Origin of the sequence: Pseudemcibacter sp., assembly GCF_965661635.1 — a bacterium.
Lineage (GTDB): Bacteria > Pseudomonadota > Alphaproteobacteria > Sphingomonadales > Emcibacteraceae > Pseudemcibacter.
Window position 1 is genome coordinate 1 of record NZ_CBFIEP010000088.1, and the last position, 48,188, is coordinate 48,188.

Sequence of the window (48,188 nt, forward strand, 5' to 3'; positions counted from 1 at the left end):
TGAACAAATACTTGAAACATCGGAATCGCAAAAGCCGCATAATGCTTTAACTTGCGGCAAAATAACGGCATCTTTTCTTATTTCAAATCCTTTTTGTTTGAACTTTTTCAACGTTCTAGAAAACGTTTCGGGCTTCATATCTAAATAAGACGCAATAATTGATTTATCATAGGGAAGCTCAACCATGTCAGGTACGCGCCCTTGCTCAAGGAGGAGTTTCAACAAATACCACCCCACACGTTCCGTTGCAGATTTCAAACGGATACTTTCCATGCCCTTTATCAGGAGCTGAGAATGAACGGACATCGCCGTGAGCACATTAAGTGCAAGGTCATTATTGGTTTTTACATTTTCACGAATAATAGTCGCCGGTAATGTTAATATCTGTGCCCCTTTTGCAACCTGAGCACTAATGGGATAGGGCGCGTTTAAAAATACGGCAGACTCTGCAATCATGTCCCCACTCGTTAACATCTGAACGATCGTTTCTTCGCCGCTTGAATTACCTTTGAAAAGCTTAACCCATCCTTCAAGAATGATATATAGCTTTTCTGGTTGCTCCCCTTCCATAAATAAAAGTTCGCCTTTTTTAAATTGGCCAATCGACGCATTAAGAAATAATTCACTTAACGCGCTATCCGAAAGGCCCTTAAAGAGTGGAAGCGTCTTAATAAATTCCTGCTGAAGATTGGTAAAGTTTTTCAATCCTAAAGCAGACTTTTCGTTATTATCTTCTTGATTACTATTGGATTTCTCAGATAGATTATTTTCTAATGTCTCAATCAAATCCATTTTAACTTTATACATTAAATCAATTTTCTGACTAAACAAATCAAACCAATCTATGGATGAAAGAATATGTTTATCCTTCAAACTGTTCTTTTTAAATTGTTCATGTATCTCATCAATTTTGGCAATTGAATAATCGTCCATGTAACGCTCATAACATGCCTTTTGCTCATCCGTGGCTAAAGCCAAAAAGGTATCTTTATATGCTTCTTGCTCTGATAATAGGAAACGATAATTCTCTATAAATTCATTATTATTAAAAGCGTCTAATATTAATCCCCTGATACCCAAAGCTCTTTCGCGACCAATCCGTTCTTTTAAATTAAGAAAATTGGAAAATGCACTGACACGCGACGGGTCATTGTTCGGATCACTTAATGCGATTTCAATCATCACACTAATAATAGGTCCAATAATTTGATGACTATAGATCGCAATAGAATCAGTCGCACTTAGTTCTTTTGCTAAAACTAAATCACGTTGAGCGTTTAGTTTTTTTAAATCATCTATAACATCAGTGACTTTTTCAAATTAGCTTTCGTTTAAAAGACCCTTTTCCATCCATTCAGGAAGCTTAGACTTCAACTCTTCGACGGAATAATCACTTTCAAGGAAGCGTTGCCGCAATCCTTCTTCGATTGGTGCCAGATCATTACATAAAAATAAAATAACGCTGCCACGCTCTTTTTGCATTTCATGCATAATTCGCCCCAAGAGGACCAATGTACTTTTCATTATTTTAAGACTTTCATAATGCCATACCCTTTATAACCTCAAATTAATGATATTGCTTCGTAAAGTAAAGACTAAGACGCAAGGTTTTCTTAGCTTTGAGCGGCATTTTTAAATCCAATTTTTATTAAACAAGTTAAATAATTTAATGTATCATTGCCCAAAACATAAATTCATATTTTTTCAATTGGATATTGATTTGTGATCAAAAGAAACTTAGAGAAGATACTAGAATAGCATAAAAATACCCTATCGGAGAAAAAATTATGCCCGCGCCGGAAAATAGCGAAGACTTCCCTTTAAAAGAAGCACGCACCCTGGTGGCCCATTTAATGAAAAGAAACCCTCTCATTCATTGGGCAGACTTGCTTTTGAATTTATTTTTAGGGTGGGGCTGCTTTTACCTTGTGATGATCACAGAACCGTTCTCGCTTCAAAATATTGCCGCTTTTATTGTGTCCGCCTTTTCGCTTTATAGGGTTGCTATTTTTATTCACGAAATTGTTCATATGAAAAAAGGAACTTTTCGTTTCTTTATTGCTTTTTGGAATTTAACCGCTGGCTTCCCATTATTAATTCCTTCATTTACATATCATGGGGTTCATAACGATCACCATAGACGGGACACTTATGGCACCACAGAAGACGGCGAATATTTGCCATTTGGCGCCGAAGAAAATTGGAAAATTATAGCCTACGTTTTCCTTTCGCTTATCTTGCCGTTTCTATTTGTGGCTAGATTTCTAGTCCTTACCCCACTCTCTTGGATTATTCCACCGCTTGGTCGCTATGCGTGGGAGCGGGCATCTTCACTGACTATTGATCTTGCATATAGGAGACCTCCCCCAACAAAGTTAGACGGAAAATATTGGCGCTTACAAGAAATTGGCGCTACCCTATATGTTTGGGTTGCGGCCTACTTAATTTATAGCGGTACTCTTCCAATAAAATTTGCCCTTGTCTGGTATCTCGTAACGCTTCTTATTTTTACCATGAATAGTTTGCGGACCCTTGGCGCGCATGCTTACCGGAACCCCGGGCATGACAAAATGACGGTCCCCGATCAATTTTTAGATAGTGTTGATGTCATCGGCGGCGTCTTATCACCATTCTGGGCACCTGTTGGCCTACGTTATCATGCGACGCACCATTTATTCCCCTTAATGCCTTATCATAATCTAGGAGCCGCGCACGATTTATTGGTTAAGGAATTATCAGATAATAGTCTTTATCTTGCAGCAACGCGTAAAAATTTATGGCACGCCTTATCAACTTTATGGGAGGATGCAAAGCTTAGCCAGCAAAAGAACTAGTCTTTAAGTGGTTTTGCCATAACGATTGTATCATTCATAAACCCATGGGATTCGTAAAAGTTTCTTGCGTTATCATTATTATAGAACACTTCAAGTTGAAGAATAGGATATCTTTTCTCCTTGGCCCACATTTCAGCCTTTACCATCAATGCATGCCCCACCCCTTTACCTCGCGCCTCTTTTGTTACAGCGAGCAGAGTAACATTTGCACATTTTTTCTGCGAAATTTCTTCAGTAATTTCAATAACATGAATAAAGCCCAGAGGTGTTTGGTCTTCTTCAGCGATATACAGAACATGTGGATCATCTTGATTATCTATTGATTCTTCGATGTAGCGTTTTTGAAACCGATCCATCACTTCGTCTGAATGCCAAAATAATTGAGCGGCTTCAATTAAATCTGGCGAAAGATTAAATATAAAATTTCTGTCACTTGTTGTTGCTTCACGTATAATCATTTTATTCTACCGAACTCGTATTATAAATTTTAGCGCCAGCAATTTTATTCATCATATAAAGGCTTAATCCCAACAACACCATACCCGGAATAAAAACAAAACTACTTTCAGTAAGTCCCGCAGTGATATAAGAAATCACACATATCGACCCATTGAGCATCTCATATGGCAATTGTGTTCTAACATGATCAAATTGGCTACATCCTGCACCGGATGCTGAAAGAATTGTAGTATCGGAAATCGGTGAACAGTGGTCACCAAACATACCACCTGAAAGAACCGCGCCTATCGACACATGCATTGGGGCGCCGAGAGCATCTGCCACCGCAATGATCAAAGGCATCATAATCGCATATGTGCCCCAACTTGACCCCGTTGCAAAGGACATAATCGCCCCGAATAAAAAAGCAATCATTGGCACAAGGAACGGTGCAAAATTACCTTCAGCAAGCGAAATTATAAATTGAGCCGTACCTAAATTTTTACCCACGGAACTTAAAGACCACGCGAGGACAAGAATTATCAGAACGCTCGTCATTTTACTAATGCCGCCAAGGTAAATTGTAATGCTTTCCTTAAAACTTTTTACGCCATAAGTGAGCAGCAAAGCAATCAAAGTCATAGCGGAAAAGAAGTAAGCACTTGAAAGAGCGCCTCGAAAGGCAAGTGATGGCACAGAATTAAGTGGGAACCCAAGGGGCACAAGCAAGAAAAACATGACGCTTACCATCACGAGAAGCGGCAACCAAACAAAAATAGCCTTCGCATTGGGATGTGAAATGGTATCTGATATTTCCATTCCACTATCATCAACGAGCCCTTTTCCTTCTTGAGCCCGTTTTTCCGCGCGGGCCATTGGTCCAAATTCATAACCTGATATGGCAACAAGGGGCACCATAATAATGGCAAAGAGGGAATAAAATTGAAACGGGATCGCCGACATATAGGCATCAAAGCTATTCTCAACACGGCCAATTTCAAGATATTCCTTTTCAATTAGCCCCATAGAATAAACGCCCCATCCGATAAAAGGGATAAGGACCGCCACAGGCGATGCGGTGGTATCCACAATCCAAGCAAGCTTCACACGAGAGATTTTAAGTTTATCCGTAATAGGACGATATATGGGACCGACTATTAATGGAGTGCCAAGATCAGAGAAAAAAATCATAATCCCTGTCATCCACGTCGCAATTTGTGCTTTAAAACGACTGGTAATGACATGGGTCATTGTTGTCGCAAAGGCAACGGCTCCCCCTGATCGCTCCATAAGAGCTACCAAGCCTCCAATAAAGCACATCAATACTAATATCCCGGCCTGACTGGGGGATAACATTTGCGGTACAAAATAATCGGACACCATAATGCTGAGGGTCATTACCGGATTAAACCCGTTCAAAATGATCACACCTGAGAAAACGCCAATGAACAAACCAATGATTACATTTTGGGCCCAAACCGCAATCCCTAATGTCAATATGATTGGAATAATGGAAATAAATCCATAATCTGTTGCTTCCAACACTTCCCTCCTTATTATTTTTGCTTATAGTAGCTGAATATATATTTTTAGAAAGAATAAAAATGCGGGAGATATCATCATGAAATTAAGAACAAAAGTTATTGCCTACTTAAGCGTGCTCGTACTTGCTGCCTGTGCGCCGGAAGATCAAGCGTCAAATTCTGATGTCATAGCTGGGCCGGATTATAATATAACGTATGACTTACTTATCAGTGGCGGTACCATTGTGGACGGTACAGGTGATCCTGCATTTATGGCTGATATATTGGTGAGTGGTGATGAAATAGACTATATTGGGGAAACGGATGCCTCAAACATTAATGCTCTTGAAACCATTGATGCCACAGGGCGCATTGTTTCACCCGGTTTTATCGATGCCCATGCGCACGGTGACCCCCTTCAGGAAAACAATGATCACTTAAGGAGTTTTCTGCGACAAGGCGTGACAACCGTAATGCTTGGTCAAGACGGGGGAAACCCAGGTTATGATGATGCCGTTTCATTTGAAGATTTCCTTTATGAAATAGACAGACAAAAATCAGGCCCCAATGTTGCTACTCTCGTAGGTCACGGTGCTATCCGATACCTATCAGGAGGCGGTGAAAAAGATAAAATTACCCCAGAAGAGCAGGCCGCAATGGAAGAACTTCTTGAAAAAGCAATGAAAGCGGGCGCTTACGGCCTTGGCACCGGGCTTGAATATGTTCCTGGACGCTACGCGGATGATGAAGAAATGTTTGGACTTGCCAAAGTGGTTGGTGCTCATGACGGTGTGATATCAAGCCATGTCAGAAATGAAGATGATGATAAGGTACATGAATCAATTGCAGAATTAATAAGGCAAGGTCATTATGCCCGCGTCAATGCTTCCCATGTAAAAGTTGTCTACGGAAAAACCCGCGAACAAGGCGAAGCTGTCTTAAGGCAAATTCGAGAAGCCCGCGCAAATGGCGTCAAAATTACGGCAGATGTTTATCCCTATCTCGCCAGTTTCGGTGATATGAGTTACCTTTACCCGGAATGGGCAAAGCGTGAATTTGAATTTAATGATGCGGTTGCCAAGCGCCGTGCAGAATTTAAAGAGTTTCTGACGGCAAAGATTAAACGGCGTAATGGCCCGGGAGCGATACTGGTATCTTCAGGGGAATACTCTGGGAAAACGGTTGCTGAAATATCCGAAATTACAGGCAAAGACCCAGAAGATATCATTATGGATTATGGCCATAATGGGCCATCCACCGCGCATTTCATTATGACAAAAGAAACTCAAGATGCATTTATCACCGCCGAGGACGTTTCTATTTCAACGGACGGCAGCCCAACCATGCGCCATCCGCGTTCTTTTGGATCTTTTCCAAAAGTGCTCTATGAATATGTTGTCCGTGATAAAGTCATGTCACTTGAGTTGGCCATTAACAAAATGACCGGCCAAACGGCGGATATCTTTGATATCCAGACCCGTGGTCGCCTTAAAGAAGGAATGGCAGCGGATATTGTTGTTATGGACCTTGAAAATGTTAGGCCCGGGACAGATTGGACAGATGTCTATGCTGAACCTACTGGTTTTGACGCTGTTATTGTTAATGGCATGATTACCGATACAACGGCCGGTTCCGATAGCCGGATAAATGGTCGTATCTTAAGAAAAACAAAAGGGGACTAATCAAATGAAACTATTAAAAAGAATTAGTATCTTTGCCATTGCCGTCATGACGTCAATCTCTATGGCACAAGCAGACGATACCGATGAATTAAAAGCGGAAATTGCCGACCTCAAAGAGCGACTTAGCGATATGCGACACTCTTTTGATCGGGTAAACAAGGGGCTTAAAGATATAATGATGCACAACATTATGGGAGATGTTGCTATTATTGAAAAGGTCCGGTTTACAGGGCCCCCACTTGGTAAAGACCATGATTTTTCCGGTGATGGTGAACAAAACCCTCTCTCTTTAACAAATCCATTAAAGTTAAGCGCCTATGTGTTTTTCCCAAAAGATATTGACCCAAGTAAGAAATATCCATTACTTGTTTTCCCTCACCAAGGGGTACACGCCAACTTTGATGTGGAAAATGGCCAGCTTTATCGCGAGCTCATCGCACAGCAATATATCATCATTGCGCCTGACTATCGTGGCTCAACCGGTTACGGTAAACGCTTTTATGAAAGCATCGATTATGGTGGCAAAGAAGTGGACGACGTAAAAGCAGCACGCGATTATATGGTGGAAAATTATAGCGTCGTTGATCAAAACCGCGTTGGCATTATGGGCCATAGTCACGGTGGTATGATCACACTGCTTAACTTATTCAACTTTCCAGATGCTTATAAAGTTGGCTTTGCCGATGTTCCTGTAAGTGATCTGATTGCCCGAATGGGGTATAAAACCCAAGGATATCGCGAACTTTATGAAACAGACTATCATCTTGGTGAAAGCGCCTTTGAAAACCATGAGGAATATATCAAACGGTCACCTGCTTGGAACACCCATAAACTGGAAACGCCATTGATGGTATATGGTAATACCAACGATGATGATGTCAATATTCTAGAAATTCGTCATTTAATAAAATCATTAAAAGCGGACGGCAAGGAATTTACTTATAAAGAATTTGAAGATATTCCGGGCGGGCACAACTTCGCAAGAATGGATCATCCTATCGCACGACAAGCCAGGTATGATATTTATAAGTTCCTTGAGGAACATTTGTCCCCTGAACGAACATTCGGTAATATCAAAGACATGGAGCGCGCGTCATACAAATTTGTATCACGTTAAGCCAACTTTATCGATTAAGGCGCCATTCTTTATAAGCGTCTTGAAGCTGAAATAACCAATAAGCCGTTTGCGCCACGATAGGGCCAAACGGCTTTCCTGCATATTGAAGGCCGAATGGTTCAAAAAGCTTATATCTTTCATCATTGTTAATAATCGCATCAGCCACCACTTCGCCGCCAGCCACTGTTGCTGTCATACCTGAACCCCCAAAACCCTGCGCATACCAGAATCCTGGTTCAAGTTCACCGATTTGTGGCATCTTATGAGCGGGATAGCCCATAAACCCACCCCATGCGACATTCGCTTTTATGCCTTTAAGTTGCGGATATACCACAAGCAAGTCTTTCATCATTATACGCTCAAGCTTTTTACCTTGCGGATTAAACATGGAAACCCGACCGCCCCAAAAAAGACTGTTATCCTTGACTGTTCGGTAATAATTTGACGAAACCCTGTTGTCACTTACCCCCCATTTTCCTTTAATCGCCTCTTTAAGCCGATCACCAAGTGGTTCTGTCAACATCACATATGTTGCCACTGGTAAAGTTGCGTTAGACAACCTAAAATTCAATCCGCCGATATAAGCGCTACAACACATGACGATTTGATCCGCCGTTACCGACCCTTTATCTGTGATGATTTTCCATCCATTTTGGGTTTTCTTAATTTCGATTGCCGGTGTTTTCTCAAAAATTTGCGCGCCAGCTTTTTCAGCCTCTCTTGCGGAATGTCTTACATAATTTAAAGAATGCAGCTGCAAGGCTTGCGGTTTTAAATAGGCATCATGATAATGGTTCGAATGATAATATTCGCGAAACTTGTCTTTTGGCCAAAATTCATAGTGCACACCCATCAAATCATTCATGTATTCAACTTGCTTTTCAACTTTACCAGGTTCATTAAACCATGACACTTCGAAATGTCCATGCGGGTCATCGATTAAGCTCTCTCGTTCATTCCCCATGCGGCGGTTTATGCTATCTAAGGCGGCATTCGTCAGTTGATAAAGTTCTCTCGCATGACTTTCACCGACCATATTGGCGACTTCCCATGGTCCTTTAGAAAAGCCAGAACTGACGAAACCACCATTTCGACCTGACGCGCCCCAACCAATGCGGTTTGCTTCTATAAGGACTGGTTTCTCACCTTTTTCAACCAAACTGTGAGCCGTGGCGACGCCCGCCATACCACCGCCGATAACACATACTGACGTCTTGACGTCATTTCTTAATTGGTCAAAGTCGCATTTATCATCCAGCGTTCTCGAATAATAACTGTCAATATATTCGTTTTTTTCACTGGTGCGCGAATAAGGTTTATCCATTTTATCCTCTATACGAAACACACTTTCTAAGTACTGTTGTATGATAATCTTTTTGCAAATTATATTATAATAGTACATGATAAAAGTGCTATTTTTAAAAAGTGCAAATGGGAGGAACAAATGAAATTAGCGAAGAAGTCGGGGTTTCTTGGCTTAGCTGTTATTGGACTTTTACTGAGTGCATGCGCAGAACAAGCCGCCGATGAAACACAGAACGCAATGAATTCCAATGTAGCAGATGTCGTCTTTAAAGGAGGAGATGTCTATACCGTTGAAGAAAGCCATCCTTGGGCCAAAGGTGTTGCCGTTAAAGGCAATGAAATTGTCGCTATTTTTAATGATGATGCTGAAGCAGATGCCTATATCGGGGATAATACGCGCGTCATTGATCTTAAAGGCCGGATGTTAATGCCAGGTTTTGTAGACGGGCATTCGCATTTAAATGGTGCGGGCGCACAGCTTAATGATGCCAATTTACTGTAAGTCGCTGATGACGCTGCTCTTCGTGCTGAAATAGAACGCATTTTACCCAATATCCCAGAAGGAGAGTGGATCACGCTTGGTCTATGGGGAGCTTATGAGGCATGGGGAGCTGGTGAAGCTGCGGTTGATGCAGGTGCCGGAGCCAACTTCACCGGTCGCTGGAAACCAAACCGTTCCACTATTGATGATCTAACACCAAATACGCCTGTATTTGTATCAAGTTTCGAACGTCCCGCAGAACTTCACCTTGCCAATACGGCAGCATTGCGCGCTGCTGGCTTAGAAAATGAAATATTAGAGGGCATGGCAACCAACGAAGATGGATCGCCGACAGGCCTCATCGAAAAAGGGTCCCCTGCGATTGAAAGAATTCGTGCTGTTATTACACCCAAATCGCATGAAAGAATTTTAAACGAAATACGTTCTACACTTAAACGTATGCGTGAAAACGGGATCGTAGATGTCCATGATATTACCCATGGAAACTATCCAGAATATTATACGGAGCTTCAAGAAGCCGGCGAACTTACAACACGAATTTGGATGCGCGCTGACTTAGCCCGCGCAAAAGAATTTAACGACGCGGGCATTAAAATGGGCACACATCCAGTAACTCGTCTGAAAGACCATTATTTACGATGGGGTGCTTACAAAGGATATATCGACGGCATTATGGGTAACCATAGCGCGCTTTTCTTTGAGCCCTATACGGACCGTCCAGATTATTCCGGCCGCTATCGCCATCACACAAGCGATCACCCTGAATATGAAACAGAAAATATGGATAAAATGTACGCCTATCTGCTTGAAGCTAATAAAGGCGGTTTTAAAGCAAATGTTCACGCTATTGGAACCAAAGGTGTATCATTGATGCTGGACACTTACGAACGCCTACAAAATGATGTTGGTGGGTCTTTAGAGGGATATCGCGTCATTCATAACCAAGTAGTGCGCCCTTCCGATTTCCCGCGCTTTAATCAATTAGGTGTCATAGCGGAAATTAATCCTTATCATTTATCAGACGATATGCGCTGGATGGAAGAACGTATTGGTGTTGAACGCTCCAAGGGGGCATATGCTTTTAATTCGCTCCTTTCCAATGGGTCAACACTTGTGTTTGGTTCAGACTGGCCAGGAACCAATGCGGCTGAATACTATAATCATCCGAAATATCTTTTAAATGCAGCCGTTAATCGCACAACATTACAAGGCACCCCAGAAGGAGGATGGAACCCTCAAGAGAAAATCAGTCTTGCTGATAGTATCGTCGCCTACACAATCAATGGCGCCAACGCCACATTTGAAGGTGATGTGAGAGGTTCACTCAAAGTTGGTAAACTTGCAGATATGGTAATTATTGACCGTAATCTGTTTAATATACAGCCAGCCGATTTGATCAATATGGAAATCGACCTAACCATGGTCGATGGAAATGTTGTTTATGAGCGTGTTGAAAATTAAACAACATTAATTTTTATTTTAAAAGGCGGCTTTTATGCCGCCTTTTTTCTTACCTTTTATTATCTTGCATTTACCTGTAATCCTTCGCATACTTAAAAAATTAAAATATACAAATGAGGGAAAAATGGGTTGGCTTACTATCCTACCGCAAGTCGTGGCAATTGGCGTTGTGATTTGGCGAAAAGAAGTGCTTATGGCCTTGCTCGCAGGGATTTTTACAGCAGAGCTTCTTTTACTTTTTGATGCCTCTAGTGCAACAGCTATTTTTGCCCCTATTGAAACAATAGAACGCATCGTTAGCGTCTTTGAAAGCCCGGGCAATACTCGGGTATTGATATTCTCTCTCGTAATCGGTTGCTTGATTGCCTATATGCGACACTCTGGTGGTGTTTCTGCTCTCGTTGAAATGATGATAAATAAAGGGGTAACGCGAACAAAAAAACAAGCGGGTCTTCTCACTTTCTTTACTGGTATCGTGCTTTTTGTTGAAAGTAATCTTAGTGTCATTACGGCCGGTATATTATCACGAGGCATTTTCGACAAATTCGGCATGAGCCGTGAACGGCTTGCTTATGTGATTGATAGCACCAGTGCACCGGTTTGTATTTTATTACTTCTTAATGGGTGGGGTGCGGTCGCTTTAGCAAACATGCAACAATCCGGTCTTGAAAATGCGGAAGGTGCGCTTGTCGGATCAATTTTCTATAACTTTTATGCATGGATTGCGCTTATCATTGTGTTGTTCACGATTATGACGGATAGAATTCATGGCCCACTAAAACATTATGAAAAAGCGATGCAACAAAAAGCGGAGGAAGAACAAGCACCCGAGTTTGTAGGAACCAAAGCCAGATATATGATCGTTCCGCTTATTTCCTTAATCGGTCTAATCTTTGCCTTTATGTATTGGACTGGCGACGGCGTTATTCGAAACGGCGATGGCTCACAATCTATTTTATATGCCACCATTCTATCCTGCCTTGTCGCTTATGCTATGATGTTATCCAGTGGCCAATTCACACATATAAAATTAGTAGAAATTGGCTTCAAAGGAATGAATGAACTTATACAGCTTGTTACTATTGTGCTTCTCTCACTCGCCTTAGGTGCTAGTCTTCGTGATCTTGGAACCGGGGCTTTCGTCGCAGGGTTAGCCAGTGAGAATTTACCTCTTATATTAATCGTGCCAATGTTATTCTTAGCATCTTCACTCATGGCGTTCACAACTGGAACTTCATGGGGAACATTCGCTCTTATGATCCCTATTGGCGTACCGTTAATTCAAATGCTAGGACTTCCTCCTGCATTCGTTATATCAGCCGTACTGGGTGGAGGTGTGTTTGGGGATCATTGTTCGCCAATCTCAGATACGACCGTCATTTCTTCATTAGCGGCGGGATGTGATCTTCTTGATCATGTAAAAACACAATTGCCTTATGCTTTAGTCGGCGGCGGTCTGACATTTATCGTTTATATAATCACGGGTCTTTTTATTCTGTAAAATCGTCTTTTGATGGACGACTTTCTTATGAATGCTTAACTTAAGGCACTACTTTAAGAACAACTTTTATCACATCCCAATATAACGTTTTTCGATTCCTTTTAAAGTCGTCTAATAAGGCCTTAAGACAACATTTCAAAAAACTCAAAAAAAACAGCATGTTATCATATGTTGTTGTTTTATTAATATGGTTAATGATAAAGTCGTGCCAAAGGATTGATTGGAAACTTTGCCATCAAAATCAATCTGTTATAATAAAAAACTGAAATGGTACTTGAATATGAGCTCGGAACAAGAGACAGATCAGGAAAGAAGAATAACTTTTTGTCTTTATGAAAGTTGGGAAAAAATAGCTGGCTCATCCGGATTGCCCGCATTAAAACGATTACAGCGCCAAGAAATTGAAGCATTCAAATCTAATCTTGTTTTATTAGATCTGAGAAATGGGAAAGATAACCCAATTTTTCAGGTGATCGGAAATGGATTAACAGAAGATCTGGAAGTTGATCTTGTTGGGCGTCCTATAGCCGAGGTGCCGCGCCGCTCTATGTTAAGTCGTGTGACAGATCATTATTTAGAAGTTCTGGCCAACAGGGTCCCAATTGCCTTTGAGGCAGAGTTTGTAAACCGGGAAGGTGAAAAAGCTCTATATCGAGGTATACTTCTTCCCTTCAGTGATGATAATCAAAACATTAATTTTATTCTTGGTGGCGTGCGTTGGATTTTAGCAAAAGATGTTGAATTGGACGAAGACAAGCCAACTATTGAAGAGTTAATGCGCACCATCGCTTCAGGCAGAGATGAGATCACTCTTGAAAATGAAGAAGACGTTTTAAATGAAGATCAACTTGATGCCACCCTTTCTCAAGAAACTACAGACGATACCCTTCAAAAAAGAGATATCGCCGAAACGGCCGTTGATGTTAAAGGGGCGATCGATTTAGAAGATGCTTCTTTTGATACAAATTCTGTAGCAGAAGAGAAAGTTGTTTTTGATGAACCCCCGATAAGCGAAACATCAACAGAGACAACTTCAGATGAGATCATTTTAACAGAAGAGGTGCCTTCTGAACTAGATGGTGTTGATAATGATGGGCCAGAAGCAGTCGCTGAAGAAGTCTACCTAGAAATAGATGAGACAACTTCGTTCGAAGAAGACATCATAGAAGAATTAACCGCACATGATGAGCAAGAAGAAGATATAAAACCTGAAGAGCTAGACCTTAGTAACACAATAATTTCTGAACCCACAGAAGAGGGAATTGAAGATAATAATGAAGTAGTTGAAGTCGACGATCAAATTAAAGACGATCACATAGCGGAAGCAGAAGAAGTCGCTCAAGAAGAGCCGCCCGTCAAAGAGAAACTAAAAAAACGAGCTCGCAAAGGCAGTGTCATTGAAAGGTCAATGGAAATGCTGCTTGGGAAGTCCAAGAAAAAAGATATTTTTGGTCATGAAATAAGATCTGCTGAATCAAAAATTACACTTCCGACACAACCTGATCCAAATGATGAAATTGATATCATGGATGAACAGGCAGACGTCGATTTTGCAGAAAACGAAGGTAATCTTAATCTGCCAGAACAAAATCATGCCGTGGAAAGTTCAGGATCTATAATTGATGAAGACAATACGAGTGAAAATGCATCAATTGTGATTACGAAAGATGCTGATACTGTTTCAGACACAATCTCCGTTTCTTTTGAAGATGAAATAAATAAAGTCATGGATGATGCCGATGATCAACATATCGTTGATGAAGGCAATCCTGAAATCATTACAGAAGATAGTGTCACGATAACAGATTCACCAGATGATGAAATTATCTTAGAAGAAACCACAGAACCTGAACCAGAAGGCTTTGCTAATACTGAAGAAGTCACTTCATATGGCTATGTTGAAGAAGAGATAAATGAAGAATCATCTCTTAAACTAGAAAACGAAATACACGAAGAGATTTCAGCACAAGAAGAAGAACTCCTCGAAACCTCAGTTGCGGAGAGTAATCAATCCAACATTGCACTAGAGACAGGCACGGATGAAGAGAAGGAAGAAATTACTTTTGACGTTACAGAAGCTGAAGATATCGCTGATGATGCGACCATCATAGAACAACAAGTAGCATCCTCAGAACCAATCATTACTGATACTAGCCACGACATCTCGGCACAAAAAGAAGAAAAATCTGAAGAAGAAAATCTGCGGGAACTTCAAGATTCGCTGAAACAGATCATTCGATATATTAAGAAAGAAGACGCAAGTCATAACAGAAGCAGAGATACTTTATATAATATTCTTACCGCTATTTATAAATTTCATAGTGTATGTGAAAATTCCCCTGTTGAGTATTCTAAACTCGTTGCAGAAAATGGCTTAAAAATACAAGAACGTGCACCCTTTACACCAGTTCTTAAAATCTGCCTCGGTAAAGACTACGATAAAACAAGGCTTACCGAATATGCAGCGGCACTTGGAATTGCCAAACACATGAATGTTGATGTTGAGGATTTCCATGACTTCATCAAACATTTCCCTGGTGGCATCAAAGGATGCGTAAAAGAAATGCGTGCAATCCGCAAAGGATCAAACGGCGCCAACCTCGTACAACAATCAAGAACCGTTGAAGAAGCAAGAAATGTACTAAGAGATATGCCGGTAATCGGCCGCATTAGGTTAAAGAAAATGATCGTTAGTAAGGATGCAGATGAATTTTGTTTGCTCCTTGCCAAAAGACGGGGGCATGACATTGATGTTCTTAAGGTTCTCGATGATCAATATACAAAAATTGACCCGATTCTGAAACGAGCTGCCTTTATCAATGGAAATTTGAAAAAAGAGAATTAAATCCTCAGGAAATTTGAAAAATAACAAATAAACCATTTCTTAAACCCTTTATATATATGATAGATTCTAAGAATATGAAATTTCATAACCAAAAAGGAAAAAGCCGTGAGCAGCTGGTCCCAAAAAGAAATTCGCCTCGATTCCATCGTTGATTACGCAAAAGAAAATATGAAATCATCCTTAGGGGATGGTTTTATTGACTTTGTAGGTAATTTTTATAAGAACGCATCCCCAGAAGATTTAAGCTTAAAAATTGATGAATTATATGCCATTGCCATAAGCAATTGGAAATTTATTAACGATTTTAAAGAATCTGGAAAAGCCTCAAAAATTCGCATTTTCAATCCTACATTAGAAGAGCATGGCTGGACATCTTCACATACCATCATACAGATCCTTACCAAGGATATGCCTTTCTTGATAGATTCAATCACCTCAAATCTTTTAGAAGACGGCAACACGCTGCACATGCTTATCCATCCTGTTCTTGATCATAATCGCGATAAATCAGGTAAAATGGTTTCAAAAGGTGGCTCTAAGGCTTCTGAATCTGTCATGCACATTGAAATTACTGCCATGAGTAATCAGCAAGAAATCGATTCCTTATTTGATAAACTTAAACAAGTCACCGACTTTGTACATGCGTCCGTTCAAGATTGGAAAACGATCGTTCAAAAAGTGAGCGAGACATCTGATGGTCTTGAAAATGCGCCGAAATCAGTAACACGTGCAGAAGTTAAAGAATCTCAGAGGTTTCTAAAATGGCTTACAGAAAATAATTTCACAATGCTGGGCTACCGTGAATACGACCATAATAAGAAAAAACCATCCTCTGGCGATGGATACGGCATACTGCGTGACCCTAAGGTTCAAGTTCTTCGAGGGCCTGATGGCCTAGTAGATATTTCCCCTGAAATTGAAGATTTTATGGCCAATGAGCCTATTATGCTCGTCACCAAGGCCAATGTTAAATCATTGGTCCACCGCGTGGTACATTTAGATTATGTCGGTTTCAAAAAATTTGATAATAAAGGAAAAGTTGTCGGGGAAATACGCTTCGTCGGTCTATTTACTTCTGATAGTTACAATCAGCGCGCGCAAAATATTCCTTACCTTGATACCAAAGTGAAAACTGTCGTTGAGCGTTCTGGCTTTGATTATAATAGCCACGACGGCAAAGCATTGTTTCATATTTTAGAAACACTTCCGCGTGATGAACTATTCCAAATTGATGAAGAAACTCTGTTTCAAACGTCTATTGGCATATTACATTTGAGCTTAAGACCACAGTGCCGTGCTTTTGTACGTCGCGATAAATTTGAACGTTTTGTGTCCGCTTTAGTCTTCGTACCGCGAGATTTATATAATTCAGTATTGCGTTCAAAAATTGAAAAAATTCTTTGTGAAGAATTTAACGGTGAACTTTCATCAAGATACGCGCAACTTAGTAACGAACGAATTGCTCGCTGGCATTTCATTATTAGAACCAAACCCGGACAAGTCAGAAATGCTGACCCAGATGATATTAACCGCCGCATCGCGAAAGTCGCTCAAAGTTGGGTTGATTACTTCCACGAAGTATTGGTTGATCGATACGGAGAAGAAAAAGCAATCCAGCTTTTTAGAAAATACAGTCAGTGCTTTAAACCTGCCTATAAAGAACATTTCGATCCACGTTTTGCTGTCACCGATGTCGATAAAATGGAACAATTGCCAGTAAAGGATAATATTGCATTTAATCTATATCGCGAACCAGAAGACGCGGAACATGTTGTCCGATTAAAAATTTATACCAGTCAAAGCATCATCACTCTGAGTGATTGTCTTCCAATGCTCGAAAATATGGGTTTAAGAGTGATAGAAGAATTCGCCTATGATGTGTACACAGGGACAGACGACGATAAAATTCATTATAGTATGCATGACTTCTATCTTGAAGAGCCCGCCCAAAACGCAATTGATCTTAGTATTTTAAAAACACCAATGGAAGAAACGCTGCGGGCAATTTGGCTAGGGCATGTTGACAATGACGGCTTCAATAAACTGGTCAGAAGCGCATCCTTAACCCATAGGCAAGCATTAATTCTACGTGTTTATAGTAAATACCTGCGTCAACTTGGAAGTTCATATAGTGAATTTTATATGCAAGACACATTGACGCAATATGGCGATATTTCAAGATTACTAGCTGATCTGTTTGAAATTAAGTTTGCAATTAATGACACAAGTAAAACAGATCGTGATAAAGCGGCAGCAAAAAATATTAGTAAGATAAAAAGCTTGCTCGCTAACGTTGATAGTCTTGATCAGGATCGCATCTTAAGAAATTGCTTAAATGTTATTGAATGTTCTTTAAGAACCAACTTTTATCAAAAAGATGCAAATGGCGATCATAAAAATTATATTTCCATCAAAATTCAAAGTAGCGGTGTTGATGAAGCACCGAAACCAAGGCCTTATGCTGAGATATTCGTTTATTCCGCCCGCTTTGAAGGCGTCCATTTAAGATTTGGTCCTGTTGCGCGTGGCGGCCTTCGTTGGTCAGACCGTAAAGAAGACTACCGTACGGAAGTGCTCGGTCTAGTTAAAGCTCAACAAGTAAAGAATACCGTTATTGTGCCAGTTGGAGCTAAAGGTGGGTTTGTTCCAAAACAAATGCCCGCCAATCCAACACGTGAAGAATTCCTTGATGAAGGAATTGCGTGTTATAAATCATTTATATCTGGTTTGCTTGATATTACAGACAATTTAAAAGACGGCGATGTAATCCCACCGCTAGAGGTTGTAAGACAAGATGATGATGATCCTTATCTCGTTGTGGCAGCCGATAAAGGAACGGCCACATTCTCTGATATTGCTAATGGGCTTGCACAAGATTATGGCTTCTGGCTTGATGATGCTTTTGCATCTGGTGGCTCCGTTGGATATGACCATAAGAAAATGGGCATTACCGCACGAGGTGCGTGGGTAAGTGTTCAGCGCCATTTCCGTGAGCAAGGCATTGATGTACAAAAAGACAGCATTAGTGTTGCTGGTATTGGTGACATGTCTGGTGATGTATTTGGTAACGGCCTTCTCTGTTCAGAAGCCGTCAAACTAGTTGCCGCCTTTGACCACCGCGATATTTTCATTGATCCAGACCCGGATCCTAAAAAATCATTTGATGAAAGACAACGCCTCTTTGATCTTCCGCGCTCAAGCTGGGAAGATTATAATAAGAAACTTATCACAAAAGGTGGTGGCGTCTTTAGTAGAAGCCTTAAATCTATTGATCTTACGCCGGAAATGAAATCATTATTTAGTTTTAAAGATGATGTCTCTTCCGCAACACCTAATGAACTAATCTGCGCCATTTTAAAATCACAAATGGATTTATTATGGTTTGGTGGCATTGGTACCTATGTTAAAGCCGATAGCGAAAGCAACAGTGAAGTTGGTGACCGTGCTAACGATGCCATTCGTGTGAATGGTAGTGATCTTAGATGTAAAGTGATAGGCGAAGGTGGAAACCTTGGTTGTACACAACTTGGCCGGATAGAATATTCGCTTTCTGGCGGCATGATGAACACAGACGCCGTTGATAATTCAGCCGGCGTTGACTGTTCGGATAACGAAGTCAATATCAAGATTCTTCTAAATAGTGTTGTGGCAGAAGGGAAAATGACCGGAAAGCAACGCAACAAATTGTTAGAAGACATGACAGATGATGTTGCAGAACTCGTATTGCGCGACAATTATCTTCAATCACAAGCTATAAGCCTCGCTAAATCAAGCAGTATTAAACAGCTTGATAGTTTCGAAAGATATTTGGATGATTTGGAAAAATCCGCAAATCTAGATAGGGAGTTAGAATTTCTTCCTAATGATGAAGAGCTCGCTGAGCGTGCTGAAAAATCACTCGGCCTTACACGTCCTGAAAATTCTGTGCTGATTGCTTATGCAAAAATGTCTCTTTTTGATAGTTTAATGGAAAGTGATTTTCTTGATGATCCTTACTTAGAAAAGTATTTGAGCATGTCTTTCCCTGAAAGACTAAGCGGCAAGTATAAAAAAGAAATGTTAAATCACCAATTGCGTAAGCCAATTATTGCAAAAGTGCTTTGTAATGAAATTGTGAACCGCGGGGGCATTCAAGCTATTAAGGAAGAAACCGGGGCAAGCGGTGCTGAAATAGCACGTGCCGCCATTATTACGAGTGAAGTATTTGAACTTGATAATATGTGGAAACGTATTGAAGCGTTAGATTATATCGCGCCTGCAACGATTCAAATGCTTATGCTTATGGATGTTGAAGAGTTTGCCCGTCGTCAAACAATCTGGTTCTTAAATAACACGGACAACAAGAAGCCGATAAAATCTATTATTGATAATTATAAGCCTGGTATCACGGAACTGTTTAAAATGGATACGGGGGCTCAATCTTCTTCGGACGAAAGCTTCATGGGCAAAATGAATATGTATGCTGAGCAAAGAGTTGAAAAAGACCTTGCCCAGTTGATCGCAAGTCTTGATATCAAAACGGCGGCATGTGATCTCGTGCAAGTTGCGAAAGAATTAGGTATTGATGTCACCGAAGTTGCCAAAGCTTACTTCAAGTTTGGTGATGATCTTGGGTTTGACTGGCTTAGAAATCAAGCGGAACTTGTCGAAACATCTGATCATTGGGACCGTCTCGCCGTTAATAGTATTTTGGGTGATCTTCAAGATCAGCAAAAAATACTGACAAGAACTGCGTTAAGCGGCACTAAAGCAAAAGACTGTGAAAAAGCGGCAGATAAATGGCTGAAAGATAATAATTTAGCCACACTACGTGTGAAAAAACTGCTCGAGGATTTCCAACATGCCGGCACCATTAATGTGACAAAAATGGGTTTTGCAGCAAGACAGATTCGTAACGTAGTCGTTGATTAATTCTCACTTTTCAATAGTTATGCGGGGTATTTAATAATATCCCGCGACACTATTTTAATGACGGAAATGGCGCATGCCTGTTAAGACCATGGCAAGGCCCTGCTCATCAGCGGCTGCGATAATTTCATCATCGCGAATTGAACCACCAGGCTGAATAACCGCCGTTACACCTGCTTCTGCTGCACTTAAGAGGCCGTCCGCAAATGGGAAAAAGGCATCAGAGGCAACAACTGATCCTTCAGTCATTGGGATTTCTAAACCAGCAGCCTCACTGGCATCAAGGGCTTTTCGCGCTGCCGTTCTTGCGCTGTCTACCCGGCTCATTTGCCCCGCACCAATTCCGACCGTTGCGCCGTCTTTTACATAAATAATGGCATTTGATTTCACATGTTTACAAACATTAAAGGCAAACAATAAATCATTTAATTCCTGCTCTGAAGGTTTTCTTTTCGTCACGACCTTTAAGTCGTCCAAGGTAACCTTACCATTATCACGGCCTTGCACTAAATAACCACCCGCGACGGATTTTATCGTTTGACCTGCATCACGCGGATCGGCTATCCCGCCCGTTAGAAGTAGTCTTAAATTCTTTTTCGCGGACATTATTTCACGTGCCTTTTCATCAGCATCTGTGGCAATGACGACTTCTGTGAAAATTTTCGAAATCTCTTCTGCTGTTTCACCGTCAAGCATACCATTTAAGGCAATAATACCTCCAAATGCGCTGGTTTGGTCGCAAATAAGTGCTTTGTTATAGGCCTCTAAATAACTATTTCCACGTGCAACTCCACATGGGTTAGCGTGTTTGATTATTGCAACGGCTGGACCATCTTTAGGATCAAATTCGCTAACAAGTTCAAAGGCTGCGTCCGTATCATTAAGATTATTATAGCTTAATTCTTTACCCTGCAATTGAGTGGCTGTGGCTATGCCGCGTCTTGGTGTGGCATTTCGTGTGACATAGAACGCTGCATCTTGATGCGGGTTTTCGCCGTATCTTAATTCTTGTCGTTTCGTAGCCGTAATATTCATGCGTTCCGGATAAGTTTCCCCAAGTTGATCCGCAAACCATGCTGAAATTGCCGCATCATAAGAGCCTGTTCGTGCAAAGGCCTTTGCCGCCAGTTTGGTTCTTAGAGAAGCCGATGTTGCTCCCGCATTCTCTTTCATAGAGGCCATGACACCTTCATAATCACTTGCTTCCACAACAACAGTGACAAAAGCATGGTTTTTTGAAGCACTTCTAATCATGGCCGGACCACCAATGTCAATATTTTCAATGCATGTTGCAAAATCAGCCCCTTTTTCAACGGTTTCTTCAAACGGATAAAGGTTAACACACAATAGATCTATACCGCCAATATCTTGCTCTTTCATTGAACCAAGATGCTTATCATTGTCACGAAGCGCTAATAAACCGCCGTGAATTTTCGGGTGAAGCGTTTTCACACGACCGTCCATCATTTCAGGGAATCCTGTGTGTTCAGCAACTTCTTTAACCGGCACACCTGCATCAGCCAAGGCTTTAGCAGAGCCCCCGGTAGATAAAATTTCTACGCCTTGGCTTGCTAAGAATTGCCCGAATTCTATTAATCCCGTTTTATCTGATACGGATAAAAGTGCGCGCTTAATCGGTGTATTTGCTGAATCATTCATCAAAAAATCTCTTTTTATCATTATCTCAATTTACTTATCGCGTGGTACTGGATTTTATAACTTGGCGCAAGAGTATTCTTAATTCTCATCAATTAATTTTAGTGACCAAAGTACTTTGGTGTTCGCGCTTTCAATCTTTCCAGATAATTTAATAGATTGGCATGGTAATGATTTACCGGCATCACCAAAATACAAACCCTCAGAAATGCTGCGTTTTGCGTCACTAGAATAAAAGCCCCACTTACTGCCAGTTTCCGTTACCAACATGATATGATCGTTGCCCTCTACCAAGGAAACATTCGGATGTAAGTGGAAGAAAATATTAAATGATTGCCCACTTTCATTATTTTGATTGCCTATTAAATCGACATTATCTTCACCACGAATATCCTCGCCCTTATCATCAACATAAATAAGGCGGCGATGGCTAAAACCGTTCTCTTTATAACCGTCATGCTTTGCATCAATAAGTATATGGCCGTTTTCCTCATATAATGAAGTATCGGTTGTAGTTATACCGTGCCCTATTAATCCATCTTCACGAATATTACTGCTATTTTGACCACCAATAACAAGCGTTGAATGTGCTTCAGTAGATCTTGAAAACCTCTCAATATTTTCATCAATTTGTGCATTAAATGCAGCCTGGCCCAGATTTACAATTATTCTTTCTTTTGCATGGCTCATTTCAAAAGATAATGTCCCCGCATGAGCACTCCGGCTCATTTCTAGTTCTGCTGGTGGCCCCACGTCTTCAATAATGATCGTTTGCCCTTTTTCGATACGATTATAACCGCATTGCTCAAGCACTATCGTCACCGTTGCATCTTCTTTCGCTTTAATTAAAAAGGCAGGAATATCTTCATTGCGCTGCAAACACGAACCATTAAAGAGGGGTAATTTGCCATCACCAAGCGTTATAGACTTTAGATTAGACGCCATTCTACTAACAGCTTTTTCCAGTTCATCCGGTACTGTTTTGCCCATGCCAGGAAAGGCATCTTTTAAAAGCACCATATTCATAAAAAGATGTAATAATTCTTGAGGGTTACGACTTCTGATACCGCCATCAACCAATATTTCTTTTCCGAGCGAAAATTTCAAATGACCGACTGATTGCTTAAGCCATGCATCGCCAAAAGGGATAAATAGCCCTGAAAATGCCAAACCAATAATTGCCTTTAAACCCGCGGGGCCATCTGGCATATCAGATGACATTTTCATTAAATGTCTTGCGCTCCGTGCTAGGATATCAAGAACACGACCGCGATATAAAACATCATCCGAATCCATGATAAGTGGCGCATAAATCAACCAATTTGTGACGCGTTCACCCACAATATCGGATCGCCATGAAATTTCGCCCCACTGTGTATTTTGGTCGATCCAAGTTTCCACCAATTCTTCGGCGCGGCGCTGTGCCCCTTTGCGATCAACTGCCTGATTTAAATCACGTAGCCAATTAAAACTATGTAAATAAGCCTGCCAATGTTCGCTTAAATTTGAATCTAGCCAAACATCCCCGCCAGGCCAAACATTTTGATCATCCTTCGGGTTTTCTAGTATATGGCCACCGGCCATTATTTTACCCGCCACCATTTGTGTGCCAGCCGTCACAGACCCAGGCCACAGATCCTTTGGTGTTCCCAGCAATCTTAGTGGGTTTTTCCCTCTTAAACTTAAATCATGATAAAAGCTACTATGCCTCGCCCTGCTCATTGCTTTAGCAATTGGGTTTTGCGTTTTTTTCTCAGTTGATGAGACAGCTGTGCGGCGTAGTTGGGCCATTTATATGCGTTTCTCTACTTTTGGCTTTTCAGTTTAGGTCATTCTAATGAATTTAATATAATTATCCACCGAAATTATATGTCGAATATGGCTTAAAAGTGACTTTATTTTCCTTTTAATGCAGCAATATTAGACGCATATTTCTCCGGACCACCAACAAATGTTGCAGTGCCTGCAACCAGAACATTGGCGCCCGCTTCTATTGCGCTCTCTACTGTTTCCATATTAATACCACCATCAACCTGCAGATCAATAGGACGACCTTCTTTATCAATCATTTTTCGGATTTCCCTTATTTTTGGGAGTGCCGACGGAATAAATTTTTGCCCACCAAATCCTGGGTTAACGCTCATCACGAGGACAAGATCAACCATATCCATGACGTTTTCAATCATACTGACGGGCGTGCCCGGGTTAAGCGAGACGCCCGCTTTTTTACCCAATGATTTGATCAATTGTATTGTTCTATGAAAATGCGGTGTCGCCTCAGCATGCACTGTAATAATATCAGCGCCCGCTTTAGCGAAATCCTCAATATATAAATCTACTGGTGAAACCATCAAATGAACATCAAATATCTTATCACTATAAGGCCGAACGGCTTTAACCACATCCGGCCCAATGGTTAAATTGGGCACAAAATGACCGTCCATTACATCAACATGAATGTAATCCGCGCCCGCTTCTGTTATGGCTGCAACTTCTTCTCCCAATCGGGCAAAATCAGCTGAAAGAATGGAAGGTGCAATTTTTATTTCTGATGCCATAGTGTATCCTTATATTTTCTCTAAGCGGGAAATGAAAAATCCGTCCATACCGCCTTCTATAAAATGAGGAAGGGTTTGAACGTCTCCATTTTCTAATATGGCTTGCTCAAAACCAATCAACTCTTCCTTTGATATCTCTTTTCGTTTTAACGAGCGATCCCGCTCCAGTAAAGCGTTAATCTGATCCGGGCCTTCTTCTTGCTGCATAGAACAAACAGAATAAACCAATATGCTGCCGCTCTTCATAATGCCTGAAACATGATCTAGCATTTTTGATTGCATTAAAGCCATTTCATTTACTTCGTTAGCATCGCGAATATGTAAAATTTCAGGATGGCGCCGAATGGTTCCCGTCGAAGAACAAGGCGCATCTAGTAAATAATGGCTGGCAGAGCTTTCTGGAATAAATTCAAGTATATTTGACGTCACGACGTCAACGTTAAAGTTAAGCCTTTTCATATTTTCAACCAGTCTTTTCAACCGCTTATGGGACATATCAACAGCTGTTACCTTCGCTCCTTTCGCAGCGGACTGGGCCGTTTTACCCCCAGGCGCAGCACATAAATCGAATACAGCCTCGCCCTTTTTAGCACCTAGCAGTGTTTCCGGCAGCGTGGCTGCAACATCTTGAACCCACCAAAGGCCCTCCTTATATCCCTTTAAGTCATCAATTTTCCCGGACTTTTCAAGACGAATAATATGATCTCGGACAACTTTTCCATTTAAAGAATTGGCCCATTCTTCTATATTTAAATGGGGTTTAAAATTAAGATCAAGCGGCGCTTCTTCAAGGCAAGCCGCAATAATATCTTTGACTGTTGCATTTCCAAACCGCGCATCCCAACTACTCAAAAGCCATTTAGGAAAATTAAGTCGCGTATTACCAAACTTTTTAAGTAATAATTCTCGCTCGCGATCCACATTCCTTAATATCGCATTGACTGGATTTTTAAGATATTGTAGTTTCTTTGATATTTTAGTTTCAACAAGCCTAACTGAACCATCAACTGCAGCATATGCGGGCACATCCATATATAAAAGCTGAGTAATACCAAGTCTCAGCACGTGACGTACGGCCATTTGTGTATTGCCCAGCTTGGTTTTGGTCATATGATTTATGATTTTATCAAGTTGTCCAAGACGTCTTATCGTCGTCGTGACCAAATGACGAATGAACCCTCTATCACCATCATTAATTTTATGAGAAAGGCTGTCCATCGCCCCTTCAATTGTCATTGCCTCATCTAATATTTTTTTCAAAATATAATAAGACACAACCCTACTATCCAAATGGTTCGACAATCTACAATTTTCCTTTCCCAAATCATCCATATGTGTTTAACATGCTTTCACTATAAAATAATTATATTTTTCTGATTTCGGAGCTTAAAATGGAAAAAGAAAAAGTCGTTTCTGACGATAATGAAAAAAAGTCGTCCTCCAAAGATGATCAAGCGGAAAATGCGCCTAAAGAAATTGGTGGTCGTGAAGGACCGGATCCCGTTCGATATGGGGATTGGGAAAATAACGGAATTGCTTCTGACTTTTAGGACGCCAAATGGAATTTTTGATCGCCAATGAACAAAATATAAGACTTAGCGTTTTTATATCTCTGCTTCTTATTTTTGCTAGTCTCGAATTCATATCGCCCCTTGCTAAACGTCGCGCTGCACGACTTTCTCAGTGGTTAACGAATATATCAATTACAGTGATAAACACTTTCGCAATAAGGTTTATCTTACCTATAGTTGCCGTTGGGGTTTCAAGTTATGCCGTTGAACATAATTATGGTTTATTCAATTTAATTAATTTGGGAGTTTGGCCAACTTTTATTTTATCACTCATTTTACTGGATGTTTTGATTTATGGACAACATGTCATGATGCATAATGTCCCTTTTCTATGGCGATTACACCGAATGCACCATACGGAGTTAGGCTTAGATATTACTTCTGCAGTGCGCTTTCATCCACTTGAAATAGTTGTCTCAATGTTGATTAAAATGGCTTTCGTGCTGATAATGGGTATTCCAATTGCGGCGATTATCGTATTTGAAATCATATTGAACGGTTTGGCATTATTTAACCACAGCAACATTAAATTACCGCGACCTCTCGAACATTTAATGCGGACCCTCTTTATAACACCCGAAATACACTGGATACATCATTCCGAGATCGTCAATGAAACCAATAGCAATTATGGTTTTAACTTGGTTATTTGGGATAAAATATTTGGTACCTATCTTGATAAGCCAACTTTGCCTTATAAGGATTTAAGACAAGGGTTAAGTGAATTTGGCTTTGATAAACCACTATCTGTCTTTGAACTTATCATTTTGCCTTTTAAAAATTATCCGGAAGAAGGAAAGTCTAAATGAGGGAAAAGGAACTTCGACTTGCGCTTGTTTGTTTTGGTGGTGTTTCACTGGCGATCTATATCCATGGAGTCAGTAAAGAGATTTTAAAACTGGCCCGAGCCTCGAAAGCCATTCATGCGAGCCCCGACCCTCACGATAAAAGTCGCACGACTTATTTATACCCAAACGATCAAATCACCGACATTCCCGATACGGAATTAATTTATTTCGACATTCTGAAAAGCTTTTTACCTGAATTAGATCTGCGTGTTATTATTGATACCATTGCCGGCGCCTCCGCCGGTGGAATGAACAGTGTATTTTTATCTAGGGCAATTGCACATGATTTGAATTTTGATCATTTGCGTCATCATTGGCTCATTGAAGCGGACGTTACCCGCTTAACAGGTGAAAAGAAAACGGCTAGTCGCTGGAATACGGTCATTACTAAACCATTGATCAACTTACTAAGCGGAAAGTTTTTAGGGAATACTAATTTAAGCACCCAAGTCAAAGAAAAGCTGCCTTCCCTACTCAACATTTGGGATTTAAAACCCCCTTTTGATGGCAAACACATCTTAAAACTTGTGTACGGCGGATTAAAAGGCATGGGCAAAGTGAATTACCAATCGTTACTACCGCGAGGACATGAGCTTGATCTCTTTCTAACATTAACAGATTTTTATGGCTATAAACGATCCATGATCTTAAATGACCCCCCTCTTATTTTTGAATTAGAGCACCGTCATAATTTAAAGTTTAGCTATTTAAAAAAAACATCAAGTAACAATCTATCAAAGTTCGATAGTGATTTTGACGATGACGGTATTGCCGCCCTTTGTTTTGCCGCTAGAGCAACCTCTTGCTTTCCTGGAGCCTTTCCCCCGGCACAACTCAGAGAAACTGAACGATTTTTTAATAACATTAATAGTGCGTGGACGCGCAAAGACGACTTCATTGAAAAGAATTTTAGAGAATATAAAAATGCCGGAATAAACCCCGAATTAACGTCATTCTTAGACGGTAGTATTCTTAACAATAAACCCTTTGATCAAGCTTTAGCGGCTATTCATGACAGACCCGCCTTTCGTGAAATCAGTAGAAAAGTTATCTATATTGATCCTAATCCGGAAAGGTTAAAACATACACCCAATGGTGCGCCGCCAACAATGCTCAACACATTAAAAGGCGCGCTTTCCGACATCCCCATGAATGAACCGATGCATGACGATCTCGAAGAAATTCATATTCATAACCAAAAAGTTGCGACAATAAAATCCGTCGTTGATTCTGTAAAACCAAGTGTAGAAAAGCTGGTTTATGCAGTCTCGCCCAAAAACTTTGATGGTAAGACAACCTCAAAGGATATAGAAAAATGGCGCAACCTTGCGAGCGCACAAGCCGTTACAGAAGCGGGATATTCTTATGAGGCATATGCTAGACTTAAAATCCGAAGCACTGTTGCTGATTTAACGGGCATTATTGTTAATTTGTGTGATATTGCGCCGCGTAGTAAAGAAAAGCGGAAAGTTTTTTCCTTAATACAATGCTGGGTATTAAAAGATACAGCAGGTGCAAGTTTGCTTTACGGCGATAAGGCCTTCAATAAAAATAATGGAATTTTCAATTGGACCAAATCCTTCTTACGAAAAAAAACTTCATTAGAATCAATGCCTTATTGGACCAAATTTATTGTAAAATTTGATGTGAATTATCAAAAAAGACGACTTCATTTTTTAATACAAGAGCTTAATAATCAATATTCAATCAACCCAAATCATGTAAATGAGCTCGACGCCTGCAAAATGGCTATTTATAAGACTCTAGAGCTGATTAAAGAAGAGAGAATTATCGACAGATACTCTGATGAGAAAAAATTAGAAATCAAAGATACTATTAACAACCTCATGCATTTAAATGTGGATGATGACGTTAATAGCCAAGAAAATATAAAGTTAGTTACAAGTCATCATGATGAATTTGAAAAGTTGTCTGACCTTATTTCTGCAGAATTAAATTTAGATAAAACACGTTTAGATGTAGATGCTTTGGTTGCCTCTCAATTGAATAATAGCTGGGATGATGTATTTAAAAGAAACCTAATTACAAATTACTTAGGTTTTGCCTTCTGGGACGTAATTACGTATTCCATAAATGGTGCCAAGGCAGTTGGCGAGTTTAATGAAATCCTTGTTAATCGTATTAGCCCGAATGATAATTTAATACTTAAATCTGACCCTTTAGAAATGCCCCTAAAAGGAACCGCTATGAAAAGCTTTGGGGCATTTTTCAGTCGTGAAGACCGTGAAAATGATTATTTATGGGGACGATTAAATGGCGCAGAACGCCTGATCGACATTTTATATAATCAAGCCAAAAGTGAAGGGGTTAATCATAAAATTGATATTATTCAGATAAAGAAAAAAGCCTTTAATGCTATTCTCGAAGCCGAAAAAGAACATTTACATGAAATCCCTGAATTGTTTGAAAAAATTAAAACCCGTATTAATGAGCTATAATTACATAAAGCCCATTTCTAAACGCGCCGCTTCTGACATCATTGACATATCCCATGGCGGCTCCCAAACAAGTGCTACCTGAACATCGCCAATACCTTCAACTTCACGCACTTTAAATTCCACTTCACCTGGCATTGTTTCAGCAACGGGACAATGAGGTGATGTTAATGTCATCGTGATAACTACATCTGCGTATTTATTCACATCAATATCGTAAATAAGGCCAAGCTCGTATATATTTACCGGAATCTCAGGATCATATATTTCACGGATCACATCGGCAGCGGCCATTTGCAGCTTCTTTTTTGCTTCATCTGAAATCGGCTCACCTTTATCTATAGAAGTTGTCTGAGATTCTTTCAATTTAATTTCTTCTTCTTGTTTTTCACCCGGTCTTTCATTTAAAAACCCGTCTAAAAAGCTCATTTTTATTCCCTCTATGCAAAAATTCTATTTACTTTATGCAATCCGTCAACCAAACGGTCCACATCTTCTTTTGTATTATATAATCCAAATGATGCCCTCGCTGTTGCCGGGACATCCATAAAATCCATTATCGGCTGTGCGCAATGATGGCCTGTGCGAATTGCGATGCCATCTTGATCCAAAATCGTTCCGATATCATGTGGATGCGCTGACTTCATTGTAAACGATAATATACCAGCCATATTTTCCGCCTGGCCGCGCATTTCTATGCCATTCACTTCTTTGATTTTTTCAAGCCCATAATTCAATAGTTCTTGTTCATGATCATGAATATTTTGTAAGCCAACATCTTTGATATAGTCAATTGCAGCTGAAAGCCCTATGCCCCCTACTATATTTGGGGTACCTGCTTCAAACTTATGCGGCAAATCATTGAAAGTTGTTTTTTCAAAAGTGACAGAACGGATCATATCTCCGCCACCTTGATATGGCGGCATGACGTCAAGTAATTCCTGTTTACCATAAAGCACACCAACGCCAGTTGGGCCGTATATTTTATGACCGGAAAAAACATAAAAATCCGCATCCAGGCCTACAACATCAACTTCCATATGTGACAAAGCCTGGCACCCATCCACTAGGACTTTTGCGCCAACTTTATGAGCCATTTTAATGATCTCGTTTATTGGGGTAATTGTTCCTAGGGCGTTTGAAATATGGGTTATCGCTACAAGCTTCGTCTTTTCAGATAATAGTTTTTCATACTCATCTAATAAAAAGTTGCCTTTTTCATCTATAGGACTAACTTTTATTTCAAAATTCTTTTCATCGCGTAATATTTGCCATGGAACAATATTAGAATGGTGTTCAAGCTGGCTTAAAATCACTTCATCACCCTCAACCAAATTTTGTCGACCCCACGTTTGAGCCACCAAGTTAATGGCTTCTGTCGCACCGCGAAGCAAAATAACTTCTTTATGCGACTTTGCACCAATATGGTCTTGAACCGTTTTTCTAGAGGCTTCATATTTCGCCGTTAATTCTTGCGAAAGCAAATACCCACCACGGTGAATATTCGCATATTCATTGGAATAACACGCGCTGATCGCATCAATTACTTTTTGTGGTTTTTGCGCGCTGGCTGCAGTATCTAGAAATGTGAGCGGTTTTCCATATATTTCTTGTTGAAAAATAGGAAAATCACTGCGGATTTCATCAATATTATAATTATGCGATTTCATCTCAAGAGCCTCAAATCAGTCTAACCAGGCCCTTGCAAGACCAAGGTACTTTTCTTTAACGGAAGGAATTGCAACATCGTCATATACTTCAGCAATAAATGCTTCAACTAGTAAAGATTTGGCCGCTGCCAAATACAAACCGCGAGACTTCAAATAAAATAATGCTTCAGCATCAAGTTCACCAACCGTTGCACCATGTGCGCATTTCACATCATCAGCATATATCAGCAATTCAGGTTTACTGTTTGCTTCTGCGTCTCGGTCCAAGAGTAAATTTTTGTTGGACTGTTCGGCGTTTGTTAATTGCGCATCTTTCGCAACATAAACTTTTCCTTGGAAAGCTGACTTTCCACCTTTATCGAGTACGCCTCGATAAATTTGATCGCTTTCGCATTCCGGAACCAAATGTTTCATGTGTGTGAAAACATCATGACTGTTCCCACCCCGCCCTAAAAATGCACCTCTTAGATCAACATTTCCGTGAAGTCCATTTAAAGTTGGCTTAATTTCAGTGCGGCTATTTTTTGCACCAATGTTTAACGAATAATGCTTAAAGTCTGCATCTTCAGCAACATCAATATGAGTTTCACCCATATGGATCGTTTCATTTCCTTGTAATTGAGTTTGATAAATTTCTAAAACAGCATTTTTTTCAACCCAAATTTGAGTGACGTCCTGCTTCCAATTATCCACATTATCAACGCCAATAAAGCTCTCAATAATTTGAGCCGATGAATTTTCACTGACTTCGATGAAGTTCTTATTTCTCAATGCTTTAAGATTAGATCTTTCGCCCGACACATGAATTATTTGAATTGGCTGAGACAACTTAATGTTCGGTTTTACTTGAATGACATAACCGTCTGTCATTAAAGCACTATTTAAATTTGCCAAACTGCTAACTTCATGTGTTGATTGAAGAAGCGTTTTTGCGTCGCCATTTTGCGATTTTATGTACTCATTTAATGACAATAGCTTAAGGCCGTCTTCACCTTTAATTGTTGAAAGTTCTGCCTTATAAAACCCATCAATAAAAACAACTTTTGAACCTCTAATATCATCTAAATAAGCATCATCAATTATTGCCATAATTGCAGCGTCCAACTCTCCCGCTTTTTCAAGAACGCCATATGTTTTTGAATTCATAGATGAAAGGTTTGTATATTTCCATTCTTCTACGCGCGGACCTGGTAAGCCAACTTCCACAAAAGCGTCCATAGATTTTTGACGTATTTCATTTAACCAATCAATATCAGTTCCGGTCGGAGCTGAATATGCTAGGGTCAAATCATTGGCATATCGCGAGCCATCAAAATGATTTTTATGTGTCATCTAAATTATCCTAGGCTGCGTTTTCATCGATTCCAAGGTGGCCATAACCTTGTTTTTCAAGTTCCATGGCCAAGGATTTATCACCGGATTTTACAATTTTTCCATCTGCAAGAACATGAACAAAATCTGGAACCACATAATCTAGTAAACGTTGATAGTGGGTAATGACCAATATTGATTTTTCTGGCGCTCGCATTCTGTTTATGCCATCGGCAACGACCCTTAAAGCATCAATGTCTAGACCGCTGTCTGTTTCATCAAGGACAGAAAAACCAGGATCAAGCACTGCCATTTGTACCATTTCATTACGCTTCTTTTCACCACCGGAAAAGCCTACATTTACCGCACGCTTTAACATTTCGGGATCCATTTCAAGCTCTGCCGCCTTTGCGCGAACAAGTTTCAAGAATTCCACCGGAGCCATTTCATCTTCGCCTTTATATTTACGAATTGAATTAACCGCCGTTTTTAGAAAATTCATATTGCTGACACCCGGTATTTCAACGGGGTATTGAAACCCTAAAAATGCACCCTCTGCTGCGCGTTCATTGGCTTCGAGCTCTAAAAAGTTTTTCCCTTTATAGGTAATAGATCCTTCCGTAACTTCATAACCATCTTTTCCGCATATAGCATAAGATAGCGTCGATTTCCCAGAACCGTTCGGGCCCATAATCGCATGAACTTCGCCAGCATTAATAGTTAGGTCTATTCCTTTAAGAATTTTTTGGCCCGCAACTTCAACATGTAAATTTTTAATTTCTAACATTTTTTTCTCTTTCGTCGTCTTAACCGACGCTACCTTCTAAACTAATTCCTAATAATTTTTGCGCTTCAACCGCAAACTCCATCGGCAATTGCTGCATTACCTCCTTACAAAATCCATTCACAATTAAAGAAACGGATTCTTCAACATCAAGCCCGCGCTGCAAACAATAAAATAATTGCTCATCGCTGATCTTTGATGTGGTTGCTTCGTGTTCAACCTGGGCTGTGGGGTTTTTGGCTTCAATGTAAGGGACAGTATGTGCCCCGCATTCGTCGCCAATTAATAAACTATCACATTGTGTAAAGTTTCTCGTATTTTCAGCATTTGGCATTACTTTGACCAAGCCGCGATAAATGTTTTGAGCTTTACCAGCCGATATTCCTTTTGAAATAATCGTACTTGATGTGTTTTTACCGATATGGATCATCTTTGTGCCTGTATCGGCTTGCTGATAATTGTTGGTAATTGCAACAGAATAAAATTCACCTATAGAGCCATCACCCTGCAATATGCAACTTGGATATTTCCACGTTATTGCGGAACCGGTCTCTACTTGCGTCCACGATACTTTTGAATTTGTTCCTCGGCACGCTGCACGCTTAGTTACAAAATTATATATACCGCCTTTACCGCCTTTATCACCCGGATACCAGTTTTGAACTGTGGAATATTTAACTTCCGCATTTTCAAGCACCACAATTTCAACCACCGCAGCATGAAGTTGGTTTTCATCACGCATTGGCGCCGTACACCCTTCCAGGTATGATACATAACTTTCATCATCAGCGATGATTAATGTTCGCTCGAATTGCCCAGTGTTTGCTTCATTAATTCTAAAATAGGTGCTTAATTCCATAGGGCATCGCACACCTTTTGGGATATATACAAATGTTCCATCTGTGAATACTGCGCTATTAAGGGCTGCATAAAAATTATCCGCCACCGGAACAACTGAACCCAAATATTTCTGCATCAACTCAGGGTAGTCTCGTGCTGCTTCGGAAATTGAGCAGAAAATAACACCCTTTTCTTTTAATGTTTCTCTAAAGGTCGTTGCAACAGAAACGCTATCGAAAACAACATCAACCGCAACGCCAGACAATACCTTTTGCTCTTGTAGAGAAATACCGAGCTTTTCATAAGTTGCTAGTAGTTCTGGGTCTACTTCATCTAAACTCTTCGGGCGGTCATCCGCAGATTTAGGCGCTGCATAATAATATATATCTTGAAAATCAGGTTTTACGTAATTTAACATCGCCCATTCTGGCTCTTCCATCTTTAACCATTTTTGATAAGACTTAAGTCTCCAATCAAGCAACCATTCTGGCTCTTCTTTCTTAGCAGAGATAAATCTAATGACATCTTCGTTAAGGCCTTTTGGTGCCTTAACCATTTCAATGTCCGTAACAAATCCGTACTTATAGTCGCCTGCGACCTCTTCAACGGTTTGTCTAGTTTCCAATGTACTAACCATATTGGCGTTCTACCCTTCTTTTAAGTTAATGACGTCTGTTTCCTCTTTTGGAAAAAAGTCATATTTATTTGGTACCATTTCTGAAAGCGTTACATTATTTAATGCTTGATAAACGGCAGTATTAATTTTGTCCCATTTGCCTCTGGTCGTACAAACGGGAACATAATCACAATTTGTATCTTCTTCACCTATACAATTTGTCAATTGAACAGGCCCATCTACCGCTTCAATAATATCGGCAACGCTTATATTTTCTTTATCAAGGTTAAGTGAGAAACCGCCGCCCACGCCACGGTTAGAATTTAGAAGATCGGCTTTAGCCACTTTTCCTAATATTTTGCTGACCGTCGGAAGCGGGACTTGGGTTTCACGGTTCAAACTTGCAGCCGTATGAAGCTCATCCGGACGTGTCGCAATGGTACTCATCAGTAACACAGCATAATCAGCAAGATTTGAAAGTTTAATCATAATTAACCCATAAAGTTATCGTTTCACATATTAAATGGGGTTATTTTACATAAAAGTCAACACAAATACGACTAAATTAGTCTTTTTTATTAAGTTGCTGTAAATAAGGAATAGTTGTTAAGAATCGTTATTAAGTTTGCTGCATACATCATCAAGTTGCTCTAACGATTTATAATGAATTTTGAGAACTCCCGATTCACCGTTTGAGCTATCTAGTTCTACTTTTAATCCTAATACAGTAGAAAGCTCATCTTCAAATGCAATTGTATCAACGTCTTTAGTGCTCTTTTTAGAACCTTTATTGGGGCTAGGGTCCTTATCACCATTTTTAACATTTTTCGCTAACTTTTCTGTTTGGCGTACGCTCAAACCATCCCGCACTACCATTTTCGCCAGCTCTTCCGGGTTCTCTGCCGTAATTAATGCCCGGGCATGTCCCATGCTGATAAAGCCATCACGCATATATTTTTGAACATTTTCAGGCAAAACCAAAAGACGGAGCATATTGGCAACATGACTTCTGCTTTTTCCTACTGCTTTACCTAAAGCATTTTGCGTATGAGCAAACTCGTCCATTAATCGCTTATACCCTAACGCTTCTTCAATGGGGTTTAAATCATGACGTTGAATATTCTCAATAATAGCAACCTCTAAGGCTTCTTCATCAGAAAGTTCTTTGACAACAACTGGTACTTGATGAAGGCCAGCAGCTTGCGCAGCACGCCAACGCCTCTCACCAGCAATTATTTCATAACTGTCTTTACCTTTGGTTCTTACCAACAAGGGCTGGAGAATACCTTTGGATTTAACGCTATCTAAAAGCTCTTTCGCCTTCGTGTCATCAAAATGAATTCTCGGCTGATATTCATTAGCAACGAGAAACTCAATTGGAATTTCTTTATTGGATTTATCCTCAACAGGCTGACTATTCACTGTTGCGATTTCATCGTATGCTGGCTCGCGCGCTTCCATTAATGAAGACAGGCCGCGACCAAGACCCAATTTTGATGGTGCTGCCTTTTTTGACACCTTTTTAGGAGCCTTTTGTGTTGCTTTCTTTTGAGCCATTTTTAGCTAAGTCCTTGATTTTAATATAAATTTCTATTCTTTTTTGTTTGCATTATAACGCTTAAGAAGCTCTGCAGCCAATTCTAAATAGGCCTGACTACCAGAACACTTTAAATCATATAAGAGTACTGGCTTACCATGGGACGGGGCCTCAGATACACGAACGTTTCTAGGAATAATTGTATCAAATACCTGCTCCCCTAAATAATTTCTTACATCAATTGCCACCTGTTCTGAAAGATTGTTACGCTTATCAAACATCGTCAAGATGATGCCACCTATTTTCAAACTAGGATTAAAGTTAGCTTTTACTGTTTCAATCGTCTGCAAGAGTAAGCTCAATCCTTCCAAGGCGAAAAACTCGCATTGAAGCGGGACAAGAACAGAATGAGATGCAGCCAATGTATTAAGTGTCAAAAGATTAAGTGAGGGTGGGCAATCGATTAAAACATAATCATAGTTTTCTAATACAGGATCACGAAAGGCTCTTCTTAATCTAAAGGTTCGTTGATCTTGATTAACAAGTTCAATCTCCGCACCCGTTAAATCAATGGTCGACGGCACCAAATGTAATCCGGGCACAGCCGTATCGACAATGGCTTCCGCTAAGGATACTTCACCCATTATCACTTCATAACTGCTGTGGGCACGATCATTTCTTTCACGTCCCAGACCTGTACTCGCATTTCCTTGTGGATCCATATCGATAATAAGCACGTCTTTTTTTATCGCCGCTAGCGCAGTTGCCAGGTTAATCGCTGTTGTGGTTTTCCCCACTCCCCCTTTTTGGTTTGCAACGGCAATAATTTCAGGCTGTTTACTTGCCGCTGATAATCCCTTTGATGTCATCCCTGGATGGTCTCCATTGTTATTTTTTATTCAGACGTCTTTATTATTTTCTTTTTATATTAGATAGATGAAGGATCATACCTGATTCTTCACTTTTACTCGGGATTTTTTTTATATCAAAGCACCATTTCTTTGAAGCATGTTTAATTTCATCACCCGACTTCTCACCTTTGAGAAAAAGACACTCGGTATAATCGGTCATAAATGGAAAAGTTAACTCTAACAACTTATCTAGATCGGCGCATGCCCGAGAAGTTATTAAATTAACTGGAAAAACTACCATTTGTTCAATTCGCTCATTATGAACAATCGCATTCATATTAGTTTTTTGAACAACCTGCTTCATAAAAGAACATTTCTTACCCACACCCTCAACCAAATGAACCTCACCTGCTCCAAGTAATGAAATGACTAATCCGGGGAAACCAGCACCGCTTCCTAGGTCTAATATTTTTAAAGCCTTATCACTCGTTTTTATGTGTTCGATTAATTGCGCGCTATCATAAAAATGGCGCCTCCATTTATCAGATAGCGTACTATTGCTTACAAGGTTTATTGACTTCTGCCACTTTTCAAGCATGTCAGCATAAAGTTGAAATTTTTCGAATGTTTCACGTGAAACACCTGTTTTTTGAATAAAATCATCCGTATTCATTGGGCTGACGCCTTTTTATCTTTTCTTTTCACATAGCGGAGCAAGGCCGTTAAGGCAGCCGGTGTGACCCCAGAAATTCTTGACGCGGCCCCTAAAGTTGCAGGCTTTGCTTCATCAAGCTTTTCACTTACTTCATTAGATAATCCACCTATAGCTTTATAATCTAATGTATTCGGAAGTAGTAGGTTTTCATCTTTTCTAAACGCTAGAATATCCGCTTCTTGCCGCTCTAAATACCCACTGTACGTAGCATCAATTTCAATTTGTTCGACGATATCATCTGGAATATCTGCCAACTCAGGCCAAATTTGCATTACTTGTTTAAAAGAAATGGTTGGATAAGATAATAATGTTTTAGCTGACCTTTTAACACCATCCTTATTAATCTTTAAATCAAACTTCGCAGCCTCATTAGGGCTAATGGATAGATCATCCATCAAGGATCCGTATTTTTTCAGCATTTTCATTTTGCGTTCAAAATGTCCTCTACGTTCAGCTTTTACAAGGCCAATATCAATCCCTAATCGGGTTAGCCTTTGATCGGCATTGTCTGATCTAAGCTTCAAGCGATATTCAGCACGCGATGTAAACATACGGTATGGTTCTTTGGTTCCCTTAGTCACCAAATCATCTATCATGACACCTATATAAGCATCCGCCCTATCAAGTAAGAAGATATCTTTTCCATCTGCTGATCTTGCAGCATTAATGCCCGCCATCAAGCCTTGAGCCGCAGCCTCTTCATATCCAGTTGTTCCATTTATTTGTCCCGCTAAATATAAACCAGAAATTTTCTTTGTTTCCAGTGTCGCTAATAACTCTTGCGGATTAACATAATCATATTCAATTGCATAACCTGGTTGCAGTATTTCAACGTTTTCTAAGCCTTTTATGGACCTTATATAGGCCTCCTGAACATCAACAGGTAAAGACGTTGATATTCCATTTGGATAAACCGTGTCAGTATCTAAGCCCTCTGGCTCAAGAAATATTTGATGAAACGTTTTATCTGCAAACCTAACCACTTTATCTTCGATAGATGGACAGTATCGTGGTCCGGTTCCTTCGATGTGTCCAGAATACATAGCAGACCTATGGAGGTTCTCACGAATAATTTCATGCGTATTCTCATTTGTATGCGTAATATGACAATCAATTTGCCTAACAGTTATCTCTGAATTCATGAATGAAAATGGCGTAGGCGGCATGTCTCCAGGCTGAGTTTGGCATTGCTCCCAATCAATAGTCTTACCATTTAGCCGGGCTGGCGTTCCTGTTTTTAATCTTTCTAGAATAAAACCGAACTTTTCTAATGTATCAGAAAGACCGAGTGATGGCGGCTCATCTTCACTTCGAATAGATTTTCGACCCGCTGGGATTCTCTCTTCACCTATATGGATCATCCCCCTCAGGAATGTCCCTGTCGTAAGAATGACTTTCTTACAATAAATTTTCTCTCCCGCACCCGTTAAAACGCCAGAAACTTTATTTTGATCATCATCAGAAATTAACAAATCTTCGACGGCTGCTGCTTTGATGGATAAATTTTCATAATCAGAAAGCAATTCTTGCATGTTTTTGCGGTAAAGTCTCCTGTCTGATTGGCACCTTGGTCCGCGTACAGCAGGCCCTTTCCGGCGATTAAGCATGCGAAACTGAATACCAGAGGCATCAGCAACCTTACCCATAACACCATCAAGAGCATCAATTTCACGCACCAAATGCCCTTTTCCTAAGCCACCAATTGCGGGATTACAGGACATTTCACCAATGGTTTCAAATTTATGTGTAATAAGTAATGTATTCGCGCCAATACGCGCAGATGCTGCCGCCGCTTCGCAGCCCGCATGTCCACCCCCAATTACGATCACATCATATGAAATCACGTCAATTCATCCTGTTTTAAAAGTAGCCGGAATGTACGAACAAGTTTGTATAATGTCAAAGTGTTTCACGTGGAACACTCAGAAAAGGTTATTTTCCGATGCAAAATTCAGTAAATATTTTTTCTAGAATATCTTCAACATCCACATAGCCGGTAATCTTTCCAATTTCTCTAGCGGCCATACGAAGGTCTTCGCTTAATAATTCAAGCTCAAAATGATCGGCAGCGAGAAACCGACCCATATGATCCAAAGCATTCTGAAGATGAAGTCTATGTCGAGTTCTGGTTAATGACGGGGTATCTGTTAATTGCATGCGCGCCTCAACCTCTTTTTCAAAAGATGCCATAAAATCGCTTATTCCATCGCCATTTTTAACGGAAACATGCCAGGTTCCAATATTGTTTCTTGGTAGTTTCTCAGTATCAATTATGACGCCAAGATCTTTTTTGCTGATCATTACCATAGTGTTCTGACCCATATGGTCCGCCATACCATGATCCAAGTAACTAGAATTTGCTCCATCGAGGATAATAATTCTCAAATCCGACTGTTCAGCTTTACTTAAAGCGCGTCTAATTCCTTCAGATTCAATTGCATCTTCGCTTTCTCTTATCCCTGCAGTATCTATAATGCTCACGGGAAACCCTGAAATATCAAGATGGACTTCAAGCGAATCTCTAGTTGTGCCCGCTATATCAGATACGATCGCCACATCCCGCCTTGATAAATAATTAAGTAACGTAGACTTTCCTGCATTAGGCGCACCCAAAATCACCACTTGAAGCCCATGTCTTAACCGCTCTCCGCGGTGCCCGTCATCTAAATATTTTTGTATGTCTTGATATAAATCGTGGACTATTGGTATTATTCGTTCTGTAACATCATCGGGTATTTCTTCATCTGCAAAGTCAATATCCACCTCAAGGTAAGCCATTGCAGATATCAGATCGTGGCGCCACCCTTCATAAAGTTCCTTGAGGTTACCATCCATTTGGCGTAGAGCTTGTCGACGCTGCCCTTCCGTTTCCGAATTTATGAGATCAGCTAAACCTTCAGCTTCGGTTAAATCCATCTTGCCATTATCAAAAGCACGTCGGGTAAATTCCCCTGCTTCAGCCGGCCTTAAGTGTTCAATTTTTGATAAAGCTTCAAGAAACCCCGACACAACCGCATAGCCACCATGAATGTGAAATTCAGCAACATCTTCGCCGGTAAAACTATTTGGACCAGGGAAAAAGATTACCAATCCATGGTCAAGTCGCCCACCGGTTAATGGGTCATAAAACCATTTTAATGAAGCAACTCTCGGTTTAGAACATTTTTCAGATTTTGTTAAAATCGAAATCGCGTTTTTTGTCGCCTCACCCGATACACGAATAACACCAACACCCGCTTTTCCTTTTCCGCTCGATAATGCAAAAATTGTCATCTGAAAAAACACCAAAAAATTTCATTTAAAACTGCTCTATGCTATAACTCAGTAAAGACAATAAAACCATTAAAAAAAGTGGGCTCTATAAACAACAAAGTCGTCCCAATATAGGGGCAAAAATATTCTTGGCGATTGTAGCATCCAATTTTATTTATTTTTTTAAAGTTGTTTTTTTATAAGCCATTAATTTTAAACAATAAAATTAACAAGTAACGCTCGCTTTTAATAACTAATTTAAAGCTATTTTTTTCTACTTATAAGGGTTAATTTTTCATGTCTCAACTTTCAGTACATAGTCCAATCGGTGACTTAACCATCAGTGAAGAAGAAGGAGAAATCGTCTCACTAGATTGGGGATGGTCCCCATTTCAAGAAGAAAATGAAATTTTACTCAAAACGAAATTTTTACTCGATCAATATTTTGACGACGAAAACCCAACTTTCGATTTACCTCTAAATCCACATGGAAAAGAATTTCAAAAAAATGTATGGAAAATTATGTGTGAAATACCGTACGGAGAAATTTTAACGTACGGTGATATTTCTGATCGTTTAAACTCCCATGCACGTGCCGTTGGAATGGCCTGCGGTGCAAATCCAATTCCGATAATTATTCCCTGTCATCGGGTAATTGGTAAAAACGGAAAATTAACCGGCTTTTCAGGAGGGGAGGGTATAGAAACAAAAAGGTACCTTCTAGAATTAGAAGACACCTTTGATAATTTAGACGATAATTTAAAACTTCCGTCCTAACTATTCTGCTAAAACTTCATCAGGATTTATTGGTGAGATTTTCACATTAAAGAGACCATATAAAATCGATACAAATGGACTTACAATATTAAAGAAGCAATATGGAGCATATGCAAATGTTGCAACACCTAATGTGCCCGCAAAAAACGCACCGCACGTATTCCAAGGAATTAGAACGGACGTTACCGTTCCCGTATCCTCAAGAACACGAGATAAATTCTTCGCGGCTAAATTACGCTTTTTAAACTCTAATCGATACATCCGTCCCGGAAGTACGATTGAAATATATTGATCAGCGGCCAGAACATTTACACCTATACAAGTAAGTGCCGTCACAACTATTAATGATCCTGTGGTTTTGGCTAGCCCTAGTAAACCGAGAACCAAACGTTTTAATAACCCAATTTTTTCCATAATTGAACCAAACGTAATCGCACACATAACGAGCCATATGGTATTAAGCATTCCAGCCATACCACCTTGACTTAAAAGTTCATCCATGGCTGTATCACCAGTATCAGCAGAAAACCCGGAAAATAGTGCTTTCCAAATTCCATCGATAATAGTAACCACCTCCCCGCGCTCTGTGGCACCTGCAAATTTCATTATTACATCTTGCTGAAAAATAACGGCTATTATTACGGCGGTTAATGTTCCAACCACCAATGATGGAAATGCCGGATTTTTTTTAACTGCTAAATAAAATACAACTGCGGCAGGAATCATTAGATAAATTCCAATATCAAAGTTTTGTTCTATCAACGTTAATTGAGCACTTAAATCTATACTGTCTGAATTAATATCACTGGTAAAACCAATGATTAAATAAAGAATTATAGCGATTACAATTGACGGAAATGTGGTCCAAACCATATGTCTGATATGTGTAAATAAATCAGTACCCGCCACGGCAGGTGCAAGGTTTGTCGTATCAGAAAGTGGTGACATTTTATCACCAAAATAAGCCCCGGAAATAATAGCGCCAGCGGTGATTTCTGGCTCTAATCCTAATCCAGCAGCAATACCCATTAAGCCAATACCGATAGTACTTGCGACCGTCCAGCTGCTGCCGATGCTAATCGCAGTTATTGCACTTAAAATACACGCCGTAAAATAAAAAATTGTGGGATTTATAATTTGTAGACCATAATAAATCATTGCAGGCACAGTACCCGATAATATCCATGACCCAACCAACATCCCCACAGTCATTAGAATAAGAATTGCACCATAAGTATTAGCAATTCCTTGTTTAACTGCGGTTTCAACATCAACCCATCTATAACCATTTTTAACACCGACAATTAGTGCGATTGCACCCGCTAAAATCAGGGCAATCTGATTGGCGCCACTCGAAGATTCGTCCCCATACAAATAAACCGATAAACCCAACATCGCCACCAAAGAAATAACTGGAATAGCGGCATCTAACAAACTGGGTTCGCGTAATTTATTTTCTGACATCAAAAATATCCCTATTTTTTATTTTTTTATGATTAAAGCAGAGATGAAATAAAAATGCGAGTAATAAAAAAGGCCCCTAAATTCTTGGGGCCTTTAATCACATTCTAATTGTTCATCGAATTATAAAATTCTTCATTATCTTTCGAATCTTTAAGTTTATTAATCAAAAATTCAATAGCATCGACCGATCCCATTGGCATAAGAATGCGGCGAAGCACATACATTTTCGCAAGTGTTCCAGGATCAAGAAGCAATTCTTCCTTACGAGTTCCAGATTTCGTGATATCAATAGCAGGGAAAATTCGTTTATCACTGACCTTACGATCAAGAACAATTTCAGAGTTACCTGTTCCTTTAAATTCTTCAAAAATAACTTCGTCCATGCGGCTACCGGTATCAATCAATGCTGTTGCTATGATAGTAAGTGATCCCCCCTCTTCCACATTACGCGCTGCACCAAAGAAACGCTTTGGACGCTGAAGCGCATTTGCATCGACACCACCTGTAAGAACTTTACCGGAACTCGGAATTACCGTGTTATAAGCACGCGCTAAACGCGTAATACTATCAAGCAAGATCACGACATCATATTTATTTTCAACCAGCCGTTTTGCTTTTTCTATAACCATTTCAGCAACTTGCACGTGACGGCTTGCTGGTTCATCAAAAGTTGAACTGACAACTTCACCTTTAACCGAACGGCGCATATCTGTCACCTCTTCCGGTCGTTCATCAATAAGAAGCACGATCAAAAAGACATCAGGATGATTTTCTTTAATAGCATGAGCAACATTTTGCATGAGAACTGTTTTACCGGTTCTGGGCGGTGCAACAATAACACCACGTTGACCAAATCCAATCGGTGCAACCAAATCAATAACCCGTGTTGATTTATCCTTCAGTGTCGGATCCACTCGGTCTAACTTAAATTTACGGTCTGGATGAAGCGGCGTTAAACTATCAAAATGAACTTTATGGCGTCCAGCATCCGGGTCTTTGTAATTTACCGTAGAAACTTTAAGTAAGGCAAAATAGCGCTCTCCATCTTTAGGAGCTCTTATTAATCCTTCAACTGTATCACCCGTTTTAAGTCCAAATCTTTTAATCTGACTAGGGCTAACATAAATATCATCTGGACCAGGCAAATAATTCGATTCAGGCGATCTTAAAAAGCCAAATCCATCCTGAAGAACTTCAACAACACCACCTCCGGAAATTTCCTCTTCTCTTACCGCAAATGCTTTTAATATGGCAAACATCATGTCTTGTTTACGCATATTGCTGGCGTTTTCGACATTATTTTCTTCCGCTAATTCCAAAAGGTCAGCGGGGGATTTCTTTTTAAGGTCCAATAAATTCATGGGATTTTTCCAAAATGTTATGAAAAGTTTTAAAAATCGTAAGGAGATTAAAGATTTTGATTAAGAGTAAGAAGAAATAACCATGCTAGAACATGATTGCAGGTTAATAATACTCCAAATTTTAAAAATGGCAAAGATAATTTTTCACTTATTGAAACGGTTTTAAGATCACCATAAATACAATGACCATCATTAAGATAGTCGGAACTTCATTTACCATGCGAAAAAACTTTTCATCATGTTCATTTTGATCACGATAAAAAGCACGTCGCCAATAAGATAAATAACCATGAAAACCTGACATTATAATTACCGCAATAAATTTAATATAAAACCATAATCCCGCGTTCCAGCTGTCTTGACCAAAGGATAATGCTAAACCAAAAATCCAAGTCGCTATCATTGCTGGATTAATAATAATCCTAAGCAATTTACGCTCCATTTCCTTAAACATTTCAGAAGCTTCTGACCCGACCTCAAGACGTGTATGATATACAAACAGACGTGGTAAATAAAACATCCCCGCCATCCAACTGATAAAAGAAATAATATGAAGCGATAAAATCCAGTAATAATATTCCTGAAAAAACTCAATAAATACTTCCATTTTAAGCCCTATTTTCCATTATTAAATTGGCTAACCCTAAAATAAATTGATCATTATCTTGCACAGTTTTTATGCGGATATAATCCTTTATTCCTGCTTTTTCTGCAACTTCTTTATAATTTATATCTAGCTCAACCAATGTTTCTGAGCATTCAGATATAAATGAAATCGGCACAATAATTATATTCTTATTCTCTAAGGCGGCTCTTTCTATTTCGTCTTCTGTTAACGGTCCTTGCTGCTCTAATGGTCCTATTTGTCTTTGATAACAAGTCACTATGTCTAATTCCGAATTATTGAGTTTTTTATCTATTGCTTCACTTGTTTTTTCAACTTGTGACTGAAATGGATCACCCGATTCGATGGTTTTCTTAGGAATTCCATGTGCAGAAAGCAACAAACGGTAATCGCTTGATTTAAGTAATTTCAACTTTTCATTTATCAGACCCACAATACTATCAATGAAAAAATCATTTTCTGGATAATCCTTAATAACCCGAAATGGAATTTCAATTTTTTTCTTTTTAACTTGCTTGTTCCATTCTATCAGAGCACTTCCCGTAGTTGTGATGCTATATTGGGGATAAAGCGGAACTAAAATCATTTCGTCTGGTAAAAATTCTTTAACTTCGTCAAGAATATCTTTAGCAAAAGGCTTCCAATAACGCATAAATGAAAAACATTTAAATTCATCATTTGATAATTCACTTAAATAGGCTTCTAGTTTTGTTTTCTTTTTTTGAATTTCATTCATTAGAGGTGATATATCACCAATTTCACGGAAAGTATTTCTTGCTTTAGGGGCGCTTTGGCTGGCAATTGATTTGGCCATCATCCATCTTAATGGATTGGCAACGGTTAAAAGAGCTGGATCATAGAATTTATTAAAAATATATGGTTTTACAGCATCAAGACAATCTGGCTCACCTTGATTAAATAGAATAACAGCAACTTTTTTCCCCATTTAAGATCTTCTGTAATTTAAAATAATATCAGAAACCATTTTCACATTTTCTGGTGGTGTTTGTGGAATGATACCATGACCAAGATTAAAAACGTGTGGTCCGTCTTTTAAGTGGTCAAGAATGTGATAAACAGCTTTTTTTAATGGCTCTCCCCCACTCCCGAGCAATAATGGGTCTAGATTACCTTGTACGGTGCATAAAGGCTGCATTACATTTTGTACCCATGTGATCGAAGTGGATGTATCAATACTAACGGCATTAACCTTTGTTTTTTTAACGAAATTCTTGATTTTTGCGCCGGCTCCTTTTGGAAAGCCAATAATTGGAACATCAGGATGAACGGCACGAATATTTTCAACTATTTTTTGTACCGGCTCAACGCACCATTTAATAAATTCATCTGCGGGTAATGTACCTGACCAACTATCAAAAATTTGTAGTGCTTCTGCACCGTGATCAACTTGTCGAATTAAATATTCAGAAGTTGAACTCACTAATAAATCTATTAATTTTGTGAATGTTTCACGGTCTTGATAAGCCATTAGCCTTGTTTCCGCTTGATCTTTTGATCCGCGACCATTGACCATATATGTAGCAACAGTCCAAGGTGCACCTGCAAACCCAATAAGAGCTACGTGCTCTGGAAGTGCTTTAGATAGATTTGACACAGTTTGATAAACGGGATTTAAATGATCATGAATACTTTTATTACTTAAAGCGTCTAGCTTTTCTAAATTATTTACAGGTGTCAAAACGGGACCTTCACCTACTTTGAAAGCCAAATCTTGTCCGAGCGCGTGCGGAATGACGAGAATATCTGAAAATAATATGGCTGCATCCATGTTAAATCTTCTAATAGGCTGTAATGTTACTTCTGTAGCAAAATCTGGATTATAACATAGATCTAAAAATGAACCCGCTTCTTTACGAAGTGCCATATATTCTGGCAAATATCTTCCTGCTTGTCGCATAAACCAGAAAGGGACTCTGTCATTTTTTTCACCACGTAAAGTTTTTATGAAGAGCTTATTATTTGTCATTTTAATTTTCTTAATTGTTATACACGTAAAGTATTACTTAAATTATATTTATATATAAAGGTAGTAGTGGTTAGTAGTTCCTGTGAATATAGTGGATTAAAAGTTATACACAGTATATTCAATGGTTATCAACATAATGAAATTTTACCCTTAAATATATAAAAAACGAAATAAAATAAATGGGAAATTGACCCTAAAAATAAAGTTATTATTTTATTGAATAACTATTATCCACAAAGGATAAAACAAGTATTAATAATGAATTGCGGGTACTAAAAATTAACACTTGTAAAAAATGATAGGTTATCCCCATTATTCAGGTTATTACAAAATAGATGAAAAGCGAAAATATGAAAAAAATACATCTCCATTTAGTTTCTGATAGTACGGGTGATACCCTAGAACAAGTTGCAAAAGCATCATTAGTACAATTTCCTGGAATTGAACCTGTAAAACATTATTGGCCAATGATAAGAACGGCGCGTCATATGTCACGTATTATTGCAGAAATGGAAGAAAACCCGGGTATTATCATGTTTACGCTTGTAAATCATGAAATTGAAAAAGTTCTTATTGAAAGTTGTAAAAAAAATAAGTGGCCGTATATATCTGTTCTACAAGGGATTATTCATGAACTTGGCCGGCATGTTGGCGAAAAACCAACGGAAAGACCAGGGCTTCAACATCAGATGGATGATGAATATTTTGATCGTATAGATGCCATTCAATATACATTGGCACATGATGATGGCCAAATTTCTGATAATTTATTAAACGCGGATATTATTTTAGTAGGAGTCTCAAGAACGTCAAAAACACCAACATGTATTTATCTTGCCAATCGTGGTTATCGCGCCGCTAACATTCCCATAGTGCCAGGCTGTCCCTTGCCTCCAGAGCTTGAAAAAGCGAGAGAAGAAGGCAAATTTATTGTTGGTCTTGTGAACAGTGTTGATAGACTTGTTCAAATACGCCGCAATCGGCTTCTGATGCTACAAGAAAATAAAACAACAGATTATGTTGATGAGGATCTCGTGAAAGAAGAAGTAAAAGAATCGCGCCGTCTTTTTAGTAAAATGGGCTGGCCTGTTATTGATGTAACCCGCCGTTCCATCGAAGAAACATCTGTCGCAATCATAAACATGAAAAATAAATTCGAAGAAGAAAAGGTAACAAAGTCAAAATGACGTTGA

36 protein-coding genes and 2 pseudogenes are annotated in these 48,188 nt (G+C 39.6%); 12 read left to right on the plus strand and 26 right to left on the minus strand.

The annotated features are described in order from the left end of the window. The 3 genes and pseudogenes from ACTF6W_RS06175 to ACTF6W_RS06185 all read right to left on the minus strand — a co-directional run. On the minus strand, window positions 1-807 hold an 807-nt coding region (locus tag ACTF6W_RS06175), incomplete at its 3' end, for a Crp/Fnr family transcriptional regulator (RefSeq protein ID WP_438993708.1). Next, a pseudogene (locus ACTF6W_RS06180) lies at window positions 784-1,302 on the minus strand (nitrate- and nitrite sensing domain-containing protein); the annotation flags it as partial. The gene ACTF6W_RS06175 and the pseudogene ACTF6W_RS06180, both read right to left, overlap by 24 nt. Window positions 1,303-1,320: 18 nt before the next feature. Next, window positions 1,321-1,491: a hypothetical protein gene (locus ACTF6W_RS06185; RefSeq protein ID WP_438993674.1), complete on the minus strand. Its 171-nt coding sequence runs from the start codon at window positions 1,489-1,491 to the stop codon at window positions 1,321-1,323. Between the two features lie 296 nt (window positions 1,492-1,787). Between ACTF6W_RS06185 and ACTF6W_RS06190 the strand changes: the two genes are divergently transcribed. Beyond that, a complete protein-coding gene (locus ACTF6W_RS06190; RefSeq protein WP_438993675.1) occupies window positions 1,788-2,834 on the plus strand; it encodes a fatty acid desaturase family protein in 1,047 nt (348 codons plus the stop codon). Here ACTF6W_RS06190 and ACTF6W_RS06195 read toward each other — a convergent pair. Then, window positions 2,831-3,292: a GNAT family N-acetyltransferase gene (locus ACTF6W_RS06195; protein WP_438993676.1), complete on the minus strand. Its 462-nt coding sequence runs from the start codon at window positions 3,290-3,292 to the stop codon at window positions 2,831-2,833. The two genes, ACTF6W_RS06190 and ACTF6W_RS06195, sit on opposite strands and share 4 nt — an antisense overlap. 1 nt (window position 3,293) lies before the next feature. Beyond that, the gene (locus ACTF6W_RS06200) at window positions 3,294-4,814 is read right to left on the minus strand and encodes a Na+/H+ antiporter NhaC family protein (RefSeq protein ID WP_438993709.1); all 1,521 of its coding nucleotides are present in this window, start codon (window positions 4,812-4,814) and stop codon (window positions 3,294-3,296) included. Window positions 4,815-4,893: 79 nt separating this feature from the next. On the opposite strand from ACTF6W_RS06200, the gene ACTF6W_RS06205 reads away from it, so the two are divergent. After that, complete coding sequence (locus tag ACTF6W_RS06205) at window positions 4,894-6,477, plus strand: N-acyl-D-amino-acid deacylase family protein (protein WP_438993677.1); 1,584 nt, start codon at window positions 4,894-4,896, stop codon at window positions 6,475-6,477. A gap of 4 nt (window positions 6,478-6,481) precedes the next feature. After that, window positions 6,482-7,594, plus strand: coding sequence for an alpha/beta hydrolase family protein (locus ACTF6W_RS06210; protein WP_438993678.1), 1,113 nt, complete (start codon window positions 6,482-6,484; stop codon window positions 7,592-7,594). Between the two features lie 7 nt (window positions 7,595-7,601). On the opposite strand, the gene ACTF6W_RS06215 is transcribed toward ACTF6W_RS06210, so the two are convergent. Then, a complete protein-coding gene (locus tag ACTF6W_RS06215; protein WP_438993679.1) occupies window positions 7,602-8,918 on the minus strand; it encodes an NAD(P)/FAD-dependent oxidoreductase in 1,317 nt (438 codons plus the stop codon). 219 nt (window positions 8,919-9,137) lie between these two features. On the opposite strand from ACTF6W_RS06215, the pseudogene ACTF6W_RS06220 reads away from it, so the two are divergent. The 4 genes and pseudogenes from ACTF6W_RS06220 (at window position 9,138) to ACTF6W_RS06235 (ending at window position 20,119) form a co-directional block, all read left to right on the plus strand. Next, a pseudogene (locus tag ACTF6W_RS06220) lies at window positions 9,138-10,862 on the plus strand (amidohydrolase). 124 nt (window positions 10,863-10,986) lie between these two features. Continuing rightward, window positions 10,987-12,363, plus strand: coding sequence for a Na+/H+ antiporter NhaC family protein (locus tag ACTF6W_RS06225; protein ID WP_438993680.1), 1,377 nt, complete (start codon window positions 10,987-10,989; stop codon window positions 12,361-12,363). A 280-nt stretch (window positions 12,364-12,643) separates the two neighbouring features. Next, on the plus strand, window positions 12,644-15,208 hold the full coding sequence (locus ACTF6W_RS06230) for a hypothetical protein (protein WP_438993681.1): 2,565 nt from the start codon (window positions 12,644-12,646) through the stop codon (window positions 15,206-15,208). A gap of 105 nt (window positions 15,209-15,313) precedes the next feature. Next, window positions 15,314-20,119, plus strand: coding sequence for an NAD-glutamate dehydrogenase (locus tag ACTF6W_RS06235; protein ID WP_438993682.1), 4,806 nt, complete (start codon window positions 15,314-15,316; stop codon window positions 20,117-20,119). A 54-nt stretch (window positions 20,120-20,173) separates the two neighbouring features. Here ACTF6W_RS06235 and purH read toward each other — a convergent pair whose 3' ends face one another. From purH to ACTF6W_RS06255, 4 genes are all read right to left on the minus strand, one after another. Next, window positions 20,174-21,775: a bifunctional phosphoribosylaminoimidazolecarboxamide formyltransferase/IMP cyclohydrolase gene (gene purH / locus ACTF6W_RS06240; RefSeq protein WP_438993683.1), complete on the minus strand. Its 1,602-nt coding sequence runs from the start codon at window positions 21,773-21,775 to the stop codon at window positions 20,174-20,176. 78 nt (window positions 21,776-21,853) lie between these two features. Next, a complete protein-coding gene (locus ACTF6W_RS06245; RefSeq protein ID WP_438993684.1) occupies window positions 21,854-23,563 on the minus strand; it encodes a heparinase II/III family protein in 1,710 nt (569 codons plus the stop codon). A 104-nt stretch (window positions 23,564-23,667) separates the two neighbouring features. Next, a complete protein-coding gene (rpe, locus tag ACTF6W_RS06250) occupies window positions 23,668-24,330 on the minus strand; it encodes a ribulose-phosphate 3-epimerase (protein ID WP_438993685.1) in 663 nt (220 codons plus the stop codon). A 9-nt stretch (window positions 24,331-24,339) separates the two neighbouring features. Then, window positions 24,340-25,632, minus strand: a complete 1,293-nt coding sequence (locus ACTF6W_RS06255) for an RsmB/NOP family class I SAM-dependent RNA methyltransferase (RefSeq protein ID WP_438993686.1) — start codon at window positions 25,630-25,632, stop codon at window positions 24,340-24,342. Window positions 25,633-25,721: 89 nt separating this feature from the next. On the opposite strand from ACTF6W_RS06255, the gene ACTF6W_RS06260 reads away from it, so the two are divergent. The 3 genes from ACTF6W_RS06260 to ACTF6W_RS06270 are packed head-to-tail and all read left to right on the plus strand — an operon-like array spanning window position 25,722 to window position 29,208. Further along, on the plus strand, window positions 25,722-25,880 hold the full coding sequence (locus ACTF6W_RS06260) for a DUF1674 domain-containing protein (RefSeq protein ID WP_438993687.1): 159 nt from the start codon (window positions 25,722-25,724) through the stop codon (window positions 25,878-25,880). 8 nt (window positions 25,881-25,888) lie between these two features. Then, complete coding sequence (locus ACTF6W_RS06265; RefSeq protein ID WP_438993688.1) at window positions 25,889-26,710, plus strand: sterol desaturase family protein; 822 nt, start codon at window positions 25,889-25,891, stop codon at window positions 26,708-26,710. After that, window positions 26,707-29,208 (plus strand): patatin-like protein, encoded by a 2,502-nt coding sequence (locus tag ACTF6W_RS06270; RefSeq protein WP_438993689.1) that lies wholly within the window; start codon window positions 26,707-26,709, stop codon window positions 29,206-29,208. The genes ACTF6W_RS06265 and ACTF6W_RS06270 overlap by 4 nt, the downstream gene beginning before the upstream one ends. Here the strand turns inward: ACTF6W_RS06270 and ACTF6W_RS06275 are convergent, their stop codons facing one another. The 11 genes from ACTF6W_RS06275 to mnmE form a co-directional block, all read right to left on the minus strand. After that, on the minus strand, window positions 29,209-29,634 hold the full coding sequence (locus ACTF6W_RS06275; RefSeq protein WP_438993690.1) for an SUF system Fe-S cluster assembly protein: 426 nt from the start codon (window positions 29,632-29,634) through the stop codon (window positions 29,209-29,211). 11 nt (window positions 29,635-29,645) lie between these two features. Then, window positions 29,646-30,875, minus strand: coding sequence for a cysteine desulfurase (locus ACTF6W_RS06280; RefSeq protein ID WP_438993691.1), 1,230 nt, complete (start codon window positions 30,873-30,875; stop codon window positions 29,646-29,648). A gap of 15 nt (window positions 30,876-30,890) precedes the next feature. Then, window positions 30,891-32,207, minus strand: a complete 1,317-nt coding sequence (sufD, locus tag ACTF6W_RS06285; RefSeq protein WP_438993692.1) for a Fe-S cluster assembly protein SufD — start codon at window positions 32,205-32,207, stop codon at window positions 30,891-30,893. Between the two features lie 10 nt (window positions 32,208-32,217). Next, window positions 32,218-32,973 carry a Fe-S cluster assembly ATPase SufC gene (gene sufC / locus ACTF6W_RS06290; RefSeq protein ID WP_438993693.1) on the minus strand — a complete coding sequence of 252 codons (756 nt, stop codon included), beginning with the start codon at window positions 32,971-32,973 and terminating at the stop codon, window positions 32,218-32,220. Window positions 32,974-32,992: 19 nt separating this feature from the next. Continuing rightward, the gene (gene sufB / locus ACTF6W_RS06295; RefSeq protein ID WP_438993694.1) at window positions 32,993-34,447 is read right to left on the minus strand and encodes a Fe-S cluster assembly protein SufB; all 1,455 of its coding nucleotides are present in this window, start codon (window positions 34,445-34,447) and stop codon (window positions 32,993-32,995) included. A gap of 9 nt (window positions 34,448-34,456) precedes the next feature. After that, complete coding sequence (locus tag ACTF6W_RS06300) at window positions 34,457-34,915, minus strand: SUF system Fe-S cluster assembly regulator (RefSeq protein WP_438993695.1); 459 nt, start codon at window positions 34,913-34,915, stop codon at window positions 34,457-34,459. 117 nt (window positions 34,916-35,032) lie between these two features. Next, a complete protein-coding gene (locus ACTF6W_RS06305) occupies window positions 35,033-35,983 on the minus strand; it encodes a ParB/RepB/Spo0J family partition protein (RefSeq protein WP_438993696.1) in 951 nt (316 codons plus the stop codon). 33 nt (window positions 35,984-36,016) lie between these two features. Beyond that, entirely contained in the window at window positions 36,017-36,832 is an 816-nt protein-coding gene (locus ACTF6W_RS06310; RefSeq protein WP_438993697.1) for a ParA family protein, read from the minus strand. A 43-nt stretch (window positions 36,833-36,875) separates the two neighbouring features. Further along, complete coding sequence (gene rsmG, locus ACTF6W_RS06315) at window positions 36,876-37,487, minus strand: 16S rRNA (guanine(527)-N(7))-methyltransferase RsmG (protein ID WP_438993698.1); 612 nt, start codon at window positions 37,485-37,487, stop codon at window positions 36,876-36,878. Further along, entirely contained in the window at window positions 37,484-39,373 is a 1,890-nt protein-coding gene (gene mnmG / locus ACTF6W_RS06320; protein WP_438993699.1) for a tRNA uridine-5-carboxymethylaminomethyl(34) synthesis enzyme MnmG, read from the minus strand. Before mnmG ends, rsmG begins: the two co-directional genes overlap by 4 nt. Before the next feature lie 88 nt (window positions 39,374-39,461). Next, on the minus strand, window positions 39,462-40,802 hold the full coding sequence (mnmE, locus tag ACTF6W_RS06325; RefSeq protein WP_438993700.1) for a tRNA uridine-5-carboxymethylaminomethyl(34) synthesis GTPase MnmE: 1,341 nt from the start codon (window positions 40,800-40,802) through the stop codon (window positions 39,462-39,464). Window positions 40,803-41,078: 276 nt separating this feature from the next. On the opposite strand from mnmE, the gene ACTF6W_RS06330 reads away from it, so the two are divergent. Further along, window positions 41,079-41,558 (plus strand): methylated-DNA--[protein]-cysteine S-methyltransferase, encoded by a 480-nt coding sequence (locus ACTF6W_RS06330; RefSeq protein WP_438993701.1) that lies wholly within the window; start codon window positions 41,079-41,081, stop codon window positions 41,556-41,558. Here ACTF6W_RS06330 and nhaC read toward each other — a convergent pair whose 3' ends face one another. The 5 genes from nhaC to hemE all read right to left on the minus strand — a co-directional run bounded on the left by nhaC (window position 41,559) and on the right by hemE (window position 46,995). Further along, window positions 41,559-43,022, minus strand: a complete 1,464-nt coding sequence (gene nhaC / locus ACTF6W_RS06335; protein ID WP_438993702.1) for a Na+/H+ antiporter NhaC — start codon at window positions 43,020-43,022, stop codon at window positions 41,559-41,561. 104 nt (window positions 43,023-43,126) lie between these two features. Beyond that, entirely contained in the window at window positions 43,127-44,383 is a 1,257-nt protein-coding gene (gene rho / locus ACTF6W_RS06340) for a transcription termination factor Rho (RefSeq protein WP_438993703.1), read from the minus strand. 148 nt (window positions 44,384-44,531) lie between these two features. Continuing rightward, window positions 44,532-44,990, minus strand: a complete 459-nt coding sequence (gene hemJ / locus ACTF6W_RS06345) for a protoporphyrinogen oxidase HemJ (RefSeq protein WP_438993704.1) — start codon at window positions 44,988-44,990, stop codon at window positions 44,532-44,534. A gap of 1 nt (window position 44,991) precedes the next feature. Then, entirely contained in the window at window positions 44,992-45,954 is a 963-nt protein-coding gene (gene hemH / locus ACTF6W_RS06350) for a ferrochelatase (RefSeq protein ID WP_438993705.1), read from the minus strand. Continuing rightward, complete coding sequence (hemE, locus tag ACTF6W_RS06355) at window positions 45,955-46,995, minus strand: uroporphyrinogen decarboxylase (RefSeq protein ID WP_438993706.1); 1,041 nt, start codon at window positions 46,993-46,995, stop codon at window positions 45,955-45,957. It abuts the gene before it with no gap. A gap of 350 nt (window positions 46,996-47,345) precedes the next feature. On the opposite strand from hemE, the gene ACTF6W_RS06360 reads away from it, so the two are divergent. Continuing rightward, window positions 47,346-48,182 carry a pyruvate, water dikinase regulatory protein gene (locus ACTF6W_RS06360; RefSeq protein ID WP_438993707.1) on the plus strand — a complete coding sequence of 279 codons (837 nt, stop codon included), beginning with the start codon at window positions 47,346-47,348 and terminating at the stop codon, window positions 48,180-48,182. Window positions 48,183-48,188 lie beyond the last annotated feature (6 nt).

What these genes read in the sequence shown, in the direction of transcription:
- hemE (WP_438993706.1), bottom strand. Translation starts at nt 46,995, where the DNA reads ATGACAAATAATAAGCTCTTCATAAAAACTTTACGTGGTGAAAAAAAT.
- ACTF6W_RS06195 (WP_438993676.1), bottom strand. Translation starts at nt 3,292, where the DNA reads ATGATTATACGTGAAGCAACAACAAGTGACAGAAATTTTATATTTAAT.
- ACTF6W_RS06330 (WP_438993701.1), top strand. Translation starts at nt 41,079, where the DNA reads ATGTCTCAACTTTCAGTACATAGTCCAATCGGTGACTTAACCATCAGT.
- ACTF6W_RS06265 (WP_438993688.1), top strand. Translation starts at nt 25,889, where the DNA reads ATGGAATTTTTGATCGCCAATGAACAAAATATAAGACTTAGCGTTTTT.
- ACTF6W_RS06190 (WP_438993675.1), top strand. Translation starts at nt 1,788, where the DNA reads ATGCCCGCGCCGGAAAATAGCGAAGACTTCCCTTTAAAAGAAGCACGC.
- nhaC (WP_438993702.1), bottom strand. Translation starts at nt 43,022, where the DNA reads ATGTCAGAAAATAAATTACGCGAACCCAGTTTGTTAGATGCCGCTATT.
- ACTF6W_RS06260 (WP_438993687.1), top strand. Translation starts at nt 25,722, where the DNA reads ATGGAAAAAGAAAAAGTCGTTTCTGACGATAATGAAAAAAAGTCGTCC.
- ACTF6W_RS06275 (WP_438993690.1), bottom strand. Translation starts at nt 29,634, where the DNA reads ATGAGCTTTTTAGACGGGTTTTTAAATGAAAGACCGGGTGAAAAACAA.
- ACTF6W_RS06205 (WP_438993677.1), top strand. Translation starts at nt 4,894, where the DNA reads ATGAAATTAAGAACAAAAGTTATTGCCTACTTAAGCGTGCTCGTACTT.
- ACTF6W_RS06215 (WP_438993679.1), bottom strand. Translation starts at nt 8,918, where the DNA reads ATGGATAAACCTTATTCGCGCACCAGTGAAAAAAACGAATATATTGAC.
- rsmG (WP_438993698.1), bottom strand. Translation starts at nt 37,487, where the DNA reads ATGAATACGGATGATTTTATTCAAAAAACAGGTGTTTCACGTGAAACA.
- sufC (WP_438993693.1), bottom strand. Translation starts at nt 32,973, where the DNA reads ATGTTAGAAATTAAAAATTTACATGTTGAAGTTGCGGGCCAAAAAATT.
- ACTF6W_RS06230 (WP_438993681.1), top strand. Translation starts at nt 12,644, where the DNA reads ATGAGCTCGGAACAAGAGACAGATCAGGAAAGAAGAATAACTTTTTGT.
- ACTF6W_RS06300 (WP_438993695.1), bottom strand. Translation starts at nt 34,915, where the DNA reads ATGATTAAACTTTCAAATCTTGCTGATTATGCTGTGTTACTGATGAGT.
- ACTF6W_RS06225 (WP_438993680.1), top strand. Translation starts at nt 10,987, where the DNA reads ATGGGTTGGCTTACTATCCTACCGCAAGTCGTGGCAATTGGCGTTGTG.
- ACTF6W_RS06360 (WP_438993707.1), top strand. Translation starts at nt 47,346, where the DNA reads ATGAAAAAAATACATCTCCATTTAGTTTCTGATAGTACGGGTGATACC.
- ACTF6W_RS06245 (WP_438993684.1), bottom strand. Translation starts at nt 23,563, where the DNA reads ATGGCCCAACTACGCCGCACAGCTGTCTCATCAACTGAGAAAAAAACG.
- mnmE (WP_438993700.1), bottom strand. Translation starts at nt 40,802, where the DNA reads ATGACAATTTTTGCATTATCGAGCGGAAAAGGAAAAGCGGGTGTTGGT.
- ACTF6W_RS06270 (WP_438993689.1), top strand. Translation starts at nt 26,707, where the DNA reads ATGAGGGAAAAGGAACTTCGACTTGCGCTTGTTTGTTTTGGTGGTGTT.
- rpe (WP_438993685.1), bottom strand. Translation starts at nt 24,330, where the DNA reads ATGGCATCAGAAATAAAAATTGCACCTTCCATTCTTTCAGCTGATTTT.
- ACTF6W_RS06305 (WP_438993696.1), bottom strand. Translation starts at nt 35,983, where the DNA reads ATGGCTCAAAAGAAAGCAACACAAAAGGCTCCTAAAAAGGTGTCAAAA.
- rho (WP_438993703.1), bottom strand. Translation starts at nt 44,383, where the DNA reads ATGAATTTATTGGACCTTAAAAAGAAATCCCCCGCTGACCTTTTGGAA.
- ACTF6W_RS06185 (WP_438993674.1), bottom strand. Translation starts at nt 1,491, where the DNA reads ATGCATGAAATGCAAAAAGAGCGTGGCAGCGTTATTTTATTTTTATGT.
- sufB (WP_438993694.1), bottom strand. Translation starts at nt 34,447, where the DNA reads ATGGTTAGTACATTGGAAACTAGACAAACCGTTGAAGAGGTCGCAGGC.
- ACTF6W_RS06210 (WP_438993678.1), top strand. Translation starts at nt 6,482, where the DNA reads ATGAAACTATTAAAAAGAATTAGTATCTTTGCCATTGCCGTCATGACG.
- ACTF6W_RS06280 (WP_438993691.1), bottom strand. Translation starts at nt 30,875, where the DNA reads ATGAAATCGCATAATTATAATATTGATGAAATCCGCAGTGATTTTCCT.
- purH (WP_438993683.1), bottom strand. Translation starts at nt 21,775, where the DNA reads ATGAATGATTCAGCAAATACACCGATTAAGCGCGCACTTTTATCCGTA.
- hemJ (WP_438993704.1), bottom strand. Translation starts at nt 44,990, where the DNA reads ATGGAAGTATTTATTGAGTTTTTTCAGGAATATTATTACTGGATTTTA.
- ACTF6W_RS06310 (WP_438993697.1), bottom strand. Translation starts at nt 36,832, where the DNA reads ATGACATCAAAGGGATTATCAGCGGCAAGTAAACAGCCTGAAATTATT.
- hemH (WP_438993705.1), bottom strand. Translation starts at nt 45,954, where the DNA reads ATGGGGAAAAAAGTTGCTGTTATTCTATTTAATCAAGGTGAGCCAGAT.
- sufD (WP_438993692.1), bottom strand. Translation starts at nt 32,207, where the DNA reads ATGACACATAAAAATCATTTTGATGGCTCGCGATATGCCAATGATTTG.